37 protein-coding genes (1 of these 37 cut by a window edge) are annotated in these 45,509 nt (G+C 63.6%); 15 read left to right on the top strand and 22 right to left on the bottom strand.

Features of this window, described 5'->3' with window-relative positions; all coding sequences use genetic code 11:
* The first annotated feature begins 152 nt into the window (after positions 1–152).
* Both G4923_RS06250 and G4923_RS06245 read left to right on the top strand, forming a co-directional pair.
* Positions 153–632, top strand: a complete 480-nt coding sequence (locus G4923_RS06250) for a GNAT family N-acetyltransferase (protein WP_205597130.1) — start codon at positions 153–155, stop codon at positions 630–632.
* A 54-nt stretch (positions 633–686) separates the two neighbouring features.
* On the top strand, positions 687–1,118 hold the full coding sequence (locus G4923_RS06245; protein ID WP_163136113.1) for a nuclear transport factor 2 family protein: 432 nt from the start codon (positions 687–689) through the stop codon (positions 1,116–1,118).
* A 97-nt stretch (positions 1,119–1,215) separates the two neighbouring features.
* Here G4923_RS06245 and G4923_RS06240 read toward each other — a convergent pair whose 3' ends face one another.
* Together G4923_RS06240 and G4923_RS06235 are read right to left on the bottom strand one after the other, a co-directional pair.
* Positions 1,216–2,325, bottom strand: coding sequence for an anhydro-N-acetylmuramic acid kinase (locus G4923_RS06240; protein ID WP_163136111.1), 1,110 nt, complete (start codon positions 2,323–2,325; stop codon positions 1,216–1,218).
* 45 nt (positions 2,326–2,370) lie between these two features.
* A complete protein-coding gene (locus G4923_RS06235; protein ID WP_163136110.1) occupies positions 2,371–3,690 on the bottom strand; it encodes a peptidoglycan DD-metalloendopeptidase family protein in 1,320 nt (439 codons plus the stop codon).
* 114 nt (positions 3,691–3,804) lie between these two features.
* Here G4923_RS06235 and tyrS point away from each other — a divergent pair, with 114 nt between their 5' ends.
* Entirely contained in the window at positions 3,805–5,004 is a 1,200-nt protein-coding gene (gene tyrS / locus G4923_RS06230; RefSeq protein WP_163136109.1) for a tyrosine--tRNA ligase, read from the top strand.
* Positions 5,005–5,075: 71 nt separating this feature from the next.
* Here tyrS and ygjK read toward each other — a convergent pair whose 3' ends face one another.
* The 4 genes from ygjK to G4923_RS06210 all read right to left on the bottom strand — a co-directional run bounded on the left by ygjK (position 5,076) and on the right by G4923_RS06210 (position 10,628).
* Positions 5,076–7,556, bottom strand: a complete 2,481-nt coding sequence (ygjK, locus tag G4923_RS06225) for an alpha-glucosidase (protein ID WP_163136107.1) — start codon at positions 7,554–7,556, stop codon at positions 5,076–5,078.
* Positions 7,557–7,740: 184 nt separating this feature from the next.
* The gene (locus G4923_RS06220; protein WP_163136105.1) at positions 7,741–8,544 is read right to left on the bottom strand and encodes a helix-turn-helix transcriptional regulator; all 804 of its coding nucleotides are present in this window, start codon (positions 8,542–8,544) and stop codon (positions 7,741–7,743) included.
* Between the two features lie 11 nt (positions 8,545–8,555).
* Positions 8,556–9,101: a YbhB/YbcL family Raf kinase inhibitor-like protein gene (locus tag G4923_RS06215; protein ID WP_163136103.1), complete on the bottom strand. Its 546-nt coding sequence runs from the start codon at positions 9,099–9,101 to the stop codon at positions 8,556–8,558.
* 270 nt (positions 9,102–9,371) lie between these two features.
* Positions 9,372–10,628, bottom strand: a complete 1,257-nt coding sequence (locus tag G4923_RS06210; protein WP_025326213.1) for an adenylosuccinate synthetase — start codon at positions 10,626–10,628, stop codon at positions 9,372–9,374.
* Between the two features lie 170 nt (positions 10,629–10,798).
* Here G4923_RS06210 and G4923_RS06205 point away from each other — a divergent pair, with 170 nt between their 5' ends.
* Complete coding sequence (locus G4923_RS06205) at positions 10,799–11,707, top strand: LysR family transcriptional regulator (RefSeq protein ID WP_106887999.1); 909 nt, start codon at positions 10,799–10,801, stop codon at positions 11,705–11,707.
* Positions 11,708–11,785: 78 nt separating this feature from the next.
* Here G4923_RS06205 and G4923_RS06200 read toward each other — a convergent pair whose 3' ends face one another.
* A complete protein-coding gene (locus G4923_RS06200) occupies positions 11,786–13,108 on the bottom strand; it encodes a TAXI family TRAP transporter solute-binding subunit (protein WP_163136101.1) in 1,323 nt (440 codons plus the stop codon).
* Positions 13,109–13,459: 351 nt separating this feature from the next.
* Entirely contained in the window at positions 13,460–14,602 is a 1,143-nt protein-coding gene (locus G4923_RS06195) for a MalY/PatB family protein (RefSeq protein WP_139744788.1), read from the bottom strand.
* A gap of 162 nt (positions 14,603–14,764) precedes the next feature.
* Here G4923_RS06195 and G4923_RS06190 point away from each other — a divergent pair, with 162 nt between their 5' ends.
* Positions 14,765–15,937 carry an MFS transporter gene (locus tag G4923_RS06190; protein ID WP_111910291.1) on the top strand — a complete coding sequence of 391 codons (1,173 nt, stop codon included), beginning with the start codon at positions 14,765–14,767 and terminating at the stop codon, positions 15,935–15,937.
* Between the two features lie 74 nt (positions 15,938–16,011).
* Here G4923_RS06190 and G4923_RS06185 read toward each other — a convergent pair whose 3' ends face one another.
* Together G4923_RS06185 and G4923_RS06180 are read right to left on the bottom strand one after the other, a co-directional pair.
* Positions 16,012–16,896 (bottom strand): LysR family transcriptional regulator, encoded by an 885-nt coding sequence (locus G4923_RS06185; protein ID WP_163136099.1) that lies wholly within the window; start codon positions 16,894–16,896, stop codon positions 16,012–16,014.
* Between the two features lie 87 nt (positions 16,897–16,983).
* On the bottom strand, positions 16,984–17,739 hold the full coding sequence (locus G4923_RS06180; protein ID WP_111910289.1) for a YciK family oxidoreductase: 756 nt from the start codon (positions 17,737–17,739) through the stop codon (positions 16,984–16,986).
* A 224-nt stretch (positions 17,740–17,963) separates the two neighbouring features.
* Between G4923_RS06180 and sohB the strand changes: the two genes are divergently transcribed.
* Positions 17,964–18,971: a protease SohB gene (sohB, locus tag G4923_RS06175; protein ID WP_163136097.1), complete on the top strand. Its 1,008-nt coding sequence runs from the start codon at positions 17,964–17,966 to the stop codon at positions 18,969–18,971.
* Between the two features lie 89 nt (positions 18,972–19,060).
* Here sohB and astB read toward each other — a convergent pair whose 3' ends face one another.
* Entirely contained in the window at positions 19,061–20,398 is a 1,338-nt protein-coding gene (gene astB / locus G4923_RS06170) for an N-succinylarginine dihydrolase (protein ID WP_163136095.1), read from the bottom strand.
* A 360-nt stretch (positions 20,399–20,758) separates the two neighbouring features.
* Between astB and topA the strand changes: the two genes are divergently transcribed.
* Together topA and G4923_RS06160 are read left to right on the top strand one after the other, a co-directional pair.
* Positions 20,759–23,380: a type I DNA topoisomerase gene (gene topA / locus G4923_RS06165; protein WP_106887492.1), complete on the top strand. Its 2,622-nt coding sequence runs from the start codon at positions 20,759–20,761 to the stop codon at positions 23,378–23,380.
* A 116-nt stretch (positions 23,381–23,496) separates the two neighbouring features.
* On the top strand, positions 23,497–23,667 hold the full coding sequence (locus G4923_RS06160) for a hypothetical protein (protein WP_162852227.1): 171 nt from the start codon (positions 23,497–23,499) through the stop codon (positions 23,665–23,667).
* Between the two features lie 21 nt (positions 23,668–23,688).
* On the opposite strand, the gene G4923_RS06155 is transcribed toward G4923_RS06160, so the two are convergent.
* The 11 genes from G4923_RS06155 to rimO all read right to left on the bottom strand — a co-directional run bounded on the left by G4923_RS06155 (position 23,689) and on the right by rimO (position 38,305).
* On the bottom strand, positions 23,689–24,045 hold the full coding sequence (locus G4923_RS06155) for an MGMT family protein (RefSeq protein ID WP_106887491.1): 357 nt from the start codon (positions 24,043–24,045) through the stop codon (positions 23,689–23,691).
* A gap of 74 nt (positions 24,046–24,119) precedes the next feature.
* The gene (locus G4923_RS06150; protein WP_163136093.1) at positions 24,120–25,673 is read right to left on the bottom strand and encodes a methyl-accepting chemotaxis protein; all 1,554 of its coding nucleotides are present in this window, start codon (positions 25,671–25,673) and stop codon (positions 24,120–24,122) included.
* Between the two features lie 200 nt (positions 25,674–25,873).
* Positions 25,874–27,739 carry a beta-N-acetylhexosaminidase gene (locus tag G4923_RS06145; protein WP_139744782.1) on the bottom strand — a complete coding sequence of 622 codons (1,866 nt, stop codon included), beginning with the start codon at positions 27,737–27,739 and terminating at the stop codon, positions 25,874–25,876.
* A gap of 157 nt (positions 27,740–27,896) precedes the next feature.
* Positions 27,897–28,769 carry a glucosamine kinase nucleotide-binding domain-containing protein gene (locus tag G4923_RS06140; protein ID WP_163136091.1) on the bottom strand — a complete coding sequence of 291 codons (873 nt, stop codon included), beginning with the start codon at positions 28,767–28,769 and terminating at the stop codon, positions 27,897–27,899.
* 114 nt (positions 28,770–28,883) lie between these two features.
* Positions 28,884–30,599 (bottom strand): glycoside hydrolase family 9 protein, encoded by a 1,716-nt coding sequence (locus G4923_RS06135; RefSeq protein WP_163136089.1) that lies wholly within the window; start codon positions 30,597–30,599, stop codon positions 28,884–28,886.
* Between the two features lie 102 nt (positions 30,600–30,701).
* Positions 30,702–31,694 (bottom strand): ABC transporter ATP-binding protein, encoded by a 993-nt coding sequence (locus tag G4923_RS06130; RefSeq protein ID WP_111910281.1) that lies wholly within the window; start codon positions 31,692–31,694, stop codon positions 30,702–30,704.
* An 11-nt stretch (positions 31,695–31,705) separates the two neighbouring features.
* A complete protein-coding gene (locus G4923_RS06125; protein ID WP_005331243.1) occupies positions 31,706–32,728 on the bottom strand; it encodes an ABC transporter ATP-binding protein in 1,023 nt (340 codons plus the stop codon).
* Positions 32,725–33,633 (bottom strand): ABC transporter permease, encoded by a 909-nt coding sequence (locus G4923_RS06120; protein ID WP_163136087.1) that lies wholly within the window; start codon positions 33,631–33,633, stop codon positions 32,725–32,727. The genes G4923_RS06125 and G4923_RS06120 overlap by 4 nt, the downstream gene beginning before the upstream one ends.
* A 1-nt stretch (position 33,634) precedes the next feature.
* Entirely contained in the window at positions 33,635–34,618 is a 984-nt protein-coding gene (locus G4923_RS06115; protein ID WP_042648440.1) for an ABC transporter permease, read from the bottom strand.
* A gap of 117 nt (positions 34,619–34,735) precedes the next feature.
* Positions 34,736–36,418 (bottom strand): ABC transporter substrate-binding protein, encoded by a 1,683-nt coding sequence (locus G4923_RS06110; RefSeq protein ID WP_106887484.1) that lies wholly within the window; start codon positions 36,416–36,418, stop codon positions 34,736–34,738.
* A 558-nt stretch (positions 36,419–36,976) separates the two neighbouring features.
* Complete coding sequence (gene rimO, locus G4923_RS06105; RefSeq protein WP_163136085.1) at positions 36,977–38,305, bottom strand: 30S ribosomal protein S12 methylthiotransferase RimO; 1,329 nt, start codon at positions 38,303–38,305, stop codon at positions 36,977–36,979.
* Between the two features lie 295 nt (positions 38,306–38,600).
* Between rimO and befA the strand changes: the two genes are divergently transcribed.
* The 7 genes from befA to fliI all read left to right on the top strand — a co-directional run.
* Positions 38,601–39,377, top strand: a complete 777-nt coding sequence (gene befA, locus G4923_RS06100; RefSeq protein WP_163136083.1) for a beta cell expansion factor BefA — start codon at positions 38,601–38,603, stop codon at positions 39,375–39,377.
* Between the two features lie 149 nt (positions 39,378–39,526).
* Entirely contained in the window at positions 39,527–39,877 is a 351-nt protein-coding gene (locus tag G4923_RS06095) for a hypothetical protein (RefSeq protein ID WP_163136081.1), read from the top strand.
* 126 nt (positions 39,878–40,003) lie between these two features.
* A complete protein-coding gene (gene fliE, locus G4923_RS06090) occupies positions 40,004–40,321 on the top strand; it encodes a flagellar hook-basal body complex protein FliE (RefSeq protein WP_106887480.1) in 318 nt (105 codons plus the stop codon).
* Positions 40,322–40,452: 131 nt separating this feature from the next.
* Positions 40,453–42,159, top strand: a complete 1,707-nt coding sequence (gene fliF / locus G4923_RS06085) for a flagellar basal-body MS-ring/collar protein FliF (protein WP_163136079.1) — start codon at positions 40,453–40,455, stop codon at positions 42,157–42,159.
* A complete protein-coding gene (fliG, locus tag G4923_RS06080) occupies positions 42,152–43,213 on the top strand; it encodes a flagellar motor switch protein FliG (RefSeq protein ID WP_025326240.1) in 1,062 nt (353 codons plus the stop codon). The genes fliF and fliG overlap by 8 nt, the downstream gene beginning before the upstream one ends.
* A gap of 68 nt (positions 43,214–43,281) precedes the next feature.
* Positions 43,282–44,085: a flagellar assembly protein FliH gene (gene fliH / locus G4923_RS06075; RefSeq protein ID WP_163136077.1), complete on the top strand. Its 804-nt coding sequence runs from the start codon at positions 43,282–43,284 to the stop codon at positions 44,083–44,085.
* A gap of 249 nt (positions 44,086–44,334) precedes the next feature.
* Positions 44,335–45,509 carry the 5' portion of a flagellar protein export ATPase FliI gene (gene fliI / locus G4923_RS06070; RefSeq protein WP_025326242.1) on the top strand. Its footprint extends 157 nt past the window's final position, so 1,175 of the gene's 1,332 nt are visible here — the first part of the coding sequence; the start codon lies at positions 44,335–44,337; the stop codon falls past the right edge of the window.

Genomic DNA, 45,509 nt, shown 5'->3' with positions numbered 1-45,509 from the left:
ATTCGGAACAGCTATTTAGACCCCGAAGCATGCCATGGCAGCACCGCCACTGCGCCTCTGGGCTGAGGCGGCAGATCCTGGGGCGAGACGCCCTGATTTGCGATCCGCATCTGGCTGGCGACGGGCCGGCGATGGAGCAAAGGAAGATGAAGATGGAGTACGGAAATATAGCTGAGGCTGAGATCCCCCTCGCCTTGTTGCTGGAGGCGGATCCCTCAGAGAAGCGGATAAGGTCATACCTCCCAGGGGCCTGGTGTTTTGCCGCCCGGGCCCAGGGCATCCTGGTCGGGGTCTGCGTCGTCAGGGCCCTGAGCCCGGGGACGGCCGAAATTTTCAATGTCGCCGTGAGGCCGGATCACCAGCGCCGGGGCATAGGCCCCGGTCTGCTGCGCCATGGGCTGGCCGAGCTTGCGGCCCGCGGCATCAGGCGGGTGGAGCTGGGTACGGGCAGCTTTGGTTATCCGCTCACCTGTTATCAGCGCCTCGGTTTTAGGGTGGATGCCGTGGTGAAGGATCACTTTCTGCACCACTACCCCGACCCCATTTTCGAGAGCGGCATCCAGCACAGGGACATGCTGCGACTCTCTCTCACCCTTGAGGCTGGCGCCCGGGAGTGGGAGAGTGAGCGCTGACCACAGGGCGAGCCGCCCGACGCTAACCACGCCCGCCAGGGCAGGATGGAATCAATGAGAGTTGAAGCAGAGCAGCTGGAAACCAAGGGTGTCGCAGCGCAGCAGACAGGACAGATAGAGCAGATAGGACAGATAGAGCAGATAGTGCAGACGCAGCTGGATGCCTATAACAGCAAGGATGTGGCGGCCTGGCTGGCCACCTATGCCGATGATGCTGCCCAGTACAGCCTGGAGGGGGAGATCATCGCCCGGGACAAGGCGCAGATGGCGGCGAACATGGTCTCGCGCTTCGCTGAGCCGGATCTGCATGCGACCCTGCTCTCTCGCCACAGTTACGACAATGTGGTCATCGACCATGAGCGCGTCACCCGCAACTTCCCGGAGGGGCCAGGCACCATAGAGATGCTCTGCATCTACCTCATAGAGCAGGGCCTGATCGCCAGGGCCAGCTTCAAGCTGTTCAACAAGCGGCTCACCCCCCGCTGACCGGCCTTTGCCACCCCAATGCACAAATGCCGCCTTTGGGCGGCATTTGCTTGAGCACGTGACTGCTCAGGGGTTAATGGCGCTGGTACTCAGGCGCTCAGGCGGGGTAGAGGGCGCCGAGCACGGCGGGGCGGCTGGCGCCGGTCACCGCAGGCAGGTTGCCGGGCTGGCGCGTCATAAAGCGCTGTGCCAGCCAGGCAAAGGCGGCTCCTTCCACCCAGTCGGGGGCTAGCCCCAGTGCCGCCGTGCTTTCAAGGCGCCAGCGGGGCAGCAGGGTAGCGAGCTCCGCCAGCAGGGGGCCGTTGTGGGCGCCGCCGCCGCAGACGAAGAGCTCTGGCCTGGCTTGCGTCTCATCCACCGCAGGCAGCTGGCGGGCTATGCTGTGGCAGCTGAGCGCCTGCAGGGTGCGCTGCACATCCACCGGGTCGTATGCCGTGCCTGCCAGCTCGCCGTCGAGCCACTCCAGGGTGAACATCTCCCGCCCCGTGCTCTTGGGGGCGGGGGCGGCGAAGTAGGGGTGAGCCAGCAGTTTTTCGAGCAGCGTGGGCACAAGCTGGCCGCTGGCCGCCCATTGGCCACCGGCGTCGTAGCTGCCGCCCTGGGGGTGATGGCGGCGATACCAGCCATCGAGCAGGGTATTGGCGGGGCCGGTATCGAAGCCATAGACGCCGTCGGCCTGGCCCGGCAGCACAGAGATATTGGCGATGCCGCCGAGGTTCAGCACCACCCGAAGGGCATGGGGTTTGGCAAATATCGCCTGATGGAAGGCGGGCACCAGGGGCGCTCCCTGACCGCCGAGGGCCATGTCCAGGGTGCGAAAGTCGGCAATTACATCGATACCCGTGAGGGCAGCCAGCAGGGCCGCATTGCCTATCTGCAGGGTAAAACCGAGCTGGGGGCGGTGGCGCACTGTCTGGCCGTGGGAGCCGATGGCGCGGATATCCTTGGGTTCAAGCCCTGCCTTGGCCAGCAGTGCCAGGGTGGCGGCGGCAAATTCCTGCGCCACTCGATTGTCGGCCACCCCCATGCGGTCTATCTCGTTCTCCCCCGGGGTGCAGAGGGCGTGGAGCTCGCGCGCCGCTGCCTCTGGCCAGGGGTGGCAGAGGGCATCCTCTACCCGAAGGGTTTCACCATCCATAGTGACCAGCACGGCATCGATCCCATCCATGCTGGTACCCGACATCAATCCGATATAGCGCTCGCTCATGGCCTCTCCTTGTTCTCTGTTCATTACCGCCAAGTGGGGCGAGCCTTAGCTGCCGTTGCTGTCCCGCTTGTTCTGGGCCAGTTGCAGATCCGTGCTGTCGAGCTTGGCCAGTTGCGGCCTGGCCTGCGCCTTGAAGCTGGCCAGCGCCCGCCCGGTGAGGGTCTCGGCCTGGGGCAGGGTGAGGGTGCGCGGGTTCTTGTGCACGCCGCCCACCACGAATTCATAGTGCAGGTGCGGGCCTGTGACGCGGCCCGTGCCCCCCAGCAGGCCTATGGTCTGCCCCTGTTTCACCCGCTGGCCCTTGTTCACTGTGCGCTTGGAGAGGTGCAGGTACTTGGTCACAAAGTTGCCGGCGTGCTTGATGAAGACGTAGTTGCCGTTGAACTGGTTGTAACCGGCGGCCACCACGCTGCCTGAGCCCGCCGCCATGATGGGGGTGCCCACGGGGGCCACGTAGTCGATGCCGTTGTGGGGGCGCACCTTGCCGGTGACAGGGTGCAGGCGACGCGGATTGAAGTTGGAACTGATGTATTTGAAGTTGACCGGCGCGCGCAGGAAGCTCTTGCGCATCGCCTTGCCTTCCGGGGTGTAGTAGTTGCCATCCTGGTTCAGCACGGCGCGATAGATGGCCCCCTGGTTGATGAACTCGGCGGCCAGGATGTCGCCGGAGGCTACCCGCTCGTCATCCTGATACTTGTCCTGATAGACCACCCGAAAGCTGTCCCCCGGCTGCAGGTCCTGGGCAAAATCGATGTCCCAGCCGAAGATGGCGGCCAAGTCCATGATCTGATCTTCCGTCATGCCCGCCTCGCTGGCGGCGCCCCAGAAGCTGGATCGGATCTCCCCCTTCGCCACCTGCTCGCGGGTGTCGAGCTCGAGGCGCACCGGTCTGGCCACGAAGCTGTCGTCCTTGCGGCTCACCTTGAGCGCCTGCTCCAGGCTGTGGGGGTAATAGAGGCTGTGCAGCTCGCCCTGTTCGGTGAGCTTGAAGGTGAGCTCCTGTCCCGGCTGCAGCATGCGCAGGGGATCGCTGCCGTCGAGCTGATCGATCAGGTGCAGATCCGTGGTATTGAGCCCGATGCGCTGGAAGATGACCCCCATGTTGTCGCCACGGCGCACCTTCACCTGCTTGGTGATGTAGCGCGGCTTGGGCGGGGTGAGAGGCTGCGCGTCCTCGAGTTCATCGGTCGCGGCGGCCGGGTCGGCGGGCTGGTGCAGGGCAAGTTCGTTGCCGTTGTCATCGACCCGGGTGGCGACGGCCTGTTCGCTTGGCCAGGCTGCCAGCATCATCACCAGAATGCTCAGAATAAGCACCATCTTGCGGTGCCAGGTAGGAAGAGAGTTGAAGGCGTGCCAAATGACCATGAGAAGCTGACGAAGTTGAACCCAGAAGAAGGTCGGAGTTTACCGCCTTTCCAATTGGCCTGCCATTCCAGTAATATGTCTGGCCCTGTGGAATCGTGATTGGAGAGTCAAAAAATGTCCCAGCTCGAGGTGGCGCTAGCCGAGATCAAGCGCGGAGCGGAAGAAATTCTGGTTGAAGAAGAACTTGTCGCCAAGTTGAAGGAAGGGCGCCCGCTGCGCATCAAGCTGGGGATGGACCCGACGGCGCCGGACATTCACCTGGGCCACACAGTGATCCTCAACAAGCTGAAGACCTTCCAGGATCTGGGCCACGAGATCATCCTGCTGATCGGCGACTTCACCGCCATGGTGGGGGATCCCTCCGGCAAGAACAGCACCCGCCCGCCGCTCTCCGAAGAGGCCATCAAGCACAACGCCCTCACCTATGCGGAGCAGGCGTTCAAGATCCTGGATCCCGCCAAGACCCGCATCGAGTACAACTCCAGCTGGCTGGGTGAGCTGGGCGCGACCGGCATGATCAAGCTGGCGGCCAAGCAGACAGTGGCCCGCATGATGGAGCGCGACGACTTCAAGAAACGCTACAGCGGCGGCCAGTCCATCGCCATTCACGAATTCCTCTATCCGCTGCTGCAAGGCTATGACTCGGTCGCGCTCAAGGCGGACGTCGAGCTCGGCGGTACCGATCAGAAGTTCAACCTGCTGATGGGTCGCGAGCTGCAAAAAGATGCCGGCATGGCCGCCCAGTGCGTGCTGATGATGCCGCTGCTGGTGGGCCTTGACGGCGTCAAGAAGATGTCCAAGTCCGCCGCCAACTACATAGGCGTGCACGATGCCCCGGGGGAGATGTTCGGCAAGATCATGTCCATCACCGACACCCTGATGTGGAACTACTACGAGCTGCTCTCCTCCCGCCCGCTGGCGGACATCGAAGGCTTCAAGGCCGGCATCGAAGCCGGTACCCTGAACCCGCGGGATGTGAAGATCTGGCTGGCGAAAGAGATCATCACCCGCTACCACGACGAAGCGGCGGCCGAAGCGGCCCACGAAGACTTCACCCAGCGCTTCTCCAAGAACGCCATCCCGGACGAGATGCCGGAAGTCGAACTGGCCCTGGAAGGGGACGGCCTGGCCATCGCCAACCTGCTCAAAGACGCCGGTCTGGTGGACACCACCTCCGAGGCACTGCGGATGATCAAGCAGGGCGCGGTCAAGGTGGATGGCGACAAGCTGGACGATGGCAAGGCGCTGATCGCTGCCGGCACCGCCGTCTATCAGGTCGGCAAGCGCAAGTTTGCCCGGGTGACCGTCAAGTAAGCGCGCTCCCCTGATAGAAAGAAGGCCTCCATCTGGAGGCCTTTTTGTTGGCGCTGGTCCCGAATCGGGGATCAATCCTCTTTTTTCAGGAAATTGCGATAGAGCATATAGAGGTGGGCCGAGCTCCAGCTGAAGTTGCTGGCCCCCTGCATGGCGCCGGTTTCCGGGTTGTAGTTCTCGCGGATGGGGCCAGTGCCCGCCAACCCTTCGGCATTGGCAAACAGCTTGTTGACCAGCATCTGGGCATCGTCGCGATAGCCGTAGTTCTCCAGCCCCTTCACCCCGAAGTAGAACTGATCCAGCCAGACCCGGCCGCGCCAGTAGATGTCGGGATCGTAGGCAGGGTTGGTCAGCGCCGCCGTGCCGAGCGGCACCTTGGTGTTGAACTCCTGGCTGCTCAGCATCACCTCGCGCACCCGCGCCGCCTTCTCCTTGTCGGCCACCTCGGCCCAGAGCGGGCTCCAGCCTTCCGGGCCACGGCCACGGGCGGTCAGCAGCTTGCCGACGCAGCCGTTGGCGTCCGCCACATCGCCCTGGGCAATCTGGCGATCGTAATAGAAGCCGGAAGTCTCATCGAACAGGCAACTGTTGATGTAGCCGGCCAGCTGGCTTGCCCCCTCGCGGTAGCGGCTCCCCTCATCCGGCTTGCCGAGCAGATCTGCCATGTCCGCCAGGATGCGCTTCTCTTTCGCGAGGAAGGCGTTGAGCTCCACCGACTCCTGATCGATGGAGAAGCCGATCAGCTCACCGCTATCCTGGTGGTTCTCGAGGAAGGCGACGTTCCAGTCCTGGCGGGCTTTGTCTATGTCACCGCCATAGGCCTTGTCGGCGTAACGCTTGAGCTGGTCCTGTTCGATGAAGCCGAAGCGGGCGGCGTTGTCCATGCCGGACTCCCAGCCGGCGCCGTGCTGGGCACCTATGTCCATTTCCTCGTAACCGCCAGTGATCAGCACCTGCTGGTAGAGCGGCATGCCGGCGCAGCCGTACCAGCCATCCCCCTCGTCGGTGCAGCGCGAGAGATCCAGTACGGCGGGTACGCCGCTCTCATATCGCACCTTGAAGGTGATGTTGCCGAACTCGTCGTTGTGCTCGACGTGGCGGGTGGCGCCGTACTCTATGATGCCGTTGCGGTTGTTGTCCCGCGCCCGATACCACCAGTCGTGATAGGCCTGGATCTTCGGATACATCTCGGCGATGAAGGCCTTGTCCTGGGTGGCACTGTAGATCTCCCAGATGGCCCAGGCGGAGAGGGGCGGTTTGGTGTCCCGCTCGTTCCAGTTGCCGCCATCGCCGCCGCGATCGGCGAGCTTGTTGTAGAAGACGGCGTCTATCACCATGCCGGCGTCCTGCGGGCGCACCGGATCGTCGGGCTGGATCTGGTAGTCATACATGGCGCGCACGTTGTTCTTGGCGACGTCGGGGTTGAAGTGAGCCATGGCATAGGCGTGCTTCCAGCTATCCCAGGCCCAGACGCCGTCGAACCAGCGGGCCGTGTTGGAGGGGGTCACGCCGTCGTGCTTTATGGCGCCTGCCGGCGAGCGCCAGTTGCCGTTGAGAGTCTCCATCGCCTTGACCGCGATGCGGCGCTCCGACTCGGGGATCCCCTGGTTGGAGAGGCCGCGCTCGAGGTAGCCCTCCCAGCGGCGGATGGAGGCATCGAAGGCGTCGGCCGGGTTGGCCAGCAGGGCCTGGCGGCTCTGCTGGTAGCGGCTTGCCTCATCAGAAGAGTGGACATAGCTCTGCAGGGTGTAGATATCCTGCTGACCCTTGGCGGCCAGGGTGAGGCTGGCCTCGCTCACATAGCCGAGCCCCTTCTCGTCCAGGGTGGTACGGCTTGGCAGGGTGCGGTCGATGCGATAGCTGGCGCTGCCGCTTTGCATTATGTTCCAGGTGCTGCGCAGTTCGCCGAACTGGAATTCGATCCCCTGCTCGCTCTGGCGGAGGGTACGGGTCCAGTCGGGATACTGCTCGGCGACCGTCTTCTTGGCATCCCACTGCTGGAGCAGCTCACCCTGCCAGTTGAGGGTCAGGGTGAGGGGGGCATCCTGATTGTTCACCAGACGGGTGCGGACAAGGGCGGTGCGGGCATCGCCGTAGCGCAGCTCCAGCTCCAGGGTGAAGGGTTCGAACTCGAAGCGCTGTACCAGGGCGCCGGGGATGGCGTAGATCTCATGCTTGCTGGCGCTGGTGAGGGGGTACTGACGGCCGCTCTCATCGCTCAGGGTCAGCTTGTCCAGCTCCCTTGCGAAGAAGAGGCTGTACTCTTCGGCGATCACCATGGGGCCGGTGAAGCCCCCCCACTCGGTGTCGCTGGCGGGCAGCAGGAAGCCGTGCCAGGCCCCGAGATCGAGCAGGGGGTTGTATTTGAGGTTGGAGTAGCTGTCAAAGTCACGGAACTGGAGCGGGGTACCGGTGCGATCGATCACGTTCCTGTACTGGTTCGCCAGGGTAGCGTCGGGCTGGGTCGGTGCGCTTGAGTCATTGCCGTTGCAGGCAGCCAGACCAAACAGGGCGACACCCAGGGCGATGGAAAGTAAATTTTTACGAAACATATCTCGCTCCAATGACGATTTTGCAGGTTAAGGAAGGTGCTTTTTTTGTGTTTATTTTAGTAAAAACGTTTTCAAAGCCATTCTAGGGGAAAGAAAGCGGAAAGGTTGGCGCTACGTCACAGTACGGGCGGGGAGAGGTGTGATCGGGATCACCGGGTTACATGAGGTTACACAGGAGTTATTTTTAGTAACTATTTACTTGGCGTTGCGGGGCCGTTGAGGGGCAGGTGCGCAGATATTGGTGGGGGGTCAGACCGAACTCCTGCTTGAAGCGGGCGGCGAAGCGGCCGGGGGAGTCGTAACCGCAGGCGAGGGCCGTCTCCAGCGGGCTCAGTCCCTGTTGCAGCAGGGTGAGGGCGTGGCTCATACGCACCTGGGCCAGCAGCTGGCGAAAGCTGCGCCCCTCGGCGGCCAGCTTGCGCACCAGGGAGGCGCGGCTCATGGAAAAGTGGGGGGCCAGGGTCTCCAGCCTGTGATCGGCGCCGGGCTCCACCCCCAGGTAGCGAGCCAGCCGCTCCCCGAGCGTCATTGTGCTGGCGGGAAACAGCAGATCGAGGGCATGGGCGGCATGCAGCTCGGCATAGAAAGCGTGCAGCAGCTGGATCTGGGTCGCCTCGCTCAGCGTGCGGCCGGCCATGGAGCAGACCAGCTCGAAGCAGAACGCCAGCGCCGGGCTTATCTCAAGGCGCGGCTCCCTCTGTGGGGTGGTCGGGGCCTCAGTCAACCACTCGGCGGGGGGCGGGGCCAGCAGGGTCAGGGCATGGGAGCTGAACTTGCCCTGCTCGGGCTGGTTGACGAAGGTGAGCTGGTGGCCCGCCGGGATCAGCAGCCAGCTCCCCTTGTCAAAGGACAGGCGCCTCTCCTGCCACCACAGCTGTTTGTGGCCCTGCTGCACCCAGATGAGGGTCGGCGCATAGATGAGCACCCTGTGCAGGGGCTGCTGGCGGATCCCGAAATAGTGATTCAGTTGCAGCAGGGGAGTGCTCATCCGGCGGGCTCCTAGGGGGTGACGAAGGTGGCGGTCAGGGTGGCTTTGCCCAGCGCCATGGCATTGAGCATGTAGCCTACCATGGCGGGCGGGGTATCTGCCTTCACCTCGAGATCCTGGGGCAGGGCCCAGGCGGTGAACTGGTAACGGTGCATGCCGTGCCCGGCCGGGGGGCAGGGGCCGCCGTAACCCTGGCTGCCGAAATCGGTTCTAAGTTCCAGCCCCTGCTTGAGCTTGCCGGAGGCGTTGCTGGCCAGCGCGCTCTGGTTGGCGGGCAGGTTCACCACCAGCCAGTGCCACCAGCCGCTGCCGCTGGGGGCATCGGGATCATAGGCGGTGATGGCGACGCTCTTGGTGCCGGCCGGCAGGTCCTGCCAGCTTAGCTGAGGGGAGTGGTTCTCCCCCTTGCAGCCGAAGCCGTTGAAGCTCAATGCCTTGTCCATCAGCTGGCCTTCCTGGATGTCCGTGCTCTTCAAGGTCATGGCGGCGGCGGGCAGGGCCGCCAGGCACAGCAGGGAGAGCAGGGAGAGCAGGGCGGAACTCAGGGGTAATTTCATTGTGGTGCTCCTTTATGAATAAGGGGATCCCCATGGGGAGATCCTGATGACGGGATCAGTCTAGCGGCGGGGGACAAGCCAAATTCAACCTTGCTGCTCAATATTGGATTTAAAGATGCCTATTTTGAGCTGAACTGCGCTATGCGGGGAAAGGAGAGGGGTTGAGAGAGGGTTGGGGACGCCGCTGCGGTTAGTGGTGGGCGGCCATAAAAAAAACCGGCCTCATGGAGACCGGTTTTTATCTGCCTTAGCGGCAGCGATGCGAGCGGCTTAGCGCAGTATCATCTGCTCGCGGCCCGGGCCGACGGAGACCATGGGAACCGGCACACCCAGCAGGGCTTCGATGCGCAGCACATAGTGCTGGGCAGCCTTGGGCAAGTCTTCGAACTTGCGGATGTGGGAGATGTCTTCGCTCCAGGCTTCCATGGACTCGTACACCGGCTTGAGACCAGCGGTCTGCGGCCAGATCGGGTTCTCGGTGTTGGCACCTTCGTAGGCCACGCAGATCTTCAAGTCAGGCATGCCGGAGAGGCAGTCCAGCTTGGTCAGGGCGATCTCGTTGGCGGCCTGGATCTCCAGACCCTGCTTGGTGGCGACCGCATCGAAGTAGCCGATGTCACGGGGACGGCCAGTGGTGGCGCCGAACTCGTTGGCGAACTTGCGGAACTCTTCCTGGTTCTCCATGGCGGTGATCAGGGTGCCTGTACCCACAGAGGTACTGAACGCCTTGGCCACGGCAATCACGCGCTCGGGGCGCAGGGCCGGCAGACCGCCACCGATACCGGCGTAGGCGCCGGAGACGTGGGAGGAGGTCACCCAGGGGTACTCACCGTAGATGAGGTCACGGCCGGCGCCCAGCTGGGCTTCGAACAGCAGGGTACCGTTCTGGGCCTGGATGGCCTTAAGCGGCTCGCTGACGTTGCAGACGGCGTCGATCCAGGGGGCAGACACTTCCAGCAGCCAGTCGGCCATCTCCTGGGCGGTCTGGCTGAACTCGAAGCTCGGGTAGAGGGCCTTGAGCTGCGGCAGTTTCCAGTCGAGGAAGAACTGGATGCGTTCGACCAGTACTTCCGGCTGCTTCAGCCAGCCGACCAGGATCGCCTTTTTCATGACTCGATCACCGTAAGCCGGGGCAATGCCCTGACGGGTGGAGCCATAGGCGCCATCACCCAGACGGACTTCTTCCAGGGTGTCTTCCAGGGCGTGGATCGGCAGGCAGAAGGTGGCGCGGTCGGAGATGGCGAGTTTCGGAGTCACGCCGGCGGCCTTCACTTCGGCCAGTTCCTTGGTCAGCGGCTCCGGGCTGATGACCATGCCAGGGCCGAGGACAACCAGGCAATCCGGGTTGAAGACGCCGCTTGGCAGCTGGTGCAGCTTGAAGGTGCCAAGATCGTTGACCACGGTGTGGCCGGCGTTGTTGCCGCCCTGGAAACGGATGCTGGCGGCGGATTGGCCTGCCAGATAATCGACGATGCGGCCTTTGCCTTCATCACCCCAGTTAGCACCTACGACTACGATAGACGACATGACTCTTTCTCCTAAGACGTTAGGCGTCCATCCTAGGAGCCCTCTGCGGATTAGAAAAATTAATTATCTTTATAATTCCGATAAGAAAACCATATAATTGTGGCCAATTTATCGGCACACAAAGTGTCATGGTGCGCCAAGCCGCGCCAGCGCTGGATGAGAACGTCGTCATGCTGGATATTCACTGGTTAAATACCTTCGTCACCCTGGCCCGCCTGCAGCACTTCGGCCAGACCGCCACCGAACTGCACATGACCCAGCCCAACGTCAGCCTGCACCTCAAGAACCTGGAGCAGGCCACCCGGGTCAAGCTCATCGAGCGCAGCCCCTTTCGGCTGACCCAGGCGGGGGAGCGATTGCTGCAAAGCGCCGAGCGCGCCATCAACGAGCTGCAGCTCTGCCAGTCCGATCTCAACGCCCTCAGCCAGTTGAGCCAGGGGACGCTCGCCATCGCCGCCAGCGACATCATCTCGCGGCTGCTGCTGATCCAGCCGTTCCAGCGCTTCAAGCAGGCCTTTCCCGGCATAGATCTCACCCTGTTCAACACCACCTCGGATCAGGCGGCGGATCTGGTCAGGGCGGGCAAGGCGGATCTCGGCTTCGTGATGGCGCAAAAGCGCAGCGAGCCGCTCTTCTACACAGAATTGCAGCAGGTGACTTGGTGCGCCCTAGGGCAGGGGCTCAGCCGCTGGCAGGCCCGTGCCAAGGCCGGGGAGAGCGATCCCCTCGACGAGCCGACCCTGATCCTGCTCGGTCACGACACCCGCACTCGGGCGCTGATCGACCCCTCATTGCCCCTGCTCGGGCTGCCGAGCTGCCGCATCATGGAGGTGGGCAGCGTGGATGCCCAGCTCGACTGGGCGGAGGCGGGCTTTGGCGTCGCCATAGTGCCGGACTTCTCGCTCCACCCGCGCCTCAAGCTCACGGCTCCCGTGACCCGGCTGACCGACTTCCCCGGCACCAGCCTGGGGTATGTGGTGCGCCAGAACCAGGTGCTGTCGCGGGCCATCAAGCAGTTGCTGCACTGGGTGGAGGAGGAGATCCTGAGCCCGGACTCGTTGCCGCTTCCCAAGGGATAAGCCCGGCGCCGCTCGTCGGCGCACATCCAGATGACAAGAGGCCACCCTGGGGTGGCCTCTTGCATTGTGCTCTGCCCGTCATTGGGCGGGGGCGGGCGTATCGCCGGTGACCGGCGAGGCGCCGCTTGGGCTGCCCGGTGCGGGCGTCGCGGTCGGTGCTGTGCTCTTTGCTGCCGAGGGGGTGGCGACCCCGGTCGCGTCCGGCTGGCTGCCCTGCGCTGAAGCTGCTTCTGCCTGCGTCGGGAGCGTGGTCAGCGCCGGGGCTTGCTCTGTCGTCACCGCATCCGAACTGGCCGGCAGGGTGGCGCCGGCGGGTTGCTCCGGCAGCACCTCTGCCCCTTCCAGCGGGGTGGCCGCACTGGTGGGGGCGGACGGCGCCGTGGAGAGCGCCCCCGAGGTGGCCTCGGCCCCGGAGGGGGCGTCTGGCAACAGGGTGGGCGCGGCATCCAGCATGCCGGGGTGGAGCGGGAGTATGTCCCCCGCCTGCATGGATTCCGGGGTGAGGGTGGTGAGCGCCGGGTGCAGCCGAGTGAACTGCTTGAGATTGCGGCTCAGCACGTCCCGCAGGGTGCGCACCTGATCTTCAGGCAGGCTGGCCTCTGCCACCAGCTCGGCGGTCACGGCAAAGGTGGCGACGGCGCTGGTCTGCCCCGGGTAGAGGTTGGCGCCGATGCGGCTGCGCTCATAGTAGGGATACTGCTTGAGCAGCTTGTCGACCTGCTCCCCCTCGATGGGAATGAGGCGGGCCTGGCAGCGACCTGTCAGATCGCCGATCCCCTGGTTGGGGTGGCCGGCGACCAGGAAGGCGGCATCCAGGGTGCCGTTGCAGAGTCCCTCCAGCCGGTTGCCTGCCGAGGCGACGGGAGGCACGGCGAACTGACTCTCCTGCCAGCCCATGGCGTCGAGCAGTGCCCGGCTGGTGACCCTGTCCCCTGAATTGGGGGCGCCCAGATCGACCCGCTTTCCTTCGATGTCCGCCAGGGTGCTGATGTTGCTGGTGGCGCTGGCGAGCAGGGTCAGGGACTCCTTGTGGAGCCGCAGCAGGCTGCGCAGCTGATCGTTCGGGGTCTGGCCCGCGAAGGGGCCGCTGCCGTGAGCCGCATGGTACAGGACATCCGACTGCACCAGCGCCAGCTGGATGTCGCCCTTGGCCAGCGCGGCCAGGTTGGCGATGGAGCCCGAGGTGCTCTGCACCGTGCAGTGCAGCCCGTGGTGGTTGCTGTCGTCGTTGAGCAGACGGCAGATGGCGCCCCCCGTGGGGTAGTAGACGCCGTTGAGCGCCCCCGTGCCTATGGTGACATAGGCGGGGGTGGCAGAGAGGGGCTGTGCCAGCATGGCCGCCAGCCAGGGCAGGGCGGCAAGTGACAGGCGCAGCAGGGGACGCAGGGCTCGTGGGTGCATAGTGAACCGGAACAATGGCTGAAAAAAAGATGAGCCAGGCTCATCCCGTCATGTGTCACATCTTATCTATATCAGATGTGAACCTGAATGGCTTTCACCATTCCCGTCAAGGGGGCGGCGAAATGGCCGCCGCCCCCTTGCGGTCAGCGGCGCGTTTCTTGTCAGGCGCTGCGCTGGAGGATGGCCTTCTCCATGCGCGACAAGGCTTGGGTGAGACGAGCCCTGGTGCAGCCAGCGTTGGAGCGCGCGCTCCTTGTCAGACGCTGCGCTGGAGAATGGCCTTCTCCATGCGCGCCAAGGCTTGGGTGAGACGAGCCCTGGTGCAGCCAGCGTTGGAGCGCGCGTTCCTTGTCAGGAGCTGCGCTGAAGAATGGCCTTTTCCATGCGCGCCAAGGCTTGGGTGAGACGAGCCCTGGTGCAGCCAAAGTTGAGGCGCACGAACTGGCCATCGCCAAACTGGGCGCCCGGGGAGAGACCGACCCCCGCCTGCTCGAAGAAGGCGACGGGATCATCCAGCCCGAGGGCGCTCACATCGATCCAGGCGAGATAGGTCGCCTGATTCTTTGCCAGCTTGACGCCGGGCCAGCGGGCCACCGCCTGCTCGATCAGGGTCAGGTTGGCCCTCAGATAGTCCAGCTGTTCGCTGAGCCACTGCTCGCCGCCCTCGTAGGCCGCCTCGGCGGCGACGAAGCCCAGCAAGTTGACGTCGGCGCTGATGCCGCGCATCGCCTGTTGCAGCTTGAGCCGCAGGCGGGCGTTGGGGATCACGGCGAAGGAGCAGCACAGGCCGGCGATGTTGAAGGTCTTGCTCGGTGCCATCATGACGGCAGAGCGCTCGGCGGCCGACGGGCTCAGGGCACCGTAGGGAATGTGGCGGGCATCCTTATCCAGCAGCAGATCACAGTGGATCTCGTCCGAGCAGACAACCAGATTGTGGCGCTCGGCGATGGCGTCGATGGCGAGCAGCTCCTCGCGGGTGAAGACGGTACCCCCCGGATTCTGCGGGTTGCACAGCAGCAGCAGGTCGGCGGAGGGAGCCTGGCGCTCCAGCTCCTCGAGATCCAGCACCCAGCGTCCGGCCTCCTCCATCATGGGGACGGTCAGCAGGGGGCGATCGTTGAAGCCCGGCGCCTGCAGGAAGGGGTAATAGACCGGCTTGGGAGTGATGATGCCACGGCCGTGCTGGCTCCAGGCCTTGCAGGCGAGGTTCAGACCGGGCACCACCCCCGGCAGGAAGACCAGCCACTCGGGGGATATGGTCCAGCCATAGCGCTGCTGCAGACGGGTGATGATGAGTTCGATCAGCCGGGGGGAGGGGCGGGAATAGCCGAAGATGCCGTGGGCCACCCGCGCGGTGAGGGCCTCGATGACGGCAGGGGGCGAGGCGAAGTCGGTGTCGGCTACCCACATGGGCAGTACATCCTGACCCTTGTACTTGTCCCACTTCAGGCTCATGGTGCCGCTGCGATCTATCTCCCGATCAAAATCAAACATGTGAAATCCTTGTACTGGCCAGAGGGCTTACCAATGTACGGACTTGGACCTGGCCTCGCAAGCCTTGAGGTGGCTGTTGATAATCGCATAAAATAATCGCCGTCATACTGTACATCCGCCGGCTTCTGGCTTCCTTTTCTCTTCCATATCAATGGTATCTCTATGAGTTTGCTGAGTGCTGCCCGCAAGAGGCCGGATCCCGTCTCTCTCTCTTTCCTCGCCGTGACCTTCATGACAGGGGTGGCGGTGGCACTCCAGGTGCCCACCTTGAGCCTGTTTCTGGCCGAAGAGGTGCAGGTGCGCCCCTTCCTGGTGGGGCTCTTCTACACCGTCAACGCGGTGATCGGCATCCTCATCAGCCAGTGGCTCGGCCATCGCTCCGACAACGGGGGGGATCGCAAGCAGCTGATCCTGCGCTGCTGCCTTGCCGGCATAGTGCTCTCTCTGCTGTTTGCCTGGAACCGGCAATACTGGCTGCTGGTGAGCCTGGGGGTGGTGCTGGCGAGCCTGACCGCCACCGCCAGCCCCCAGCTGTTTGCCCTGGCGCGCGAATACGCCGACAGTCGCAACAAGCGCGCGGACATGTTCAGCTCTGTGCTGCGGGCCCAGTTCTCCCTGGCCTGGGTGATAGGGCCGCCGGCCGCCTTCGCGCTCGCCATCGGCTACGGCTTCGAGGTGATGTATCTGGCTTCCGCCCTGGCTTATCTGGTCTGCGCCCTGGTGGTCTGGCGCTGGCTGCCCTCCCTGCCGCTGCCGAGCAGCCATGGCGGGGGGGAGCGGGTCAGCAGCTGGCGCGATCCTTCGGTGCGGGCGCTCTTCATCGCCTCCACCCTGATGTGGACCTGCAACAGCATGTACCTCATCAACATGCCGCTCTACATCACCCGCGAGCTGGGGCTGGAGGAGAAGCTGGCCGGTATCCTGATGGGCACGGCGGCGGCCCTGGAGATCCCCTTCATGCTGCTGGCGGGTTACTACACCCGGCGCTTTGGCAAGCGGCCCATGATGCTGCTGGCGGTGCTGGCCGGGGTGGGTTTCTACGCCGGCCTGGTGACACTGTCGAGCCAGAGTGCCCTCATCGCCCTGCAACTGCTCAACGCCATCTTCATCGGCATAGTCGCCGGCATTGGCATGTCCTATTTCCAGGATCTGATGCCGGGTCGGGCCGGGGTCGCGACCACTTTGTTTGCCAACAGCATCCGCACCGGTTCCATCATGGCGGGCGCCATCGCAGGGACTGTGGCGGAGATCTGGAGTTTTCACGGGGTATTCATGGTGGCCACCGCATTGGCGCTGGCTGCGCTGGCCGCCTGCTGGCGGGTGCCCAATGTGTGAGGCGCCCATGGCGGGGGCCACGGCATTGACGCTGGGAGGATAAGCAGGGGCCGACCGCTGTGGTCGGCGGCGCATTACTTGCCGTTGTCGGCCTGGTATTCGTTGCGCAGGCAGCGCAGCAGCAGCTCGGCCGCCGGGCCCAGGGCATCGGTGGAGGGGGTGAGCAGGTAGGTGTAGAGGTAGCGCTCGCTGCCGCCGGCCAGATCGAGCTGCACCAGGGCGCCGCTGGCGAGCTCTTCCCGCACCAGATGGCCAGGTACCCAGGCGTAGCCGAGGCCGAGGCGTACCATGCTGAGCACCTCGTGATAGTGGGTCGCCTTCCAGCCGGTGTCGTCCGCATCGTTCCAGTCCACCGAGCGGTGGATCGGCGGGTGCAGGCTTATCTGGTTATGGCTGGCGAGCAGCTCGGCCGTGATGGGCTCCTCCTGCCCGGCGAGGGGATGCTCGGCCGCGCACAGCGGCAACAGGCAGACCTCGTCCAGCGGCAGGCCGGTGCGATCGTGGGGCAGGTGTTCTGAGAGCATCAGGTCCCCCACCTGGAGCGCATTGAAGTGGCAATGGATCCGCTCGTGCAGATTGATGCGGCAACCCCTGCTGCGGGGATGGAAGTGCGCCAGCGCCCGGTAGAGCCGGTCTCTGGGTTGCAGCGCGGAGACATAGAGGTTGATTTGCGGCTCCCACTGGCGCTCCAGATTGTTGGCCAGGTTCTCCAGCTCTTCCACCTGCTGGCTGAGCTGACGGGCCCGTTTGAGGAAGATCTCCCCCGCCGGCGTCAGCACCGCCTTGCGCCCCCTCACCTCCAGCAGGGCCAGCCCCAGGCTCTGTTGCAGCTTGGCGACCGCATGATTGAGGGAGGATTGGCTCTTGTTCAGCGCCTCTGCGGCCTGGGCGTAACCGCCACAGTCCACCACGGCCTGGAAGATCCGCCATTGCTCAAACGTGCTCTTGGGACGAAACATAGTGCAACCTGTCAGGGGCCGATGGGATTCAACAGGGCGCGACTGGCGCCCCTCTTCACTTTAACCCCATCTGGTTAGTTTGTTGATTTATTTGGGCTGGGCCACGAAGGTCTGGCCTGTCTTGCCACGGCTGTCCGATCCCATCAGATAGAGATAGAGCGGCATCAGGTCGGCCGGGGTCTTCAGCAACTGGGGGTCTTCCGCCGGGAAGGCGCTGGCCCGCATTTTGGTGCGGGTGCCGCCCGGGTTCAGGCTGTTGACCCGCACCCCGGTATTCTCCAGCTCGTCCGCCAGCACCTCCATCATGCCTTCGACGGCGAACTTGGAGATGGCATAGGTGCCCCAGTAGGCGCGCCCTTTTCGGCCCACGCTGGAGGAGGTGTAGACGATGGAGGCCTCGCCGTGTTCCTTGGCGGTCTGGCGAATGAGGGGCAGCAGGGCCTGGGTCAGCAGGAATTCGGATTTGACGTTGACCTGCATCACCTCGTCCCACTCCTTCTCCTGGATGTGCTCGAAGGGGGAGAGGGTGCCGAGCAGACCGGCATTGAACAGCACGCCGTCGAGGCGGCCGAACTGCTGGGCGAAGGTCTCTGCCATGCCGCGGTAGTGAGCGGCGGTGGCCCCTTTCAGATCGACAGGGACTATGGCGGGCAGGGGGTGACCGGCCGCCTCTATCTGGTCGTAGACCGCCTCGAGCTTGGCGCTGGTGCGACCGAGCAGCACTACTGTAGCGCCGTGGGCGGCATAGGTGAGCGCCGCTTCGCGGCCGATGCCGTCACCGGCACCCGTTACCAGAATGACCTTGTCCTTGAGCAGATCCCGGGGGGCCTGATAATCGAGCATGTGCACTCCTGTTAACAAATCCGTGACGGATGGGCGCGACCATAGAGGAGGCAAGTGTACTGATCCGGCCCTGCCGTTGACCAGTATGAGACGGCAAAAATGTGAAGAAAACAGGGCTGTAGCGTGAATTGGCGCTGTCTGCCCCTGGCCCATGGCAGAGTTTTTGCACCATACCGCCAAACTCCTTACTATGTGAAAAAACCGAACATAGCGCGGAGTATCAAGTGGCATTTTTGACCGAATACGGCCTGTTTCTGGCCAAGACCCTCACCTTACTGCTGGCCATAGGCGCCGTCATCCTGATGGTGGTGAGCAGCCGTCAGCCCAGGGCCCGCAAGGGGGAGCTGGTAGTGACCGATCTCTCCCGGGAGCTGGAGCAGGGGCGTCATCAGCTGCAATCGGCCCTGGCCGGCAAGGCCGAGCGCAAGCAGATGGACAAGGCGCGCAAGGCCGAAGAGAAGGCGCGCGCCAAGAGCGAGGACGAGCGCAGCCGGCTCTTTGTGCTCGATTTTCACGGCAGCATGGATGCCAGGGAGGTGGCCTCCCTGCGCGAAGAGGTGAGCGCCGTGATAGGGGTCGCCCGGCCCGGGGACGAGGTGCTGCTGCGCCTCGAGTCCGGCGGCGGCGTGGTGCACGGCTATGGCCTGGCGGCCTCCCAGCTGCAGCGCCTGCGCGACAAGGACATCACGCTGACGGTGGCCATCGACAAGGTGGCGGCGAGCGGCGGTTACATGATGGCCTGCGTGGCGGACAAGATACTGGCGGCGCCCTTTGCCATCGTCGGCTCCATCGGCGTCATTGCCCAGTTGCCGAACTTCAACAAACTCCTGAAAAAGCACGACATCGAGTTCGAGATGCACACCGCGGGCCAGTACAAGCGCACCATCACCATGTTCGGCGAGAACGACGATCTGGGGCGGGAGAAGTTTCGCGAGGAGCTGGGGGCCATCCACGAGCGCTTCAAGGGATTCGTGGCCGAGCACAGACCCGGTCTCGACATCGACCAGGTCACCACGGGGGAGCACTGGCTGGCGAGCCAGGCCAAGCAGCTTGGTCTGGTGGATGCGCTCTGCACCAGCGATGACTACCTGCTGGCTCAGGCCAGCCAACACAAGGTAGTCGGCATCAGCTACCGCAAGCCCAAGAGCCTGACCCAGCGGCTGGGTCAACAGGGGGCCCAGGCGCTGGAAGGCGCCCTCGGTCGCCTCTGGCAGCAGAGCCCCTGGCGCTGAGTCACAGTTCAATGGGTTGAAACAAGAGAGCCGGGCATTGCCCGGCTCTCTGTTTATGCTGATGTCGCGGCTTCGCTGCGAGCCTGTGCTCAGCGCTGGAAGGGGTAGACGGATCCCAGCTTCAGGATCTGGGTCAGCTCGTCCAGGGCGGTGCGGGTCTCCAGCACCAGGGAAGGGTCGCGCAGATCGTCCAGCGACAGGCTGTCGCGGTAGTGGCGCTCGACCCAGTTGTCCAGACGGGCAAACTGGCTGTCGTTGATGAGGCAGGCCGGGTTGACCGCCGCCAGCTCGGCGTCGTTCATGGCAACCCGCAGTCGCAGGCAGGCGGGGCCGCCGCCGTTGCGCATGCTCTGCTTCACATCCATGAAGTGCACCCCCTTGATGGGTGTGCCCAGGGTCACCAGCTTGGCCAGATAAGCGGATACCGCCGGATTGTCACGGCACTCGGTGGGGGCGATGATCGCCATCTCGCCGCTCGGCAGGGTCAGGATCTGGGTGTTGAACAGATAGGATTTCACCGCATCCTGCACCGACACCTCATTGGTCGGCACCTCGATGAAGTGCAGCTCCCCCTCTCCGAACTTGGTGCGCACCTCGGCCAGGGCCGCCTCGGTATGGAGGAAGGCCTGCTGGTGGAAGAAGAGCACGTTCTGGTTGCCCACCGCGATCACGTCGTTGTGGAACACCCCCTGATCGATCACGTCCGGGTTCTGCTGGATGAAGACGGCGCTCTCTTCCCCGAGTCCATGCAGGCGGGCAATGGCCTGGCTGGCCTCCAGGGTCTGGCGGGCCGGGTAGCGCTTGGGAGCGGGCTGGGAGACGTCGAAGGCGCTGCGGCCATAGACGAACAGCTCGACCCCGGCCTCGCCGTAGGCGCGGCACAGACGGGTGTGGTTGGCGGCCCCCTCGTCACCGAAGTGATCGTTCTGTGGCAGGTGCTGGTGGTGGCTGAAGTGACGATCGTTGTTGAACACGGCGCGCAGGATGCGGCCAGTCACTTCGGGCTCCAGGGAGCGGTGAAACTTGTTGGTCAGGTTGGCGGGGGTGAAATGGATGCGGCCATCCTGGGTGTCGGCGCTCGGCGAGACGGTGGCGGCGTTGGCGGTCCACATGCTGGAGGCGGAGTAACAGGCGGCCAGCACGGCGGGGGCCTGTTTCGCGGCCTGGGCCAGCACGCTGGCATCGTTGCCGGTGAAGCCGAGGCGGCGCAGGGTGGCGAGATCCGGCCGCTCCTGCGGCGCCAGTACCCCTTGCGTCATGCCAAGCTCAGTCAGCGCCTTCATCTTGCGCAACCCCTGCTTGGCGGCCTCCTTCGGATTGGACGCTTCCTTGGCGTTGCTTTGGGACGCCACATTGCCATAGGAGAGGCCGGCATAGTTGTGGGTGGGGCCGACCAGGCCGTCGAAGTTGACCTCGAAGTGCTTCATGACTACATCCTTTCGATTTTTATATGGGGAGCGGTTCCTTCCGCGCACAAAGCTGCGGCGTGTGGCCATTATAAAGAGATTTCATCCTTTGTAACAAGCTGATAACCAGGGTGGTTTTTTATGTGACGGGGGTGGCTGGATATGTCATTTCCAATCTAAAAAAGGGGGGGATATAGCATAAAAACAAAAAAGCGGTTGCTTCCCGCGCGTCCCCTTCGCATTAATAAATAAAGAAGCAAGGCGGTTCGGGCTGCATGGCAAATTTGTTCACAAGATTGCTTTTTCCCGTCAAATCTCTTATACAGCCCCACAAAACCGCACGCCAACCCCGTCGGGTGCAATGAGGATAATAGTTACAGCATGGGCAAATCACTGGTCATAGTGGAGTCTCCGGCCAAGGCCAAGACCATCAACAAATATTTGGGCAAGGACTACGTGGTGAAATCCAGCGTCGGTCACGTGCGCGATCTGCCGACCAGCGGCAGCGCCAGCACAGAGCCCAAAAAACCTGTCATTCGCGGCATCAAGCTCAGCGAATCCGAGAAGGCGGCCAAGGATCGCAACGCCCTGTTCTCCAGGATGGGGATCAACCCGACCGCAGGCTGGCAGGCCAACTACCAGATTTTGCCCGGCAAGGAGAAAGTGGTCAGCGAGTTGCAGAGTCTGGCCGAGAAGGCCGACACCATCTATCTCGCAACCGACTTGGACAGAGAAGGAGAGGCGATCGCCTGGCACCTGCGCGAGATCATTGGCGGTGATGACAGCCGCTACAAGCGGGTGGTGTTCAACGAGATCACCAAGACCGCGATCCAGGAGGCCTTTGCCCAGCCGTCCGATCTGAACATCCATCGCGTCAACGCCCAGCAGGCTCGTCGCTTCCTCGACCGCGTGGTGGGTTACATGGTCTCTCCGCTCTTGTGGAAGAAGCTGGCTCGCGGTCTCTCCGCCGGCCGGGTGCAGTCCGTCGCTGTGCGCCTCATCGTCGATAAAGAGCGCGAGATCAAGGCCTTCGTGCCGGTGGAGTTCTGGGATCTCAACGCCGATCTGCTGACCGGTGACAAGGCGGATCTGCGGATGGAAGTGGTCAGCCGCAATGGCGTCGACTTCAAGCCGGTGACCCAGGCCGAGACTTTCGCCGCCGTGGCCGCCCTGGAAGGGGTCGACTACAAGGTGGTGAACCGGGAAGACAAGCCGACCGGCTCCAAGCCGTCTGCCCCCTTCATCACCTCCACCCTGCAGCAGGCGGCTTCCACCCGACTGAGCTTCGGGGTAAAGAAGACCATGATGATGGCCCAGCGTCTCTACGAAGCGGGTTACATCACTTACATGCGTACCGACTCCACCAACCTCAGCAAAGAGGCGGTCGAGGCGGTGCGGGAATATATCGGCGAGCAGTATGGCGCCGCCTACCTGCCGGCCGAACCGACGCTCTATGGTTCCAAGGCTGGCGCCCAGGAGGCCCACGAGGCGATCCGTCCCTCCAACGTGCTGGTGACTGCCGAGATGCTGGAAGGGATGGAGCCGGACGCCATGCGGCTCTATGACCTCATCTGGCGCCAGTTTGTGGCGTGCCAGATGACCCCGGCCCAGTACGACTCCTCCACCCTGACCGTCAAGGCGGGCGAGTTCGAGCTCAAGGCCCGCGGTCGCACCCTGCGCTTCGCCGGTTGGACCAAGGCCTTGCCGCCCATGGGCCGCAAGGGGGAAGACAGCCAGCTGCCGGCGGTGACCGTCGGCGAGATCCTGAAGCTGGTCAAGCTGGATCCCCGTCAGCACTTCACCAAGCCGCCCGCCCGCTTCACCGAAGCGGCCCTGGTGCGCGAGCTGGAAAAACGCGGCATAGGCCGCCCGTCCACCTACGCCTCCATCATCTCCACCATCGTCGATCGCGGCTATGTGCGGGTCGAGAGTCGCCGCTTCTTCGCCGAGAAGATGGGCGAGATCGTCACCGACCGTCTGGTGGAGAACTTCGTCGAGCTGATGAACTACGAGTTCACCGCCAAGATGGAAGACAAGCTCGATGGCATCGCCGAAGGCAGCCTGGAGTGGAAGAAGGTGCTTGACGCCTTCTACGCCGAGTTTACCCAGGAGCTGGAGCAGGCCGACAAGCCGGCGGAAGAGGGGGGCATGCGTGCCAACCAGATGGTGCTGACCGATATCGACTGCCCGGACTGCGGCCGCAAGATGGGTATTCGTACCGCCACTACCGGCGTTTTCCTCGGTTGCTCCGGTTACGCCTTGCCGCCGAAAGAGCGCTGCAAGAAGACCATCAATCTGGTCAGTGCGGACGAGTTCGTCTCCGCCACCGACGGGGACGAGGCCGAAACCGAGGCGCTGCGCGCCAAGCACCGCTGCGGCGTCTGCGGCACCGCCATGGATGCCTACATCATCGACGACAGCCGCAAGTTGCATGTCTGTGGTCGCAACCCGGACTGCGACGGTTACGAAATCGAGCAGGGTCAGTTCAAGCTCAAGGGCTATGAAGGGCCTAGCATAGAGTGCGATCGCTGCGGCTCCGAGATGCAGCTCAAGAACGGCCGCTTCGGCAAGTACATGGGGTGCACCAACGAGACCTGCAAGAACACCCGCAAGATCCTGAAAAACGGTGACATAGCACCACCGAAGGAAGATCCGGTGCCGCTGCCCGAGCTCAAGTGCACCCAGTCCGACGCTCACTTCGTGCTGCGTGACGGGGCGGCCGGTCTCTTCCTCGCCGCCAGCAACTTCCCGAAATCCCGTGAGACTCGTGCGCCACTGGTGGAGGAGCTCAAGCGCTTCCGTGACCGGCTGTCGCCCAAGCATCAGTACCTGGCCGACGCCCCGGCGTCAGATCCTGACGGTAACGCATCCGTGGTGCGCTTCAGCCGCAAGAGCAAGGAGCAGTACGTGATGACGGAGGTGAACGGCAAGGCAACAGGCTGGACCGCCCATTACGACAATGGGAAGTGGCAGGAGAGCCTGGCTAAGGCGAAGAAGTCCTGATCGCGTCACCGCTCACATCATGATGAAAGAGGCCCCTTGCGAGGGGCCTTTTTATTGGGAGATGGCGGTATACTGAGAGGGCTGCATGGATGGCAGCACAAGACAGGGAGGTTGTCATGGAGATACATGAAATCCGGCCAGGCATGACCTGCCTGACGCGGGAAGGAACGGCCTATGTGCTGGAAGTGGACAGGCAGAGTCTGCTGGTATTGCTGCAGCGGGAAGACGAGACCATACCGGTGCAGGTACGTTGCGACGACATCCTGGGCCCCCTTGCCAGCGACTAGTGACGGCGCTCCTGACAGGCGCTAGAACGGGATCAGAAAGAGCAGCTCGGCGAGGTCGGGCTGCCACTGCCACTCCCGCATCCTGACCCGCCCCTTGATCACCGGCACCCCCTCTTCCTGCAATCTTCCTATCTGTTCATCGAAACCCGCCGAGCCCTTGGGCAAGGAGATGGTACCGCCTGCGCCCAGCACGCGATGCCAGGGCAGCGTCTTGTCCGTCTCCCGCAGCACTTTTCCCACCAGCCGCGCCCGCCCGGGCAGGCCCGCCAGATCGGCGACCTGGCCATAGCTCACCACGCGGCCGGCCGGGATCAGGGCCAGGATAGCCTCGATGCGTGCCACCTTGTTCAAGGGGGAAGGGGGAGGGGTCATCATCATGTGTTACTCGGCGTGAAACAAAAGCGCCACCATTGTGGCGCTTCCGTGGTCTGGGGGGCAACAGGGGATCCTGCTCAGCCGAAGGTCTGGCTCAGCCCCCTGAGCTCGCTGGCGCGCTTGAGCAGCTCCTGGCTGGAGTTGTCCACCGCCTGGATCTTCTGGCTGTTGGCGCGGGAGTACTGGGAGATCTGGTGGATGTTGCGGCTGATCTCTTCCACCACCGCCTGCTGCTGTTCGGCCGCGGCGGCTATCTGGGTGGAGAACTCGGTCACCTGATCTATCTCCCCCAGCACCAGATGCAGGTTGCCTGACCCCTGGCGCGTCATCAGGGCGCATTCCCGGGTCTGGGCCAGGTTGTCTTGCATCATCCCCTGCCAGCGGCCCAGGGTCTGCTGGATCTGGCGGATGCTGCCCTGGATCTGCTCGGTCGCCTTGTGGGTGCGGGTGGACAGGGTGCGCACCTCGTCCGCCACCACCGCAAAGCCACGTCCCTGCTCACCGGCCCGGGCCGCCTCGATGGCGGCGTTGAGGGCCAGCAGGTTGGTCTGCTCGGCGATGCCCTGGATCTCGCCCATGACGCTGCCGATCCGCTCGGATTCGTTCGCCAGCTCGACGGCGGAGTGGAAGGCATGCTCCGCCTGCCTGGCCAGCAGCTCCATCTGCTGCTCGGTCTGATCCAGCTGCTGCACAGTATGCTGGCAACTGCTGCGTGCCTCTGTCACCTGGCTGTTGGTGTCCTGGATGTTGCGCGCTATCTCGTGAGCCGTGCTGGCCATCTGGGTCATGGCGGCGGCCATCTGCTGGGTCTGGGCGTCCTGCTCGTTGATGTCGAGGAAGGCTTGATGGGAGGAGTCCTGCAGGTCGGTCGCCAGGGTCTGCAGGGGATGGGTGGCGTCGTTGACCCGACCCAGCACGGTACGAATGCGGGCCTGCAGCATCTTGAGATGGAAATCGGCGATGGCGCCCGGGGCGTCCCCCGAGTAGACCAGCCGGGTCAGGCTGTCATATTGCTGGCCGAGCCGCTTGAGGTAGCGTGGCAGCGAGATGAGCTCGCGCCAGTAAGCGCCGGCGACGGCCAGCAGGGGTAGCAGCATCAGCAGCACCGTCAGGGCTCCCTGAGAGAAGGCCGCCCAACCGAATAGGGCCAGCATCAGCAGGCCGAGCAGCAGGGGTCTGGCACTGTGCAGGGAGGGCAGCTTGCTGGCGCCGCCCTGTTCGGCCTTGAGCAGGGCCTGATAGGCCTGGGCGGCGACCTGCTTGAGCTGGGGTTCGGGCTTGCAGCGCACCGACTGGTAGCCGCTTATCTTGCCGTTCTCGTAGATGGGGGTCACATAGGCGTCGACCCAGTAATAGCGGCCATCCTTGCAGCGGTTCTTGACCATGCCACGCCAGGGGTTGCCCTCCTTGAGGCGATCCCAGAGGTCGGCGAAGGCGGCCTTGGGCATGTCGGGGTGACGCACCAGGTTGTGGTTGTGTCCGACCAGTTCATCGACATGGTAGCCGGCGATGCGGCAGAAGGCGGGGTTGGCGTAGGTGATGACGCCGCGCAGATCCGTGGTGGAGACGAGTTGCACGTCGGCGGGGAACTCAACTTCACTGTCCTGGGTCTGGACGTGTTTGCGGGCCATAAGGATAAGCTCCGATGCGTTGCTGGTTGTTATTGTGGTTGAACCGGATGCAGGCCCGGGCGCAGTGCGTCTTGCCCGGCCTCATCGGGGGCCTTATTTTGCCAACAAAGGCGGAGTAAAAGTAGGGGCTAGGTTGGATTTTTGTTGTTTGGTGGTAAAAAAATGGCGACCAAAAGGTCGCCAAAAAGAGAAAGATAACACTACCTCTGTGGCACCCGGTAACGCACCTGTAACTGATCGAGGATCTGCAGCTGGCCCGGCAGGCGGGCGGCGAAGTGATCCCAGGCCTTGCGGGCGGGGTCGCTCCAGGCCACCTCGGCCGTGGCGAGCATGCGCGGGAACAACATGTAGTCGAGACGATCGCGAGAGGTGATCAGTTCCGACCACAAGGGGCTCAGCACCCCCAGGATGTTATCGTTGGCATGGAAATCGGCCGGCGCAGGATCACATAGGTAGACCTGCTCCAGATTGAGGGTTCCCGCCCAGTAGAGGCCGGGTTCATGGATGTCCGGGCTCCAGGCGAGATCCAGATAGAGGGACTGGGCCGGGGCCATCACCACGGGGTAGCCTGCGGAGGCGGCATCCAGCCCCGCCTGGAAGCTGGTCCAGGCGAAGATGGTGGCGTCCCGGCTCACCTTGTCCCCGTGCAGTATCTCCTCCCAGCCCAGCATCTGCTTGCCCCTGGCCGCCAGGTATTGCTGGCAGTGGCGCAGCAGGTGGCCCTGCAGCTCCCGGCAATCGGTGTAGCCCTGCTCTGCCATCAACTGCTGACAGGCGGGGCTGTCGGTCCAGACCCCGGTCGGCACCTCGTCCCCCCCCATGTGCACCTGAGTGCCGGGGAAGAGCGCGCACACCTCGTCGATCACCGCCTCCAGGAAGCGATAGGTGCCGGGCAGGGCCGGGTTGAGCACGTTGTCGTCAAAATATTGCACCGAGAGGTAGCGGGAGCTGTCCGCCTCTTCCCGCAGCAGCTCGGGCAGCGCCTTGATGGCCGCGTGGCAGTGACCCGGGATGTCTATCTCCGGGATGATGGTGATGCCGAGCCCGGCGGCATAGGCCACCAGCTCGCGCACCTCGCTCTGGGTGTAGTAACCGCCATAAGGATCGGGGCCGCCGCTGAGTTGGGGGCCGACCGCCAGGCCATGTCCCCGCCAGGCCGCCACTTCGGTCAGCCGAGGGAAGGCCTTGATCTCGAGGCGCCAGCCCTCGTCATCGGTCAGGTGCCAGTGGAAGCGGTTGAACTTGTAGAGGCTCATCTGCTTGAGCAGGCGCTTGAGGGTGGCGATGGAGTGAAAGTGGCGGGCGCAGTCGAGGAAGATGCCACGAAAACCGAACCTGGGCGCGTCCTCCACCTCGAGGCAGGGCAGGCTCTCCCCGTGTTGCAGGGCCCACTGGGCCAGGGTCACCAGACCGTGGCGCCAGCCCGCCTCGCCGGCAGCACGGATGCGGATCTCCTCTGTGGTGATGACGAGCTGGTAAGCCTCCTGGGGGAGGGGGGCCTCGACCAGGTGGATCTCGGCGTCGTGATCCTGGGTCAGGGCGAGCCCCGTCAGCTCGTTGAAATGGGCCAGCAGGGGGGCCAGGGAGACAGGGCCGCTGACATGGGCCCGCTCGGCCAGGCGGAAGTTGCCCTCCGGCAGCCGCAGCTGAGCCGGCTGGGGCACTATGCCGTTGGCGGGCTCCACCTCGGGTAGATCGGGGGCCGCGGCCGGGCTCGGCGGCAGGCCAAGATCCTGGCCCGCCTGCACCAGGGGTTGCAGCTGCGGCTGGGCGCCTTCGTCCGTCAGGCTGAGGAAGAAGCCCTGAGGCAGATCGGAGTAGCGCTTGATGGGGGTGTTGCGGCAGCAAAAACGCAGCTCGCTGACCCCCTCATGGGGCACCAGCACCTTGTAGCTGCCGCTCTGGCGCGCCAGGGAGCCCCCCTCCACCGACTGGGGATCTATGTGGCGGGCCAGGCAGAAGTGCAGCTTCCAGGGGCTGGCCGGGAGCTGGCTCAGGGTGAAGCGGAACCAGACGTCTTCACCGTCGCGACGGTCGATCTGGGTATGGATCAGGGGTGCAGACATGGGTATTCCTCTGATTGGGCGAACAGTGTGGTGCCCTCTTCGGCGTATGGTTCACGCCGGGCAGGGCTCAGGGGGGCAGAGATAGATAGGCCTCTGGCTGGGCAAACAGGGCTCAGGGATGCAGGCATGGATAGGCGTCCGACTGGGCGAACAGTGCTCAGGGATGCAGGCATGGGTAGGCCTCCGACTGGGCAAACAGGATGGCGCCTTCCAGCGCATCGGCTTGCGGGGGCACCAGGTTGAGGTGACCCAGGCGAGGGGCCAGGCGCATGCCGACGCCGCCCAGCAGGGCGATGCGGTCGGCTCCCAGCAGCCTCATCCCCTCCAGCAGGGTCTGCAACTGGGCGCAGGTTTCGTCCAGCAGCTGGTTGGCGAGCTCATCCCCGTCGCTGGCGGCGTCGAACACCCAGGGGGCGAAGCGGCCATAGTCGGCGGGAATGGCGCGGGCGGCCCAGCGCACCACCTCGGCCTGATCCCGCTTGAAGTGATCGAGCAGGCGCACGGCGAGCAGGCTGGGGGGCAGGATGCCGTCGTGGCAGAGCAGGGATTGCTGGATGGCGCGCAGCCCCAGCCAGGCGCCGCTGCCCAGATCCGAGATGGGGAAGCCGCGTCCTGAGCAGCTATGGAGCTGACCATGGCGGTAGATGAGCCCGGCGGACCCTGTGCCTGCGATGAGGATGGCCCCCTCCCGGCTACCAAAGGCGCCGAGGCAGGCGCCGAAGGCGTCGGAGGTGAGCCTGACGCTCGCGAAGGGGAAGGGCATCTCGAGCAGGGCCTGGTAGCAGTCGGCCAGCTCGGCGGAGGCCAGCGCCAGCCCCACCCCCATCCGCTGTTCGCACTCGATGCCAAGCCCGGCGGCCAGCCGGGCGCTGGCGATGGCTGCCAGCACATTGGCGTGAGCAACCTCTATGCCGAGCTCCAGGTTGGAGCCCGCGGCGCGCCCCTCTCCCAGCACTCTACCCCCCTTGTCCCGAATGCGGGCGCGGGTGTGAGTCCCCCCGCCATCGACCCCGACCCAGAACTCAATCATGACGAGCCCCCGGCGCACTCTGCCAGCTGATGGCCAGGGCAAACCAGGCTGAATGATTGGAGGATCCACTGCTCTCTCCTGCGCCAATGATGTCCGAGCCGATCCTTGTGCGTCTCAATCATGACGAGCCTCCGGCGCACTCTGCCAGCTGATGGCCAGGGCGAACCAGGCTGCGTGGGGGATCCACTGCTCCCCCCAGCGCCAGTTCTGATCCAGCCGATCCCTGTACTCCTCTGGGATGAAGGCCACCTCAGCCTCGTCATCGAATCCTGAGGTGATGCCGTTGCAGATGCCGCCGAGTGCATTGGGATAACCGGCGGTATAGCTCGGGTTGTTGATGCCGTGCCCCGCCAGCATGCAGGCGTTGAAGGGGTTTTGCCCGAGGATCCAGTCGAGCTGGCGCTGACCGAACGTCATCAGAAGTGGGCTCTGCTGGGGGAAGTGGAGGGCCGCGGCGAAGGCCATGGCGGCCAGGGAGGCCAGCCGGGCATTCTCCCCCTGCCACCAGTAACCGGACTCGTTGTGGTGGGGCATAAAGAAGCTGATGCGGGGGGCTTCATCCACTCCCTTCACGTATTGGCGAGCCAGGGCGAAGGGGTTGCCCGCCCGGGCGGCGAGGGCCAGCTCGGCGGCCAGCGCCTGCTGCACCACGGCGCTCACCCGGGCGCGGCGATCCTGATCCGGCTCGACCCCCAGGTACTCCAGCAGGGCCAGCACCGGCAGACCCGCCTCGGCGGCGTGATAGTAGGGGCGCGAGCCGTCCTCATTGGCACTCCAGTAGTGGCCAAGCTCGGGGTGGGGGAACTGGCGGGCGCAGAGCCTGCCGGCCCTCTCCCTTGCCTCCCCGAGCCAGTCGCGGCCAAGGGTCTGGGTTAGTTCCACCGCAGCCAGCAGGGCGCAATAGTCGTCGATGATGTTCTCGAGGCCGTCGTCCAGATAGGCGAGGTTGTGCTCGCGCAGGTGCAGGTAGCCGCGCCTGGCCGCCTCGGCATAGTGGCTGGTATCGAAGTCGCCGCCGGACTGCTCGCGGGCGGCCCGGGCCAGGGCGGCAATGGCCATGCCGCCCCCCTGGCGAAAGCCCGCCTGCCAGTCGTTGGACTTGAGCCCCTGCTGGGTGGCGTAGGCGCACAGCTCGCGCTGCTCGGGATCCTTGCTCCACTTGTCGAACAGTGTCATGTAGAAGAAGCCGCTCTCATCTTGCATCCGGCAGAGAAAATCCGCCCCGTGCAGCCCCTCGTCACCGAGCCGCTTGCAGAGGTTCAGCCCGTCGATGTCGCGGCGCGTCGCCAGGAGCGCCCGGCTCTTGAGCAGGCTCCATACCACCAGGGGGGTCTGCTGGGGGTTGAGGTAGTTGGCGTAGGAGAGGTGGCTCAGGTATTTGCTCATGTCGCCGCTGGCATCGAACCAGCCGCCGTGCACATCCTTGCGCTGGTCGGTGCCAAACAGGCGGGCGCTGCGGTCGGCTCTATCGAAGGCGCCGCTGGCACGCTGGCCCTTGAAGTAGTGAATGACATCTGAGAGGCAGCGGCTGGTCAGCAGATCCTGACCTATGGCGAAGCGGGTGGAGCGGACTATGCCCTGTGCTGTGATGGCTTCCAGCCGGTAGTAGCCGGGCTCCTTGAAGGCGCTGAAGTCGGCACGCCAGTAGGCGCGTCCCTGCCAGCCTGGCACCTGGCCTGCGGCCTGGAGAGGAACCTCCAGCAGCAGGCGGTCATCATGCAGGCGCCGCAGTCGCACCAGGCCGCTTATTTCCACGTTGGCGTCGGTCTGCAGCAGGGCAATCTTGTGTCCGTCACAATCGTAACCCACCTGATTGATCAAGAGTTCCATCCAGCTTTACTCCCTGGTCTGGGGCAATGAAGGGGCCTCGCGAGGAGGCCCGGGTGAAGGTGTCGCGGGCCGGTAAGGCCGCCCCCGGCGTGGGGGGCTGGCTTATTCGTGCAGGTAGCAGCGCACGAAGTGGTTGTCGGCAAGCTTGGTCACCGGCGGCAGGCTCTCCTTGCAGCGAGCCATTGCCTGATGGCAGCGACCGGCGAAGGGGCAGCCCCGGGATTCCGGGGTCCAGAGCGGGATTTCCCCCTTGCGGCCCCCCTCCAGCTCGGCATGGATGCTCTTCTCGGGGTCGGGCACCGCCGAGATGAGCAACTGGGTATAGGGGTGCTGGGGGTGGTGCAGTATCTCGTCCACCTCGCCCCACTCCACCATGTGCCCCACGTACATGACCGCGAGATCTTCCGCCACGTAGCGGGCGGTGGCGATGTCGTGGGTGATGTAGAGCATGGAGACGCCGAGCTCGTTCTTCATCTGCTCCATCAGGTTGAGGATGCCGATGCGAATGGAGACGTCGAGCATGGAGGTGGGCTCGTCCGCCAGCACCACTTCCGCCTCCACCGCCAGGTTGCGGGCTATGTTGACCCGCTGGCGCTGGCCGCCGGAGAGCTGGTGGGGATACTTGGCTGCCGTGGCCTTGGCCGGGGTCAGCCCCACTTTTTCCAGCAGGGCATAGACCATGTCCGGCAGATCTTTCTTGTCGAGCACCTTGCTGTGCAGCAGCAGGGGGCGGGCTATGTGGTGGTAGATGGTGTGGGTCGGGTTGAGCGAACCGAACGGGTCTTGCCATACCATCTGCACGCTCTGGCGATAGTCCAGCAGGGCTGTGCCCTTGTTGAACTCCTCCAGATCCCGGCCGCGGTAGAGGATGCGGCCGTTGGAGAGCTTGTACATCTTGGCGATGATCTTGGCGATGGTGCTCTTGCCGGAGCCCGACTCCCCCACCACCGCCAGGGCGCGGCCCCGGTGCAGGTTGAAGGTGATGTCGGAGAGGGCCCGCATCTTGCCGCTCTTGATGGCATTGGAGTTGACGGCGAAGTCCTTGTAGAGATGCTGGACCTCGATGATGGGCGCGTCGGTTTGGGCGATTTGCATGACAGACATCCTTAACAGCCAGCGGCCTTGTCCAGATAGATGGGGTGATCCAGTTGTTCCTCGGCCGAGTCATAGAGGTGGCAGGCGGCCTGCTGTCCGGGCCGGATCTCGGCGAGGGCGGTATATTCCTGACGGCAGCGATCGTGCACCTTGCCGCAGCGGGCCTGGAAGCGGCAGCCGACCGGCACCTCCAGCAGGTTGAGCGGGGTGCCGGGGATCCCCTCCAGCACGGTTTTCGGGCCGTGCAGGGGCGGGAAGGAGTTGCCGAGCCCTTTGGTATAGGGGTGCAGGGGCGCGGTCAGTATCGCCTTGGCCGGCGCCACCTCCACCAGTTCGCCCGCATACATGATGCCGATGCGATCGCAGAACTCGACCATGAGCGAGAGGTCGTGGGTGATGAAGAGAATGGAGAAGTTGAACTTCGCCTTGAGGGCGTAGACCTTCTGCAGTATCTCCCGCTGCACCACCACATCCAGCGCCGTGGTGGGCTCATCCATGATCAGGAGCTCGGGGTTGAGGGCCATGGCGATGGCGATCACCAGCCGCTGGCGCATGCCGCCGGAGAACTGGTGCGGGTAGTCCTTGAGCCGGCTCGGGTGGATGTCGACTATCTCCAGCAGCTCCTGGGCGCGCTTGATCGCCTCGTAGCGGGTCATGCCGGGGTTGTGGGCCAGCAGCACGTCGCAGAACTGCTCCTCCATCCGCAGCACCGGGTTCAAGGCATTCATGGCAGACTGGAACACCACGCTCGCCTGGCGCCAGCGGTAGCTGCGCAGCCGCTCGTCGTCGAAGCCGAGGATGTTCTCCCCCTTGAACAGGATCTCGCCGCCGCTGATGTAGGCGGGCGGCTTGTGCAGCCGGGCCACCGAGAAGGCGACCGTGGACTTGCCGCAGCCGGACTCGCCGGCGAGGCCGAAGACTTCGCCTGGGGCTATGTCAAAGCTGACCGAGTTGACGGCGCGCACGTCGCCGCTCTCTGTGATGTAGTCGACGCAGAGCTGGCGCACCGACAGCAGGGGTTGTTGCGAGCTCATGCTGTCTTCTCCTGAGCGACGGTGACCGGGACGGCGAGCTGTTTCCAGCGACGCAGGCCCTTGTGGGAACGCAGTTGAGGGTTGGCGATTTCGTCGATGGCGAAGTTGAGCATGGCCAGACCCGCCCCCAGGGTGGCGATGGCGAAGCAGGGGGCCAAGATTTCCCACCAGGCGCCTACCAGGATGGCGCTGGAGGTCTGGGCGTTGTAGAGCATGATGCCCCAGCTGACCACTGTGGGGTCGCCGAGTCCCAGGAACTCCAGGGTCGCCTCGGTGACGATGGCGTAGATGATGGAGCCGATGAAGCTCACCCCTATGATGGAGATGAGGTTGGGCAGTATCTCCACCAGTATGATGCGCCAGGCCGGCTCCCCCAGCACTTCGGCGGCGATGACGAACTCTTTCTCCCGCAGCGCCAGGGTCTGGGCACGGATGACGCGCGCGCCATAGGCCCAGGAGGTAAAGCCTATGATGAGCGCAATCACCGTCGGTGACGCCTCCCCGATAAAGCTTGCCAATACCAGCAGCAGGGGGAGGTTGGGGATCACCAGCACCACGTTCATCAGGAAGGTGAGGCACTCGTCCACCACGCCGCCGAAGTAACCGGCTGTGATGCCGATGCCGATGGCGAGGGCGCAGACCAGCAGTCCTGCCCCGAAGCCCACCATGAGGGAGATGCGGGCGCCGCTGGTGAACTGGGCCCAGAGATCGTGGCCCATGCGGTTGGAGCCCATCACCAGCTCCACGCTGGGGGGCTGGTGCGGGCGGGCGACCCGCTTGGTGGGCTCGTTGCTGGCGAGCAGCGGGGCAAACAGGGCCATCAGCACGAAGGTGACCACGATGGCGAGGCCGAAGGCGGCCTTCTTGTTGCCCAGCAGGATTTTTAAAATAGTCGGCATACGCATCTTATTTGCCTCCTGTACGCAGACGGGGATCCAGGAAGACATAGAGCACGTCCGCCAGGAAATTGAAGCTGAGCATGGTGATGGTCATGATGAGCAGTTGCCCCTGAATGAGCGGGTAGTCGCGGGCCAGTATGCCCTGGTAGAGAGTGAGCCCGAGGCCCGGGTAGTTGAAGATCACCTCGGTGATGAGGGAGCCGCCGATGACGAAGCCGAGCGCCATGGAGAGGGCGGTGACGCTGGGCAGCACGGCGTTGCGGGCGCCGTAGTTGAAGATGACCCTGTTGCTGGAGAGCCCCTTGGCCTTGGCCATGGTGATGTAGTCCTCGCCGAGCAGGTTGATCATGTTGTTGCGCATGGTGATGAGGAAGCCCCCCACCTGCACCATGGCCAGGGTGCCCACCGGCATGATGGCGTGCAGCATGATGCTCTTGATGTGTTCCCAACCGAAATCGGCGGGGATCTCCGGGCTGTAGGCGTAGCCGATGGGCAGCCAGCCGAGGCTGACCCCGAACAGGAAGAGGGCGAGCAGGGAGACCACCACGGGCGGAATGGCCTGCATCACCAGGGTGAGCGGGGAGAGGATGCTGTCCATGCGTCCCCCCCGGTACCAGGCGGCGAAGATGCCGACGATGGAGCCGATGGAGAAGCTCAGTATGGTGGAGGTGCCCACCAGGAACAGGGTCCAGCCGATGGCGCGACCGAGCACGTCGGCGACAGGTTGGGGGTAGTAGCGCACCGAGGTGCCGAGATCCCAGGTGAAGACACTCTTCACATAGGCGAGAAACTGGGTGGTGATGGGACCGTCAACGAACCCGAAGGTGGCCTTGAGGGCTTCGAGGGCGGCAGGTTCCATCATGGCGCCGGCCCGGGCGAACATGACGGAGACGGGATCTCCGGGCATGGCTCTGGGCAGCAGGAAGTTGATGGTGGCGGCCACCAGGAAGGCGACCAGATAGAAGGAGAAGCGTCTTAGTATAAATCCCATGGTGATACCTTTTACTGCAAGCCTGCCCCGCGCCGGGCAAAGCTCCCCCAACCCCGGCAAAGACGGGGGATGGAAGACATGGCGGGGAAAAAGGCCCCCCGCAGGGGGCCGAGGTGGTTAGCTGTTTGGCTTGAGTGACAACACGTGCAGCAGACGTTCCGGGGTGTCCGGGTGTACCTGCGGCTTGGCGACCGGGTTGTCGGCACTGAACCAGCCATTGAAGCGCTTGGTGCTGTATTCGTACCAGGTCGGGTTGTTGAACACAGGGATTATGGTCTGGTTGGCACCGACGCGTTCCTGGATGGCAAACATGATCTCCTTCTGCTTGGCCGCATCGGCGGTCTGGGTGAAGTCATCGATCAGCTTGTCGAGCTCGGGATCCTTGTAACGGGGCGCCGCGAAGCGGTTGCCGCGCTCACCCATGTTGCGGGAGTGGAAGGCGGTCTCGAAGTACTTGTGCGGGTTGGCACCGGCAAAGTACCCCTGCAGGGCGACGTCGAAGTCACCTGTGATCAGGTTCTCGGTCCAGACGGTGGCCTCCGGGGTGGAGGTCTTGGCGTTCAGGCCCAGGGCCTGCAGCCCTTCCACACCGATCTGGACTGTGTTGACCCAGTCGGTCCAGCCGTTCGGTACCAGCACCTTGAACTCGATCTTCTTGCAGCTCGGGGTGTCGAGGAACTTGTCGCCGTCACAGTCCTTGTAGCCCGCTTCCTTCAGCAGAGCCTTGGCACCTTCCAGGTCGAACTTGTTGTATTTGCCGTATTTCTTCTCGACGTCCGGGTTGTCCCAGGAGGCGAATGCCTTGCCCAGACCAGAGGGGTATTCGTTGACGGTCGGGTAGCCGTAGCCTGCGATGTCCACCATGGACTGGCGGTCCATCGCCATGGAGAAGGCGCGGCGGAAGTTGATGTCGTTGAAGGCTTCGTTATTGCCCGGGTTCTTGCTCTGGAAGTTGACGTTGAACGCCACTGTGCCGGAGGCGGGGAACCAGTACTTGTTGTTCTTGGGATCGTTGCCGACGTAGAGGCGCTCGATGTCCGGCACGAAGGAGCCGAACCAGTCCACGTCACCCTTCATCACGGCAGCCAGTACCTGGTCGTTGGTGGCCATCTGCGGCATGCGCAGGCAGTCGATGGCAAGGTTGGCGTTGTCCCAGTAGTGCGGGTTGCGGCACTGGGTATAGAGCTGGGCGGAGAAGTTGTCCACTTCGGTGAAGGGACCTGTGCCGACCGGCTTGTCGTTGGTGAAGGCAACCGGGTCTTTTACCGACTTCCACTGATGCTCGGGGACTATGGGCACCAGCACCAGGTCGTTCACCACGTTGGTGTTGACCTCGGCCAGGTCGAATTTGACCTTGTGCTCACCCAGCTTCTCGACACCCTTGATCTGAGTCCAGATGGAGCGCTCGTCCAGCGCCTTGTTGGCCTTGACCAGGTTGAAGGAGAAGAGGATGTCGTCGGCGGTGAAGGCTTCACCATCGGACCACTTGACCCCTTCGCGCAGGTCGAAGGTGACCGACTTCAGGTCATCGCTGAAGGCGTAGTTGGTGGCCAGACGATAGACGGGTTTGCCACCCTGCATATCGTTGAAGATCACCAGCGGCTCATAGATGAAGTGACGGGTGGTGTGCAGCAGACCGGCCTGCAGGAAGGGGTTGAAGTTCTTGACCCATGCGGTCTCCTGTTGCGCGACCAGGGTCAGCACCGTCTTGTTCTCGGCGGCCATGGCGGTGCCGGCGGCACCGAGCATCAGGGTTCCCAGCATGACTGAGGTAGCGATTTTGGATACTTTGGCAAGCATATTTTTTCCTTTCTTATTGGTCTTCCATGGTTTTGGAATGGAGCACCGGATCCCATGCTTGGATGCCGGCCCTCAATGTTGGTCAGGTTTTGCACCCTTGTAGTTGTGTCATCCAACGCCCTTAGAAAAGCAGAGTTAACAGGAAAACAACAACTCTTCATTTCGTCGATATCGTAAAAACTCGGACTCTCTCGTCATTATCGTCAAACTCTATTTTTAATCCTTTTAAATTATACGCTTGCATTAATTCTCACAAAGTACCAAGTCACCCTTTATGACAATTCAAAGACGATAGTGTGAAGTGGATCGTGCTCGTTTTTGCTCCCCTTCAGTGGCTTTTTTTTGAGCTTGAAACAAGAGAACCGGGGTGAGGGGCAGAACTGTGCGCTGGCTCACTGAGGGGCATCTCCCGGTGAGTCGGGTGATGATGGGGGGCGTCCTATTTGCGCAAGGACCCGGCGCCGGCTGCCGAGGGGTTTTCGTGTTGGTTGATTTCGGGCAATAAAAAAGCCAGTCAGCATTCACTGACTGGCTTCGGGCGCCACATCCGTTAGCGGATTACTTGACCAGGCTGGCCCACAGATCGTACTCGTCCGCCTCATCGATGCGGACCTTGACCAGATCGCCGGGCTTGAGGCCAGTTTCGCCGTTCAGGTAGACCAGGCCGTCGATCTCGGGGGCGTCGGCGAAGGATCGGCCAGTGGCGCCCTCTTCGTCCACTTCGTCAATCAGCACTGTCATCTCCTGGCCGACCTTGCGGGCCAGCTTGCGAACGGAGACCTGCTGTTGCAGCTCCATGAAGCGCTGGAAGCGCTCTTCCTGGACGTCTTCCGGCACAGGATCCGGCAGCTCGTTGGCCTTGGCGCCTTCGACCGGGCTGTATTTGAAGCAGCCAACCCTGTCCAGTTCAGCCTTGTCGATGAAGTCCAGCAGCATCTGGAACTCTTCTTCGGTCTCGCCGGGGAAACCGACGATGAAGGTGGAGCGCAGGGTGATCTCGGGGCAGATCTCGCGCCACTTCTGGATGCGCTCCAGGGTGCGCTCGACGGTACCCGGGCGCTTCATCAGCTTCAGGATGCGCGGGCTGGCGTGTTGCAGCGGTATGTCCAGGTAAGGCAGTACCTTGCCATCGCGCATCAGCGGGATGACGTCATCCACGTGCGGGTAGGGGTAGACGTAGTGCAGGCGAACCCAGATGTCGAGCTTGGCCAGCTCTTCGCACAGGGCGACCATGCTGGTCTTGACCGGCATGCCGTCGTAGAAACCGGTGCGGTGCTTGACGTCCACGCCGTAGGCGGAGGTGTCCTGGGAGATGACCAGGATCTCCTTCACGCCGGCTTCTTTCAGACGCTTGGCCTCGGCCAGTACCTCGCCGATGGGGCGGCTCACCAGATCCCCGCGCATGGAGGGGATGATGCAGAAGGTGCAGCGGTGGTTGCAGCCCTCGGAGATCTTCAGATAGGCGTAGTGGCGCGGGGTCAGCTTGACGCCGTGGGCCGGCACCAGGCTGGTGAAGGGGTTGTGGGTCGGCTTTGCCACGTATTTGTGGACGTGGCCCAGCACCTCTTCATAGGCGTGGGGACCGGTGATCTCGAGCACCTTGGGGTGGATCTCGCGGATCTGGTTCTCTTTGGCGCCGAGACAGCCGGTGACGATCACCTTGCCGTTTTCAGCCAGGGCCTCACCGATCGCTTCCAGGGATTCCTGTACCGCGCTGTCGATGAAGCCGCAGGTGTTGACCACCACCAGTTCCGCATCGTCATAGCTGGGCACCACATCGTACCCTTCGGTACGCAGCTGGGTCAGGATGCGCTCGGAATCGACCAGGTTTTTGGGGCAACCCAAGGAGACGAATCCTACTTTGGGGGCCTGTTTTGTGTTGGACATCGCTCAATCACTCTTAGGTGGCTCTTATTCAAGGGCGCGGATTTTACCGGAATGGCTAACCAAAAACTATACAACCGAGGTTGTCAGGCCGAACAATATTTACGGTCAGCTTCTGTCCCTTGTCGTCAGGGAGGCTGTGCCCGCTCATGAGGGCGGTGGCCGCCGTCCCCTCGCCGCCGGGGAAGCCTGGCCCTGGTTGACCCGGGTGGAGGGGACAAGCACACAGGACTTCTTTGAGTTGGCTTAAATCTGATAGGGTGGCATGTCCGCTGATGGGATATTTAAGGAGCACACAATGAAGAGCCGATCCTGGTTGATTGCCGCCGTCCTGGCACTTGCATCTGGCCCCAGCCATGCCGACTGGGCGAAATTGAAGGAGGCGGCCTCCGAGCTTGGCACCGCGGTGAGCGACACCAGCAAGGAAGCCTGGCAGGGGATCACCGACTTCTCCAAGGCGACCTGGGAGTCAGTCTCCAGCTGGGGAGCCGATGCCTACAACAAGGCGGGCGCCTGGTCGGAAGAGAGCGCCGCCACCGGCAAGGAGTGGCTGACGGCCGCCGACAAGAAGCTCGACACCATGCTCGAACCCAAGACCCCCGCTGAGGCCAGAACCGCCCTGGATACCATGGCCGATACCGCCCTGGTGCGGCTGTTCAACGAGCAACCCTCCGCCAAGCTGCTGTTTGACCAGGCCTACGGCTATGCGGTGTTCGACTCGCGCAAGTTCTCCCTGATGGTGCACACCAACCAGGGATCCGGGGTTGCCATCAATCGCAAGACGGGCAAGCACACCTATATGAAGATGTTTGGTGCCGGGCTGGCCGCCGGCATGGGGGGCAAGTTCTACCAGCAGGTGGTGCTGTTTGAAGACAAGGCCAGGTTCGATGCCTTCGTCAACAAGGGCTGGGAGGCCACCTCCGAAGTGGGGGCCGTGGCCGGCAAGGAGAGCGCCGAGCTGACCGCCAAGTACAATGGCGGCATGGCCATCTACCAGATAGGGGAGAAGGGACTGCTGCTCGATGCCAATATCTCGGGTTCCAAATACTGGCTGGATGACGATCTGAACAAGTGATGGTGGTCGCTGGCAGCGATCCGGTATTTTTCTTTTATCATGTTGAAATACTGCCTGTTTAAATGACCTGACTTGCAGTAAAAAGGGGGCCTTCGGCCCTCTTTTTCATGGGCGAAAGCAAGACACAGTCGTTAAACAAGGAGAGTGGTATGACCCAGGCATCTGAATCTGCCGTGGACTGGCGCCGGGAGTGGGAGCGGCAGAGCATCTATCTGCGGCTGCAGGAGGGCAGCCCCATGGTCCTCTGGGTCAATGGTGATGAGGTCGAGCCCCTGACGGAAGGGGCGGCAAAGGGGGTCACCTTCGGCTGGGGACGGGCGGACGAGGGGACAATGGCGCTGGCGCTCGCCATCGTCGCCAGGCTGGTGGCTGTGGGCCTGGTGGACCCTGCGCAGGCCACCGAGAAGGCGCACTTCCTGCACGACGAGGTGCTGGTCAAGCTGCCAGCGGACGAGCACCGAGATCTGCATCTCGGTTATCTGAAGCTGGTGCTGGGGTGACATGAGCCGGGACCAGGGCGCCCGCTTGTGGCTGCCCCTTGGCACCGGCGGCCTGCACCCTCTTCCCGGTTGGCACTCTAATTGCTTAAGGCTTGCCAGTGTCAATGATTTGTCTGGGAAGGGAAGATGGAAATAAGCGCAAGCAGCCTGATGCAAGAGATGCAGGCACTCAAGGTAGAAGCCGGTGCCACGCCGCTGACCCAGCCCGGTCGTCCGGTCAACTCGGATTTCGGTCAGATGCTGCAGCAGGCCCTCGACAACGTCAACGAATTGCAGGGCAGCGCCAACGATCTGCGCACCCGGTTCGATATGGGCGACAAGTCGGTGGACCTGTCCGAGGTGATGATCGCCGGGCAGAAATCCTCCATCGCCTTCGAGGCGACGGTGCAGGTGCGTAACAAGATGGTCGATGCCTACAAGACCATCATGAACATGCCGGTATAAGCGATCTCAATCAATCACGGCGACTGAACATCGTGAAGATGTCGGCAATAAGAGATCTCAATAAATTTTGACGACAGATCATCATGAAGATGTCAGCAATGATGAGCATGTCAGCAATAAGGACCTGAAGAGTGGCTAACGATCCAAACGGCGATCTGCTGATGAACAACGAGGGGGCTGCCGCCCTCGATGAGCACGAGCAGAAGAGCTCGGCCCTGGGCTTCTTGTCCAACACCGATGTGTTGCGGCAGATCACCCTGATCCTGGGGTTGACCATCTGTCTGGCCATCGCCGTCTTCATCCTGCTGTGGGGCAAGGAGCCGGAGATGCGTCCCCTCGGCACCTTCAACACCCAGGAGCTGGTGTCCACCTTGGATTACCTGGATCAGCAGAAGATCCCCTATCAGGTCGACGGCAAGAGCGTGCTGGTCAGCGCCGAGAATTATGCGGACATCCGGCTGCGCCTGACCCGCGCCGGCCTCGCCAGCAGCAGCGAGGCCAGCAACGATGGCGAAGCCATACTGCTCAAGGACTCCAGCTTCGGGGTCAGCCAGCGCATGGAGAGCGAGCGTCTGAAACTGAGCCGCGAGCGCCAGTTGGCGAGCGCCATCGAGCAGTTCCAGAACGTCGCCAAGGCCCAGGTGCTGCTGGCCATTCCCAAGGACAACGTGTTCGCCCGCAACGAACGCAAGCCGAGCGCCACAGTGGTGCTGAGCCTGAAAGGGGCTGCGCTGGGCCAGGGGGAGGTGGACTCCATCGTCGACATGGTCGCCTCCGCCGTGCACGGCCTGGAGCCGACCCGCGTCACAGTGACCGATCAGAACGGTCGTCTGCTCAACTCCGGCTCCCAAGACCCGCTCTCTGCCCAGACTCGCAAGGAGTTTGCGATGCAGCAGAAGCAGGAGCTCGAATACAAACAAAAAATTGACGCCATCCTGATCCCCGTCCTTGGGGCTGACAACTATACGGCGGAGGTGGATCTCTCCCTCGACTTCTCCCAGCAGGAGCAGACCCGCAAGACCTACAATCCGGACCTGCCGGCCGTGCGCTCCGAGATGACGGTGGAAGAGAACAGCGCCAATGGCAACAATGGCGGTGTGCCAGGCGCGCTCACCAATCAGCCGCCCGCCGCCTCCAGCATTCCCGAGCAGGCCGCCGGCGCGGAAGGGGGAACCAGCTCTTCCGGCCGCTCCCGCAAGGAGGCGACCCGCAACTTCGAACTGGACACCACGGTCAGCCACATCCGGCGCCAGCAGGGCGGCATCCGCCGCATGACGGTGTCGGTGGCGGTGGATTTCAAGGCCACTCCCGGCGCCGACGGTGCCGTCACCCGGGAAGCCCGCAGCCAGGCCGAGCTCGATACCCTGCGCCGTCTGCTCAGCGGCGGCCTCGGCTTTGACGTGACCCGGGGAGACACCCTGGAGGTGGTCGCCATTCCGTTCAACCGCCCCGAGCTGGAAGCCGTGGCCGACATGCCCATCTACGAGCAGCCCTGGTTCTGGCGCGCGGTGCGCATCGCGGCCTCGGTGCTGGTCATCATAGTGCTCATCGTCACAGTGGTGCGGCCCATGCTCAAGCGCCTGCTCTACCCGGATGCCAAGCCGGAAGGGGAGCTGGACTTCGACAACCACACAGTGCTGGGTGGGGATGACGAGCTGAGCCTGCTGGCGGCCCAGGCCGAGGCAGAGCCGGTGTTCGGCCTGCGGGATGGCCAGCTCAAGCTGCCTGACTTGCACCGTGACGAGGACCTGCTCAAGGCCGTGCGCGCCTTGGTAGCGAATGAACCAGACCTGGCCGCTCAGGTCATCAAAGAATGGGTAACGAACCGAGATGCCTGAAGAGAAGAAAAACCAAGTCACCGGTAACGAGATTACTGATAACCAGCGCCAGATCCTCGACCAGATGGCCGGGATGGAGATGGCGGCGGTCTTGATGCTGAGCCTCAACGAGGAGGATGCCGCCCAGATCTTCCGTCATCTCGAGCCCAAGCAGGTGCAGCGGCTCGGCATGTCCATGGCCTCCATGTCGGATTTCAGTCACGACCGGGTGGCGGCGGTGCATCGTCAATTTATCGACGACATCCAGAAATACACCAACATCGGCATCGGCAGCGAAGACTTCGTGCGCAAGGCCCTGGTGGCGGCGCTCGGGGAGGACAAGGCCAGCAACCTGGTGGATCAGATCATCCTGGGATCCGGCGCCCGTGGCCTCGACTCCCTCAAGTGGATGGATGCCCGCCAGGTGGCCAGCATCATCCAGAACGAGCACCCGCAGATCCAGACCATAGTCCTCTCCTATCTGGAGCCGGAGCAGTCCGCCGAGATACTGAGCCAGTTCCCGGAGCAGGTGCGCCTGGATCTGGTGATGCGTATCGCCAACCTCGAAGAGGTGCAACCGGCGGCGCTGCAAGAGCTCAACGACATCATGGAGAAGCAGTTCGCCGGTGCGGCCGGTGCCCAGGCGGCCAAGATGGGTGGCCTCAAGGCCGCCGCCAACATCATGAACTACCTGGACACCAACATCGAAGGCCAGCTGATGGACTCCATCCGCGAGTCGGACGAGGAGATGAGCCAGCAGATCCAGGACTTGATGTTCGTGTTCGAGAACCTCATCGACGTGGACGATCGGGGCATCCAGACCTTGCTGCGGGAAGTGCCGGGGGATCTGCTGCAACGGGCCCTCAAGGGCTCGGACGACCAGATGCGCGAGAAGGTCTTCAAGAACATGTCCAAGCGGGCCGCCGAGATGCTGGCGGACGATCTCGAAGCCATGGGGCCGATCCGGGTCTCAGAGGTGGAGGCCGCCCAGAAGGAGATCCTCTCCACCGCCCGCCGCCTGGCGGACGCGGGCGAGATCATGCTGGGGGCTGGCGGTGGCGAAGAGTTCCTCTAAGCCATGGGCAATGGAATGTGCGATGATGTCGCCCCCTTCGTCCGGCACCCTAGGAGTGTCTTTCGCACATGAATAACAAGAACAGCAAGCTGCGGGGCTATGTCAGACCCGAGGCGGACGAGACCCGGGTGGAAGCCTGGGGCTGGCCCGAGATGGAGGTCGAATCCGAGATCCAGAGCAATGCCCTGGGGCTCGGCCCTGACTGGTATCGCCAGGAGCAGGCGGACGAGATGCCGCCCGAGGAGCAGCCCGAGGAGCCGACCCCCAGCATCACCGCCGAAGAGGTGGAGGCAATCCGCCAGGCCGCCTGGGAAGAGGGGCTGGCCGAGGGGCGAGAGGCCGGCTTTGCCAAGGGGCTGGAGGAGGGCAAGCTGGAAGGCTTGCAGCAGGGTCATCAGGCGGGTCTGGAGCAGGGCCGCGAAGAGGGGCTTGCCCTGGGCCGCGATCAGGTGGAGCAGGAGATTGCCCACTGGCAGGGGCTCGTCTCCCGCCTCGCCAATCCCCTGAGCGAGCAGGACAGCGCCGTGGAGCAGCAGCTCATCGCCCTGGTCCAGCAGCTCGCCCGCGCCCTCATTCGCCACGAGGCCGAGACCTCCCCAAGACTGTTGCTCGAGGCCCTCAAGCAGGGTCTTGCCCTGCTGCCTGCCGCTGAGCAGGGGGTCACCCTGATGCTGCACCCGGACGATGTGGCCCGGGTCGAGCAGGCCTTCGGCGCCGAGGAGTGTGCCCGGCGTCACTGGCGGCTGCAAAGCGATCCCACCCTCTCCCCGGGGGATCTGCAGCTGGCCACCGAACTCTCCAGCATCGATCTGACCCTCTCGGGGCGCATCGATCAACTACTGCGCAACTTCCTTCGTGACAATGCCGACTGACACCCTGTTCCGCTCTGGCACAGGGAAGCCAGGCTGCTGCGCACCATTTCCCTTCGTGACAATGCCGACTGACACTCTGTTCCGCTCTGGCACAGGGAAGCCAGGCTGCTGCGCACCATTTCCCTTCGTGACAATGCCGAGTGACATCTCTTCCCGGTCGGGCATAGGCAGCGCACTGTCTCCCGACTTGGTGACAATGGCGGCAGGCTCCTTGTCTCGGCCTCTTTCCCCTTTCTCTCTGGAGGCGCGATGACAGCATCCCTGCTCAGTCGACTGCAAGGCTACCGGGTCCGCGATCTCGCCCCCATACCGCCGGTGGCGGGCAAACTCACCCGGGTGGTGGGGCTGACCCTGGAAGCCATCGGCTGCCGCGCCGCCATCGGAGCCCTCTGCCGCATCGATACCCAGGATGGCATGCTGGAGGCCGAAGTGGTGGGCTTCTCCGGCGATCGGCTGTTTCTGATGCCGAGCGAGCAGCTCAAGGGGATCATTCCCGGCGCCCGTGTGGTGCCCATCACCGAGGATCACGGCATCCCCGTGGGCATGAACCTGCTCGGCCGGGTCATAGACGGCATAGGCCAGCCCCTGGACGGGTTGGGCCCCATCATCTCCTCCCAGACGGTGCAGTTCGCCCAGCATCGCATCAACCCGCTTGCCCGTCGTCCCATCCATGAGCCCATGGATGTAGGGGTGCGCGCCATCAACGCCGTGCTCACCGTGGGGCGGGGCCAGCGCATGGGGCTGTTCGCCGGCTCCGGGGTCGGCAAGTCGGTGCTGCTCGGCATGATGACCCGCGGTTCTGTGGCGGATGTGGTGGTGGTGGGTCTCATCGGTGAGCGGGGCCGGGAGGTGAAGGAGTTCATCGAGGAGATCCTCGGTGCCGAGGGGCGCGAACGTGCCGTGGTGGTGGCGGCGCCGGCCGATGCCTCGCCGCTGATGCGCCTCAAGGGGTGCGAGACGGCGCTCGCCATCGCCGAGTATTTCCGCGAGCAGGGGCTCAACGTGCTGCTGCTGATGGACTCCCTCACCCGCTACGCCCAGGCCCAGCGCGAGATCGCCCTGGCAGTGGGTGAGCCGCCGGCCACCAAGGGCTATCCGCCCTCGGTGTTTGCCAAATTGCCGGCACTGGTGGAGCGGGCCGGCAACGGCAGCGATGGCCAGGGCTCCATCACGGCCTTTTTCACCGTACTGACGGAGGGGGACGATCTGCAGGATCCCATCGCCGACGCGGCGCGGGCCATCCTGGATGGTCACATAGTGCTGGCGCGGGAGCTGGCGGATGCGGGCCATTACCCGGCCATCGACATCGAAAAATCCATCAGCCGGGTCATGCCCATGGTGACCTCCCCGGAGCACATGGAGCTGGCGCGCGCCTTCAAGCAGTTCTACTCCCTCTATCAGCAGAACCGGGATCTCATCACCAT

Origin of the sequence: Aeromonas rivipollensis (assembly GCF_010974825.1) — a bacterium.
Classification (GTDB): domain Bacteria; phylum Pseudomonadota; class Gammaproteobacteria; order Enterobacterales; family Aeromonadaceae; genus Aeromonas; species Aeromonas rivipollensis.
This window is presented reverse-complemented; position numbering and strand designations above follow the sequence as displayed.

Bases quoted from the DNA above. Each gene is read 5' to 3' on its own strand.
- G4923_RS06140 (WP_163136091.1), bottom strand. From the start codon at position 28,769: ATGATTGAGTTCTGGGTCGGGGTCGATGGCGGGGGGACTCACACCCGC.
- G4923_RS06200 (WP_163136101.1), bottom strand. From the start codon at position 13,108: ATGCACCCACGAGCCCTGCGTCCCCTGCTGCGCCTGTCACTTGCCGCC.
- ygjK (WP_163136107.1), bottom strand. From the start codon at position 7,556: ATGTTTCGTAAAAATTTACTTTCCATCGCCCTGGGTGTCGCCCTGTTT.
- G4923_RS06240 (WP_163136111.1), bottom strand. From the start codon at position 2,325: ATGAGCGAGCGCTATATCGGATTGATGTCGGGTACCAGCATGGATGGG.
- G4923_RS06195 (WP_139744788.1), bottom strand. From the start codon at position 14,602: ATGTTTGATTTTGATCGGGAGATAGATCGCAGCGGCACCATGAGCCTG.
- fliG (WP_025326240.1), top strand. From the start codon at position 42,152: ATGCCTGAAGAGAAGAAAAACCAAGTCACCGGTAACGAGATTACTGAT.
- G4923_RS06215 (WP_163136103.1), bottom strand. From the start codon at position 9,101: ATGAAATTACCCCTGAGTTCCGCCCTGCTCTCCCTGCTCTCCCTGCTG.
- rimO (WP_163136085.1), bottom strand. From the start codon at position 38,305: ATGTCCAACACAAAACAGGCCCCCAAAGTAGGATTCGTCTCCTTGGGT.
- tyrS (WP_163136109.1), top strand. From the start codon at position 3,805: ATGTCCCAGCTCGAGGTGGCGCTAGCCGAGATCAAGCGCGGAGCGGAA.
- G4923_RS06095 (WP_163136081.1), top strand. From the start codon at position 39,527: ATGACCCAGGCATCTGAATCTGCCGTGGACTGGCGCCGGGAGTGGGAG.
- G4923_RS06125 (WP_005331243.1), bottom strand. From the start codon at position 32,728: ATGAGCTCGCAACAACCCCTGCTGTCGGTGCGCCAGCTCTGCGTCGAC.
- fliH (WP_163136077.1), top strand. From the start codon at position 43,282: ATGAATAACAAGAACAGCAAGCTGCGGGGCTATGTCAGACCCGAGGCG.
- G4923_RS06185 (WP_163136099.1), bottom strand. From the start codon at position 16,896: ATGTTTCGTCCCAAGAGCACGTTTGAGCAATGGCGGATCTTCCAGGCC.
- G4923_RS06155 (WP_106887491.1), bottom strand. From the start codon at position 24,045: ATGATGATGACCCCTCCCCCTTCCCCCTTGAACAAGGTGGCACGCATC.
- topA (WP_106887492.1), top strand. From the start codon at position 20,759: ATGGGCAAATCACTGGTCATAGTGGAGTCTCCGGCCAAGGCCAAGACC.
- G4923_RS06150 (WP_163136093.1), bottom strand. From the start codon at position 25,673: ATGGCCCGCAAACACGTCCAGACCCAGGACAGTGAAGTTGAGTTCCCC.
- G4923_RS06115 (WP_042648440.1), bottom strand. From the start codon at position 34,618: ATGGGATTTATACTAAGACGCTTCTCCTTCTATCTGGTCGCCTTCCTG.
- G4923_RS06190 (WP_111910291.1), top strand. From the start codon at position 14,765: ATGAGTTTGCTGAGTGCTGCCCGCAAGAGGCCGGATCCCGTCTCTCTC.
- astB (WP_163136095.1), bottom strand. From the start codon at position 20,398: ATGAAGCACTTCGAGGTCAACTTCGACGGCCTGGTCGGCCCCACCCAC.
- befA (WP_163136083.1), top strand. From the start codon at position 38,601: ATGAAGAGCCGATCCTGGTTGATTGCCGCCGTCCTGGCACTTGCATCT.
- G4923_RS06210 (WP_025326213.1), bottom strand. From the start codon at position 10,628: ATGTCGTCTATCGTAGTCGTAGGTGCTAACTGGGGTGATGAAGGCAAA.
- G4923_RS06130 (WP_111910281.1), bottom strand. From the start codon at position 31,694: ATGCAAATCGCCCAAACCGACGCGCCCATCATCGAGGTCCAGCATCTC.
- G4923_RS06235 (WP_163136110.1), bottom strand. From the start codon at position 3,690: ATGGTCATTTGGCACGCCTTCAACTCTCTTCCTACCTGGCACCGCAAG.
- G4923_RS06180 (WP_111910289.1), bottom strand. From the start codon at position 17,739: ATGCTCGATTATCAGGCCCCCCGGGATCTGCTCAAGGACAAGGTCATT.
- G4923_RS06160 (WP_162852227.1), top strand. From the start codon at position 23,497: ATGGAGATACATGAAATCCGGCCAGGCATGACCTGCCTGACGCGGGAA.
- fliE (WP_106887480.1), top strand. From the start codon at position 40,004: ATGGAAATAAGCGCAAGCAGCCTGATGCAAGAGATGCAGGCACTCAAG.
- G4923_RS06250 (WP_205597130.1), top strand. From the start codon at position 153: ATGGAGTACGGAAATATAGCTGAGGCTGAGATCCCCCTCGCCTTGTTG.
- G4923_RS06220 (WP_163136105.1), bottom strand. From the start codon at position 8,544: ATGAGCACTCCCCTGCTGCAACTGAATCACTATTTCGGGATCCGCCAG.
- G4923_RS06120 (WP_163136087.1), bottom strand. From the start codon at position 33,633: ATGCGTATGCCGACTATTTTAAAAATCCTGCTGGGCAACAAGAAGGCC.
- G4923_RS06135 (WP_163136089.1), bottom strand. From the start codon at position 30,599: ATGGAACTCTTGATCAATCAGGTGGGTTACGATTGTGACGGACACAAG.
- G4923_RS06245 (WP_163136113.1), top strand. From the start codon at position 687: ATGAGAGTTGAAGCAGAGCAGCTGGAAACCAAGGGTGTCGCAGCGCAG.
- G4923_RS06110 (WP_106887484.1), bottom strand. From the start codon at position 36,418: ATGCTTGCCAAAGTATCCAAAATCGCTACCTCAGTCATGCTGGGAACC.
- G4923_RS06205 (WP_106887999.1), top strand. From the start codon at position 10,799: ATGCTGGATATTCACTGGTTAAATACCTTCGTCACCCTGGCCCGCCTG.
- G4923_RS06145 (WP_139744782.1), bottom strand. From the start codon at position 27,739: ATGTCTGCACCCCTGATCCATACCCAGATCGACCGTCGCGACGGTGAA.